Genomic DNA, 57671 nt, shown 5'->3' with positions numbered 1-57671 from the left:
ACACCCTCACCCTGCCCTGGTCCCACCAGCCCCCAGACAAGCAGGACGAGATCGACGCCCACCTGCTCACGCTCACGAAGCGCGGCGCCGGCGAGCGCGGCCAGCTCCTGGAGCACATCCTCGAGCGCGTGCGCGACCCCGCCCGCGTCGTCGAAGGCCTGCGGGAAGCGGCTTAGTTCGGTGAGGCGGTGAAACCTGCCACCACCTTCGGTTGCGAGTGCTACACGCTTGGACTACTTAATTACATGCTTTTCGAACGGCAAAAACGCCTACTGGCCCTAACTGATGCCCTCGGGGGTAGCGTGGGAAATCTAGATTTCCAGAAACTACTCTTCCTCTTTTGTAAGGAGGTCGAAGATTCACCATCTTTTGATTTCGTGCCCTACCGATTCGGAGGGTTCTCGTTTACCAGCTACGCAGACAAACGTAAACTGGTCGCCAACGGCATGCTCGCTGACGAGGAACGGAGCTGGAAAATTACGCCCACTGGACGCGCTACAGCCGCAAAGGCTGGCACCATCCGGATAAAGATGGATCTGTTTGCACGAAGGCAGAAACATCTTCGCGGGGACGCCCTTGTGGCGGAGGTTTACCGGCGTCATCCTTGGTATGCGACCCGCAGCGAAATGGCCGAGCGCATTCTCGCGGGCGATAGCGAGACCTTGGCCGCCATCACAGCTGTCCGTCCAGTGGCAGGACAGCCTGGCATTTGCACCATTGGCTACGAAGGCCGCAGCCTAGAAGACTATCTGAACCGCCTTCTACGGCAAGGCGCAACACTCCTTTGCGATGTGAGACGCAATCCCCTCAGTCGCAAATACGGTTTCTCAAAAAGCACCCTGGCAAGGGGGTGCGAAGGCGTTGGCATTCGCTACGAGCACCTGCCCGAGCTAGGAATCGCTTCGGAGGAGCGCAGGGAACTAAACACACAGACCGACTACGATGAGCTCTTTGCCGTGTATGAACGGGAAAGCCTGCCCAAGCAAACCTCCGCCCTCTCACTCATCCGCAGCTGGGTAGCGTCTGGGCAACGTGTCGCACTGACCTGCTACGAACATTTGCCGCATCAGTGCCATCGACATTGCGTCGCCAGAGCACTAGAGCGGGACTTCGGGCCCACTTTCACGCCCACTCATCTGTAGCCCTCTCGCAATTCCCATGTCTCGCGAACGCATTCTCATCACCGTAAAGACTTACCCAACTCTCTCGCGGAAATATGGCGAGACTGTATGCACAGCAGGGGTTCGAGAAGACGGCTCGTGGGTGCGTCTCTATCCGGTTCCATTCCGGCGGCTGCATGAGGAGGAACAGTACAAAAAATACGACTGGGTAGAGTGCGACGTGGTCCGAAGCAAAAAAGACCCCCGGCCCGAAACCCACCACCCGGTTGACATGAAGCAAATGGTAACCGCAGGCCACGTCGGCACCTCAGACAACTGGCATACACGGCGGAAACTCCTCCTTCAGCAAGCCAAGGTTTACACGCGGCTCCAGACACTGATTGATGGAGCAAAATCCAACCAAATCTCTCTCGCAATTTTCAAACCCACCAAAGTTCGAGCGTTCATTTGGGAAGAGGAGGAAGAACGGCAATGGAATCCCACCAAAATCGCGGAGATGCGCGCCCGCGTGGATCAAGGCGACCTCTTTTCCGAAGAGGCATGGAGGGAAAGTTTCTCCTTGGTGCCCAAACTCCCGTACAGCTTTTCTTACCGGTTCGAAGATGAGGCGGGAAAAGCAAGCGAACTTCAAGTTCTGGACTGGGAGGCCGGCGCACTCTACTGGAACTGCCTAAGACGCTGCCACAACAACGAAAAGCAGGCCCTTGAGAAGGTACGAGAAAAGTACTTTGGCGACTTCACCCGCAAGGACCTCCATTTCTTCCTCGGTACCACCCAAGAGTATCACTTCCGAGCGCCAAACCCCTGGGTAATCATCGGGGTGCTTCCTATTCCCTATGAGGACCAGATGCACTTATTGTGACCCACCTGCTCACCCTCACCCGCGCCGGCGAGCGCGGCCAGCTCCTGAAGCACATCCTCGAGCGCGTGCGCGACCCCGCCCGCGTCGTCGAAGGCCTGCGCGAAGCGGCTTAGTTCGGTAAGAGGTGGGGGGTGGGGCGGTAAGTGGTGGGGGCCGATGGACGGCAGGTCGGTAAGGGGTGATGATCCACAGCTCGCCCCACGGGAAGCTCGTGGTTGCGTTCGTGCGAACGCGGATCCCCAAGCAGCCCCGCCCCGCCCCAGGACGCTCCCGCCCCTCTACCGTAGTTTCCAAGATCCCCACCGCCCAAGAGCCGGGACGGCTCTTCTACATTCCCAGCACGCCCCCGCCACGGCCGTAGTCCGACGGTCTCCGTCGGCTCAGTGCGCCGGAGCGGTTCGCGCCCAAACACCCAAACCACTCCCTTCCGCCTCACTCCCTTCCGCCTCACTCCCTTCCGCCTCACTCCCTTCCGCCTCACTCCCTTCCGCCTCACTCCATCACTCCATCACTCCATCACTCCCGCCCCCCGATTGACAGCCATGCTACCGTCGCCATCTATGCGTCAGTTTTTCCTCGCAGTTGTCACGTTCACCCTCCTTTTTTCCGTTTCGTCCTGCACCCGTACGCTGGCCGTCGCCAGCACCAGCCCCATCAAGCCCGTGTACCAGCAGGGCGTGCCCGTGCTGAAGTCGCAAAAGAAGCACCACGTCACCGCAGCGCTGCTGACAGACACCTTTGGCGCCGAGCTCTGGCAGCTCCCCGCCGTGTACATCGGCTTCGCCAACCGCAGCCGGAGCACCCTCGACTTCTCCACCGCCAACGTCACCGCCACCTCCGGCGGCAAGAAAGTCCGCGTCCTCACCGCACAGGAGCTGGAGCGCAAGATCAACACCCAGGCAGCCCTGCTGGCCCTCGCCACCTCGATGAATGCCGCCTCCCAGACCATCGCGGCGAGCGCTCCGCAGACCACTTACAGCTACGGCAGTGCCAGTGCCTATGGCAGCGGGGGCTACGCACACGGTACCTACTCCGGAGTCTCCACCACTTACAATCCCGCCGCCTCCGCCGCCATCATCGCTCAGATCAACGCCAACACCAGCAACCAGCTCACCTCCATCGCCGCAGCTCGTGACGGTCACCTCAACGATCTCTCCACCATGCTCCGGCGCAACACCGTCGCCCCCGGGCAGATCGCAGACGGAGTCATCAAGATGTGGTCCCAGGACATTCGCAGCCAGAAGCCACTCGTCCTGAGCGTGACGATCGACGGGGAAACCCACGAGTTCCTCTTTGACGTCAACGTCAAGGGATGAGCGCTCCCTCCCCGTCGCCAGACGACCGCCTCACGCCCCTGCTCCCACGCCAGGGTTCTAGCACCTCACAAGCGCCACCAAAGCGGCGGTTCCCGCGCGCACTCCCAAAGATGCTTCGCATCCAGACTCTGGGAGCAACAAGTCTGCCGCCCATCACAGAGCCTCCGACACCGGAAGGCCCCACAACCATCAAGCCACCACCTCGCTCCCAACACCTGGCGGCGCAGCCGCTGTGGAGTGCGTGCGTGAAGCGCCGCTTTAGGGAGTCCTGTTGAGGTTCGAGCCACCAAAACGCCCGACCGAAGCCCCCCCTTCACCGACCCAGCAGACCCCCTCCCTGCTCCCACGCCAGGGTTCTATCCCCTCACAAGCGCCGCCAGAGCGGCGGTTCCCGCGCGCACTCCCAAAGATGCTTCGTATCCAGGTGATGGCACTGCTTGGTTCAGAGCACGTGCCAGAGCCTCCGACATCGTAGGCACCTCACCCCGGACACACACCTCCGCCTTGTGTCGCCTACCACTTACCACTTACCACTTACCACTCACCGCCCTCGCCCCCTCCCCCACCACATCGCGCCGTACCTTCAGCCGCCCCAGCCCGTGCTCGCCGATCAGCCACACCTGGATCTTCCCCGGCTTCTTCAGCAAACCCGCGGGCACCACCAGCGCCCCCTGCCGGCGCTGTTCCTCGGTGACAAAGTGAGAATGCCGCCCATACGTGTCCGCCTCGTTCGAAAGATAGACCGCGATCACCTTCAGGTTCGTGGAGCCAAAACGCACCGGCCACGCCTCGGACATCGACACCCGCCCTGACTCCGGCAGCTTCAGCTCGAGGTCGCACACCGCGAACTCGCACGCCTGGCTCACTGAACCATCTGGCCGCACCACCTGCGCCGTGTAGTCCCCGCAGCGGGTGAACGTGCGCTCCACCACGCCCGCACCCTTCAGAGGCACCTCCTCCACCACCTCCCCGCCGCAGCGGATCACCAGCGTCTTCACCCCCAGCGCATCGCGATCCATCACATTCATCTTCACCGGCTGCCCCTTTTGATACGGCACCCGGTCCCCCAGATCCAGCAGCAGCGTGCGATTCACCACCGGCGCCTTCGCATCCATCTCGTAATTGGGGAAGCCCAGCGTCTCCGCGCGGTTCGCCCCGCGCCAGGTATTCAGATCCGTCACGCGGAAGAGCTGCTTGTTCCGCGTCGCCAGATGCGCATCAAACGCCTCCGCCCGCCGCTCCGTCACCCTCGTCGTCGGCGGCCGGCTCTCCTCCACCAGCACCGTCGCCACCCGGCCCGCCGCATCCCGCGTCACCGCCGTCACCAGCTCCACATGCGAACCCGAGGTCTCCGTCTCATGCGGCGTGTAGATCACATCCCCCACCTGCGCCGCCTGCGCTGATTGCGGACTCACCAGCACGATCCCCTGGCTCACCCCCGGCCCATAGCGGCGGCTCACCTCCGGCAGACCGCACTGCAGCGCATAGCTCGTGTAGGAGGAGCACACCGCACCGTAGAAGCCCGCCGCATTCGCCGTCTTCCCCGCCAGCGTCTCCGTGTAGAGCACACTGCGCGGATTCTCAACCGCCGCCAGGAACGTACGCAGCCCCACGTCAAAACCAATGTAACGCCCCACTGACTTCACACTGGAGTACGGCACCCCCGTGTACTCCCGCCCCTTCTCAAAAAAACCGCCACTGCGGTTCGGCATCGTCTCCGCCACCGGCGTCCACTTCACGCGTGAGAGCAACCGCGCCCGCTCCGCCGCCAGCACCTGCCAGTCCTGAGGCAGTGGTGCCGATGCGGGCGCCGGATCCGCCGCCTGCGTCACCGCCGACCCCGCCAGCATCCCAGATATCAAAAACACCCGGACCAGCGAAGGAAACACGGCAAACTTCATGGTTCTCACCAATACGGCCGCCGCTACCAATTCATGCGGATCATTGCCTTGAAATCCCAACACCGAGTCATCGGGGACCGCGCGCTTCCAGCGTGCCGGCTTCTGCATCTTGCAGAAGCCCTCAGTCGAACGTCCTCGCGACACCGGAAGGCCCCACAACCCTCAAGCCACCACCTCGCTCCCAACACCTGGCGGCGAAGCCGCTGTGGAGTGCGTGCGTGAAGCGCCGCTTTCGGAAGACCTGTTGAGGTTCGAGGACACTCCAATCGCCATCGGAGCTACACCGTCTCCCGCCCTGCTCCCACGCCCAGGTTCTATACCCTCACAAGCGCCGCCAAAGCGGCGGTTCCCGCGCGCACTCCAAAGATGCTTCGCATCCAGATGCTGACACTGCTTGGTTAAAAGCACGTCCCAGAGCCTCCGACATCGTAGGAACCTCACCCCGGACACACCCCTCCGCCTAGTGTCGCCTACCACTCACCGCTTACCGCCCTCGCCCCACCCCGAACCCGGAGGGTTCACCATGAATAGCCAGGGGTCGACCGAGCGGAGCGAGGGCTACCCCTGGAAAACGCCCACCCGCCACTCTACCGCGGAGCGGTAGGCCCATCGCGGTCGAGGTCTGCGTGGGCGCATCTCGGGAAGTGCGTGTGGGGTTCGCAGGGCGATAGGACTACCGCTCCGCGGTAGAAATTTCCAATCCACCCACCATGGGTTGCGTTCGCTACGCTCCCTTCACCCATGGCTATTCATGGCGAACCCTCCGGGTTCATGACATAACGCGCAAAAAGGCACCAAGCACCAAGCACCAAGCACCAAGCACCAAGCACCAAGCACCAAGCACCAAGCACCAAGCACCAAGCACCAAGCACCAAGCACCAAGCACCAAGCACCAAGCACCAAGCACCAAGCACCAAGCACTAAGAACCCTTCTTCACCTTGAAACTCCGGAACTCCACCGGATCACTGTGCCCGGCGAACCCGATGTACCCCTTCCGCACGTCCAGGCCCTTCGGCGGCTTCGGCATCTGGCTCCGGTCAAAGGAGTCAATGTCCACATCCAGGATCTTCGTCCCGTTCAGCGTCACCTTGATCTTCTGGCCCTGCACCTCGATCTCCTGGAAGTTCCACTCGCCTGCCGGGCGCAGGTAGCCGTGCTTCGCCCCCGCGCAAAAGTAGAGCGAGCCGTGATACTGCTCCGGCTTCAGCCCCGGCTTGCCCGCCGCAGCTTGCTTCGCGTTGTACCCATCGCTGTCCAGCACCTGGATCTCCAGGCCGTCCGCGGCCGAGTGCCCGCCCAGCGGCGTGCGCAGCGCGATGCCGTTGTTTCCTGCAGGCGGCAGCTTGAACTCAATGCGGATCTTCCCGTTCTCAAACTCCTCCTTCGTCAGCAGGTCCCCGCCCTTGCCCGGCTTGCACACGATCGCGCCGTTCTTCACCTCATAGCTGTCCACCGCGCCCTGCCAGTTGCTCAGGTCCCTGCCATTGATCAATTCCACGAACCCCTCCGCATCCTGCGCCGCCAGCTCCTTGTTCGCCTCATCAGCCGAGAGCTCACGCACAAAGACATTGCGCCAGCGGATCTCGCTCCCGTGCGTCTGCAGCTGGATCGGCCCCTTGACCGCGATTGGGTCGGGCATGTACCCGTTGGGCAGCTTCGATGCCGCAGCCGCCGCCGCCTGTCCCTGACCCGCCGCCGGCTTGCCATAGGCCAGGTAGCCCGACTTCTTGTTGGCAAAGAAGTTCTCCAGCGGCGCATTCTTCACCACCACCTCACCGTTCAGCTTCACCGTCACGCGCTCGCCGATCATCTTGATGTGGAACGTGTTCCACTCACCGAAGGCCTTGTCCATGCGCTTCAGCGGGTGCTTGCCCTCCTCGCTCTTGTTATTCCATAGACCGCCGGAGCCCTTGTCCGCGCCCAGCTTGAACTTTGCCTCCTCCGTGTAGTCCCAGATCTGCACCTGCGGGATGCCGCGCAAGTAGATGCCGCTGTCCCCCAGCGGGAGCATCTTGTAGTCCACCCACAGCTCGATGTCGCCGTAGTCCTTGTCCGTCGTCAGGTACAGACCCTTGCCATCGTTGACCAGCTCCCCGTCCAGCACCTTCCAGTGCGCGTTCACGTGGTCCTCACTCACCTTGCCCTTGGCATCCGTCAGCCCGCCTTCCACAGATTTCTTCTTGTAGTCCGCCAGCTCCGCCGCCGTCATCGCCTTGAGCTCCGCCGGATCCCGCGTGCCCATGCCGAACCAGCCAGAGAGATCCTTGCCATTAAAAAGCGCCGTAAATCCCGCCGGCGGCACGTTGTTTTGACCAAAGGCAGCCCCCGCCGTCAAAGCGAGGAAGAGGAAGAGAGAGGGTGCTTTCACGATGTTATGGAGTGTTGGATTGATGAAATACTGAAACGATGGAGTTGTGGAATACGGGAGTATTGGAGTGCTGGAGAAATGGAGTATCGGAGTGATGCTGGATGAAAACACCGCAGAGCTCACTGACCGCGCCACTGAATCACTGGTTTACTGAATTACCGAATTACTGAGTTACTGCTGCGAACGCTTCCGCCAACCCCCCGCCAAACGCCAGCCAACCCCTTCCCATCGCCGGCTCCTTGAGCCCCGCGATGTAGTTGCAGTTGAACTCCAGGATCGCGGCATCCACGCCGTAGCGGGCGAACCAGCCCTCCCCCAGAGATCCCGGGTTGCGGAAGCTCGGCTTCGAGGAGCCCTCCGTGAACCACGTGTGCGCCCGCAGGCTTTTTTCAAACGCCAGCATGCGCGCCAGATGCTTCTCGCCCTCCGGCCCCTCCGGGCGGCTCAGGTGCAGCAGGCCGTTGCCATCATTGTGCAGGTCCAGCGCCAGCGCAGGCCGGCGGCCCGCCTGGATCTCCGCCTCCAGCCAGCGCTCCAGCGCCGCGTTCTCCGGTGCCAGTTGCGGATCCGCCGGCTTGTCCCACTCGCGGTTCAGATCCTTCCCGCCCAGGTTAAACCTCGTACCCCCGCGCTCCACGCCGTCCTTGTTCGCCATCGGCAGGATGCACACCCGGTACTGCGCCAGACACTTCTCCGCCAGGGCATCCCCCTTCAGCAGGCGGCGCACCAGCCCCTCCACCACCCAGTTCCCCGCCGGCTCCCAGGGGTGCGCCCGGGCGCGGATGAAGATGGTCTTGGGGGCGGAATCCCGACCCACGCGCAAGATCTCGATCTGGCGGCCCTGCACCGTCTTGCCGATCGGCGTCACCTGCACCAGCGGGTTGGACTTTATTTCCTCGAGCAAGCGGTTCAGGTCAGACAGGCGGTACGGCTCCGCCCGCGCCACAAAGAGCGACTCCCCCGGCATCTCCAGCGTCACCCGCACGCGACCATCCTCCGGCGACTCCGTGGGCACCGGCGTCCAGTTCCGCCCATCCTGCGACACCACCACCTGCTTGATCTCCTTCCCCACCGATCCCGGCGTGTTGTTCCACACGTTTTTCAGGTTCACGAACTCCAGCGTCACCCGCCGCCCCTTGGGCGCCTGCAGGCGGAAGTGGAAATGCCCCGCCGCCCGGTTCAGCGAGCTACGCTGGTGGTCATAGTTCAAGTTCACCATCACCGTGCCATCCGCAGCGAACTCATACCACAGCGGCGATGCGTTCTCGAAGCTCGTATCAATAAAGTCCACCGCCCCCGGCTGCACCACAGGTGCAGGCTTCACCGCAGGCGCAGCCTTCGCCGCCTCCTCAGCCGCCACCACAACAGTATCACGAACGACCGCGCACAGCGCCGTCAGGAGCATCACAGAAGCAAAGCGGTTCATATTCTTAAAGAAAACGAAAGATCACTAAGGCCGGCACGGCGCCAAAATTTCAAACTTCAAACTTCAAACTTCAAACTTCAAACCAAGCACTCTCTACTCCATCACTCCTGCACTCCACCACTCCGTATTCCAATTTCATCACTCCCCATGCCTAATTCATCATTCCCCACTCCATCACTCCATCACTCCGCATTCCTAATTCCTAATTCCTAATTTTTGTATTCCCTCCCCGCCAGGTCCATGAAACAACCCCAGTCATACTCCGTCAGGTTGTGCTTGCCCGTACGCAGATGGTAGCCCATGCCCCCGCCCTGCACAGGCGCATCGGGATTGGGGAACGTCTTGCCCGTCAGCCCCTCCAGGCCGTAGAGACGGTACACCGGGCTGGCATACACGCCGGAGAGGAACTCATTCTTCGGGTGCGCCCAGTCGTCCTCCGTCGCGCTCGCGATGTACAGCACGCGTGGTGCGATCAGCGCCGCCAGCATGTGCTGGTCCACCGGCAGTTCGTCCTCGCGATCCGCAAAGGCCTTGTAGTTTCCGTTAAACCAGTGCGGGAACACCCGGTTGATATCGCGGATCTTCTCGCCCGTCTTGCCCCGCGCCAGCGCCGCCCCCGTGGAGCCCGAGTCATTGCTCACCACCATGGCGAACCGCTCATCCTCCGCCCCCGCCCACAGGGCCGTCTTGCCCCCGCGCGAGTGCCCCACCACGCCCACGCGCTTGGCATCGATCCCCGCATCCGTCACCAGATAGTCCAGCGCCCGGCTCGCGCCCCAGGCCCAGGCCGCGATCGTGCCCCAGGACTCTCCCGTGCGAGGTGCCGTGTCGAACGCCTTGAACACCCCGCTCTTAAACTCATCGTGCTTGTCCGGCGCCACATCGCCATTGTAGAACGCCGCCGCCGCATAACCCCGCGCCACGATCTGCTCCGCCGGCCAGAAGGGGCTCTTCACCGCCCTCGTCGGGTCGATGTTCGCCGCCGCTGGGCGATTGCAGATGAGCAGGAAACACGGCGCCGGTTTGTTCAGCCCATTGGGGATGAAGAGCACCAGCTTCAGCGAGCCCTCCCCGCCCGGTCCGTGCCAGGAGATTTTGACCTGCTTGCGCGTCGCCTTGCCCTCCATCGCGTCCGGCGCAGAGTCGATCACCTCAAACTTCAAGCCCTCCGGCCGCCCCACCGGTGCCCGGCCATAGATATTCTTGCGGAAGAGTTCCAGCACCTCCGTCCGCCGCGTCTTTTCCCAGGCCTCCTTCGTCGTCACCTTCTCCCCGCCCAGCGTCACCAGCGGATCCGGCAGCTTCAGATCCACCGGAGCCGCAGCCACGGCCACAGCCACCGGCTCCGCCGCAGGCAGCATCGGCAGAGCACACGCCACAGCGAGCACCGGCAAGAGAAAGGGCAACACAGGAAGCTTGAAGGAAGTCGTGGGCATCGTCGTCATGATCATCACAAAAGTGTCAGAAAGCGTCAGAAAGCATCGCGCCAGGAAAACAAGCAACGCGGGCAGAGAAAAGCGCACCCAAGCCGCCACTTCTTGCCACCACCGTGCATGAATTTCACGCGGACCCAACTCCCCACCTCACCAGCCCCGCCACAGGCGTAGTCCGGTTGTGCCAACCGGCTCAGTCGCCGGAGCAACACAACGATCACCCTCCAGAGCCCGGCCCGACCTCCCGCCACCTCAGTCGCACGTCTCCCGACCCCGCCCGCTACTCAATACCAAGAGCCGGGACGGCTCTTCCACATTGCTCTCAACACACCATCCAAGACTCCTCGAACCCGCAACGTCATCACCCCGCTTCGCCTGAGTTCCCGGCAGGATGCAGCAGCCTCCGTCAAACGTCCTTCCGACATCGGAAAGCCCACGATCCTCAAGCCACCCCAACGTCCCCCGCCCCCTGGCGAAGAAGTCGCTGTGGAGTGCGTGCGTGAAGCGCCGCTTTCGCCTGCCTGCTGCGCATCCTCCGGAGTACGGTGCACCACAGCAGCAAGGGCGGAGCTATGAGCCAGCTGACTGACGCAGCCGAACCCTCCGGGTTCATGAGCCAACTCACGCGACAAAACTGCCCACTGCCCACTGCCCACTGCCCACTGCCCACTGCCCACTGCCCACTGCCCACTGCCCCCCCCAAATCCGGAACCCGCTTGCAAAAACCCCTGCCACAGCAACCTTGCTCCCAGCGCCCACCACTCCACCACTCCACCACTCCGCAATCACCCCCGTGAGTCCCCGCTTTCCCAGTTCCTTGACCACTCGCAGGCTTCACCTCCGGCGTCTGCACCGAGCCGATGCCCAGGCCCTCTGCGCCTACCGCTCCCAGCCTGAGGTGGCTCGCTACCAGTCCTGGACCACCTATGGCCCCGATGACGCCGCGCGACTGCTCGACGACCAGCAGGACAGAGACATCGGCACCCCCGGCACCTGGCTTCAGGTCGCCATCGTCGAGACCTCGTCAGGCCACTTGGTCGGCGACTGCGGACTGCACTGTCTGGAGGACGAGCCGCAGCAGTTTGAGATCGGCATCACCCTCGCCCACGACCACCACGGAAAGGGCTACGCCACCGAGGCGCTCGAGTGCTTGCTCCACTACCTGTTCACCACCCTGTCTGCCCGCCGCATCACCGCCACCACGGACGTCCTGAATGAACCCGCCGCCGCCTTGTTCAGACGGCTCGGCTTCCGACAGGAGGCGCACCACATCGAGCATCGGCCCTACAAGGGCACCCTCACCAGCGAGTTCGTCTTCGCCCTTCTATCGCGGGAATGGACAGCCAGATCGCACTCCCATCAGCAACCCTGACGACGACGCCAGCCGCGTCAACTTCATGGCCGAGGGCGATTGGCGCGCAGACGCATCCAGGCGCACCCGCATGAAATACCACCGCTACTTCGAAGGCAAACGAACCCTAAGTTAGGCGGGAACATGCATCTCCTGCCCAAAAGCCCCTCCTTACGGAAAACCACCCGACTTGCGCTATGAAGATCACAGAATTTTCCTTCATCGGCTACCCCGTCACCGACATGTCCCGTGCTCGTGCTTTCTATGAGGGCGTCCTGGGGCTCACCTGCACCACCCAGCGCGAAGCGTCCTGCGAGTATGAGGTCGGCCCGCACACCCTCCTTCTCGGTTGCGGCCCCATGCTCAAGCCCTCCAGCGACGGTCCCGCCCTCGCCTTCGAAGTCGCGGACTTTGACGAAGCCATCGCCCATCTCAAGCAGCACCACGTCACCTTCCTTGGCGAGCCCTTTCAGAGCCCCATCTGCCGCGGCGCCTTCATCCTCGATCCCGATGGCAACAAGATCGGCATCCATAAACGCAACGCGTAGTGCGGGCCGAGACACCTCCGTCATGACCAACAATCGCACCCTTTTGCAAGGGGAAACGCCCACCACGCCCTTTCGCCCGCCCTTGACCAGCAAGCAACGGCAGCTGTTCATCGGATTGATCGCCACGTACCTGGCGGCAAGTTTCCTCCTCGCACCGCGCCCCATTCCAAGCGAGCGCTACTTCATGATGGAACCTCCCGGAGGCTATACGCTCACACTCATGCAAAACGGAAGATTTACCAAGACCAGCCAGAGCCCGATACACATCTACTACAGCTATGACCTCAATCAAACCGGCACCTGGAAGTCAGTGGGTGAAGACCTCATCTCGCTGAAGCTCGATGCAGGATCGCGCCGTGACCGGGGATTCCGCGAGCCAGTAACGTTCAAGCTCAATCGGGAAGAAAAGACCTTCTTCTGGCACCGCCCTGAATAGGCCGCCGCTTGGAACTTAGGGAGCAATACCGGAAGCTCAAGGGCAACGGGTGACCGGGGATACGGAATCGACGCAGCAGGGCACTCACAGCGCCCCCCTTCCCAAGCAGGCCGAAAGCCTCCCAGAAGGTAGCCAGGGGTCGAGGGAGTAACACGACCGAATACCCCTGGTACCCGCCCGACTATTGAATGCATCCTGAAGGGATGCCAGAATCGCGGCCCACCAAGTGACACCGGCTTCCAGCCGGTGAGTGCTACCGGCGTCCCGCCGGTTCAGTCGCAGCTCCAACCTGTCCGTCCTCCTCTCAACCGCCCCCCGCCTTGAAGTACACGCACGCGATCGCGACGACATTTTTTTGCTGCACGCATGCTGTTTATCTGCATGTTTCCTTATGCTTGAGCTCTGATCCTCAAGTTAAGACACCAGCACAACACAAGGTAGAAAGCAGATCCAGCATGTCCTCCGACGGCAAACCACTTTGGGGATTCCGAAAGATCTTCTTTCTCATCGGACTGTTGTTTGGTGTTTCCGCGATCTGGACGGTGGTTGACCTGCTTCAGCCAAGCGAACGTTTCGCTGCCCTCAACCCACCAGGTTCGCCGAATCACACCACCTTAGTCGTGACGGTTCCCATCAGCGCACTCCTTTGCGTTGCCAACCTTTGGTACTGGATGCAGTTGCGTCATGGTCGTTATACCCCACGAAACTGGGTGATCGGCTTGCTCCTGCTTCTTCCCACCCTGTTCATCTTGCCATTGGGCATCCTTTGCATCGTGAACTGGTGTGCCACCACTTGCAAATCTCTGTTCTACACGCCCAACAGAAATCCACCGCCCCAGAAGATGCAGGTCACAAGGGTTCCACCAACATTCACCGAATAGCGATCCGGCTTTGCGCTGCAGCACCTTGAAAGCCGGTGGCGGACCACCAACAGTGAGTCGCCCCTTCATCCCATTCAGCACGCCACTCAACATGTCTCCCAAGGAAGAAGCCCAGCGACTTGTAGACTCCTCACTGCCTTTTGCAGAGCAGATGCTCACACAGCATGGTGAGTTCTTTCCGTTTGGTCAGGTCATCGACGTTGGCGGAAATATTGCACACCATGCTGGCTATCCTGGTGGGGAACAACCGCCATCCCTTGATGTCATCGACGTACTTCAGAGAGCTTGGAGGCGGATGGCAGAAGAGGGCAGCATCAGAGCCACCGCCCTCACCTACGACATTCGCACCACCCCACCGGGGCGCTCCGAGAAGCAGGATGCCATTTGCATCGCTATCGACCACCGCGACACCTACTCGGTTCAGGTAATCTTCCCCTATACGATGGTCGACGGAGCGCCAGACATCGAGCCCCCCTTCGCCGTCGAGGGCAGCTATTCCATCTTCGGATCCGCTTAGAAATCACGCTCAACTCCGCAGCCCCCCAATGAATTCACAACCCTCCAACGAAGCATTTCGTGAAACCCGTTGGCTGGTATGTGCCTTGCTTTCCGCCAAGGTCAAAGAGCCCGATCAGCTTCTGGCAGTGATGGAGGCCTCCGTCATTTCTCGCGGGGGCACCGTGGCAGGACGACTGCTCCAGAGGCGCGGAGCCTCCCGCTCCAACCGACCAGGCGGAACGAAGCGCATGGAGCTGCCGCTCACACAGAGAACCCTTTTCGGCAGCGGGAAGACCGCCGAGTTAATCGCCCTGGCCCACTCCACCAAAGCCACGCACCTGCTTGTCTACAACTCGCTCACCGATGGTCAGAAGCGTACACTCGCCGACTCGACTGGGACCATCGTCCACTCCTTCCTTGACGATCCGCCGTTTTCCGAGTCTGCTTTTCCACCGTAAGCCAGCACCGACGCAGCCCCTCATCAGGAGCCGGGTCATATAGTACCAGATCTGCCACCTGGAGGTCTTCACACGACACACTCTCCACTCACCTCATCCCTGGCTGCACCTCCTGGCAACACCCCAGGTTTCAGGACATCACAAGAGCCACCAAAGCGGCGGTTCCCGCACGCACTCCACAGAGGCTTCACATCCAGGCGTTGGGAGCACCGGATCTGCAGCGCATCACATCCCTTGCGATGTCGGAGGCACCGCATGCACGTCAGGTGAAGAATCTGACGCGCCCAGTCGTCGACACATGGACATGACGCCAAAGCCCCCAAGGAGCGGCGGTTTGTGCTTGCACAACCGCCGCCGGTTGGCGGAGGAAGTGTGCGTCCAAAGAAGAAGGCAGCGGCAAGACCACATAAGGCGATAGCTGTTTGGCGATCGAGCACTCCGCTGCTCCTCGGCGGTTTTGCAAACACACATGCATCCTGAAAGGACGCCAGAATCACACACCGCACTCACGTCCCCACCGCCACCTTCCTCCTCATCGCCCTCTCCCTCCCCTCGTCGCACACGCTTGCAAGCCCCGTCGCCACATTGTAGCGTTCACCAGGATCTTGACAAAAATTCAGGCACACTAACCAACGCCCACCTCACAAACCGATGTCAAAACCGCCCCATTCCAAGCCTGCGAGCCCTGCTTCGGGTTCGCCCGTGCTGGATGCCTGGGCACTGGTGACCAATCTTGAGAACCAGGGCATGGACGCGCACGCAACGCTTCACAACACCGCCCCGCACATCACTCCCACGGCACCCCTATCAGCCGACGGCATACCCCTCATCCCACGCGACTGGGTCGCCGGTCTACCGCCCGACAAGATAGCCGCCATATTCTATGATGCACTGTTGAGCGCCGCCGGACGCGAGCGTGCAGATTGGGACCTGATGTGCCAGCGCTTTCACGACTTGCCCCCACCGTGGAGACTGGTCTATACCGTTTGCAGTTTCCAAAACCAGGTCGACAACGGCGGACTCGATCAGTTCTTCTACAACGGGCAGGGTGAGTTCGATGACGACACGGAACGGGATCTTGCCCTGCTGGGCACCGGCAAGCTCCTCGCGTTGTTCGTTGCAGCCCGTCGCATCTATTACGCCGCACCACCAGACAGAGCAGACCGCATCCCCGAACTGGAGGCATTGACCGACGAGTTCTACGCTCAACCGAAGGCCCCCTATCATCTCGTAGGCGAGCACATTCTCAGCAACCAAGGCATCTACTGCTGCGACTGATAGCGGCACCACCTGCCTCCCCCGACGCCTCCCCCCCACAGATGAACATCACCGCCAGAGAGCACTACCGCAAAGGCCGGCTGCTTCCCTTCGTCTCCTGGAAGATCGATTCGGTGACCACATTCGGAGACTACGAAGTGGCCTTTGACCTCCCGCGTCTCCAGGTGGTGCGCTCAAAGGGCAGCAGCTCAGAAGTCATCGCGCAGATCCGTGAAGGGCACCAAGGACGCAAGCTGTCGGAATTCTTCGGCACCGTGGAGTCCAATAGCTTCCTCGTGACCAAACGAAAAACAGACTGGCTCTCCGGCATGTCCGGGAACGTCACGATCGACATCACACAGAAGGATTCCGGATCAACCCACTCCCACCTGGTCATGCGAGGCGACTTCTTCAACAGCTTCAAGGTGGAGCACATCCTCGACCTGAAACTTGCCCAGGATGATCGGGCACACCATTGCCGCTTCAAGGTCGCGGGCACCTGTGCCGCGGAACATCAGGACCTGGCGGAGGTGCTGGCCTGCCTGCTGCTTCATCACAGCGAGGAGTCAGGACCGAGCACTTGAACGTACGCCCGCATCGATATGATGCTTCAACAAGATATAGAACTTGGCCGGAGCTGATCCCGTGTTGCCTGTTTTCACAACGGCAGCTCCACGCCAACGGCGTGATACAAAATAGCCCGGGGTCAGACCGCGAAGCGGTCGCCACCCCGGGTATTAAGAGATAGCGATGGAACTCCAAGGGAGTTCTACAAACCGTCCAGATTACCCGGAGGCGCCTCTCCTACATGCGGTGGACACCTCAGGGATGCGGTCACGGTTTGTAGAACTCACTTCGGAGTTCAGCCCCCCGCCCGTGTACCCAGGGTGGCGGCTCGTACCTCGCCTGACCCTGGGCTACTTTGTTTGACGCCCTTGGCGTCAGAGCACCCTTGTACGACAACGTCGCCCCCTAAACAGACACGCCTGCACACCACGAGACCCAGCTCCCCCTTCCTCATCCACCCGCGAGCCTCCACGCAGGTCGAAGGCCTTCCAGAAGGCAGCCCGGGATCGAGGTAGCAACACGCCCCCCCTTGGCACCCGCCCGATGACACGCATCTCCAGCGAGTCAGTCCCACCGCCACCGAATACAATACCGAGCTAAAGCTCTGCGCTACTTTCCTCATCCACCAGCGAGCATCCACCCAGGCCGAAGGCCTTCCAGAAGGTAGCCAGGGGTCGAGGGAGTAACACGACCGAACACCCCTGGTACCCGCCCGACTATGTGAATGCATCCTGAAGGGATGCCAGAATCACGCACACGCTTGCAAGCCCCGTCGCCGCGCTGTACCATTCACCTGCAACTTGCACAAACCACGCACAGGTCTCCACGAGCCCCCCTCACTCCCGCCCCCATGAGCTACTCCGTCCATATTGTCCGACAAACAGCCGAAGGCCAGGAAGACCCCATCTCGCTGGACGAATGGAACGCCTACATCGAGGCAGACCCCGATCTGCAGCGCCCTGAACCCGGTCACCCGAACTACAGCGATACCCTGGTCCTGCTCCCGGCAGAGACGGACAGCCCAGAGGATTGGCCCTGGCTCGCTTGGTCCTCCGGCAGCATCTCCACCGACTATCCGCAGCAACCCATGCTCAAGAAAATGGGCCAACTGGCCCTCCACTTCGGAGCCATCGTGATGAGCGATGACGGCGATGTCTGGACCATCGATGAGAACGGCAAGGTCTCCATGTCGACGGAAGGGTACTGAGCAGATCCAGGTACTTCCAGCCGCCCTGCCCGTGACACCGGCTTCCAGCCGGTTCAGACTCCACTCCCCGCCCCCCCTGAATATGAAGCTGGTCAAACTCCGCTACACCGAGCCCCTCATCCGCAGCGCCGTGTGGCCCTTCTGGAGGCGCGCCGCCGGCTGGCGTTATTTCCTCGGCATGGCCTTGCTTCTCGCGTCGATCATCTACTCCGTAGCGCACGGCGACCGCTCCTGGTGGGTGGGCGTCTCCGCTACCGTACTCTGCCTCGCCATCGCGCTCTACTTCGTTCACTATCGCGGCGCCATCACCCGCTTCCGCCGCCTGCGATCACCCGAGGCCACCTTCGAGGCCGGCGCAGACCGCTTCCGCATCACCTCCGATGTCGGCACCTCCGAGCTTTCCTGGAGCACCGTCACCGAGATCTGGCAGTTTCCGGACTATTGGCTGCTCTTCTTCTCCCGCGCCCAGTTCATCACGCTCCCCCTCGCAGACCTCGACCCCGAAGCGCAAGAACTCATCCTCGACCGCGCCAAATCCCACGGAGCCAAAGTCTCCTGACATCGCGCCCATTGGGAGTTTCAAGGCCCCTGGGCTCACTTGATCACGGCAGCGCTTTTGTCCATACGCCCACTTTTCGCCTCGCCCGGCTGTCTGCTCCGCGTTAATGTCTGTCCCGATGCAACGCACCGCGAGACTCCTGCTCCTGTTTGGCATGATGCTGACCTCCCCCAGCATCCCGGCACAGGATCGACCGGACCAGACTCCCAAGGTATCTCCCCAGAAGCCAACCCGATCACTGAGCAAAAGCAATCACGCCGCCTCGCCGCTCCCGCCGTCCGCGCCTGCATTGGGTTTTGACATCTGGACGGCAATCCGCTCACCTATGACGTTGCCCTAAAACTTCCACCCCGCCCCCATTCCCAATGCCCGCCTGCGAACTCAAGCCCTCTGACAAGAAAGCCTACGTCAGCGCCGTCGGCGAAGAACTCGTCCGCCGCCACGGGAAGAAGAAGCACTACCAGCCCAAAGAGGTCCGGGACGCATCCACCGCCCAGGGCTACCCCATCGACTACGTCTGCTGGGCCCATTGCATCTTCATCTCCCCCGGCGACTTCAAGGCCCTGCACGATGCCGCCGGCGAGGCCTGCGACTACGCCGCCATGAAGGCCGAAGTGCTGACCGATCTGGGAGGAGGCACATTTGAGTGGCCAGATATCGACCTCTCCTGGCTCGAATGGCCCGACATCGACCTGTCATCACTGTTTGACTGGTAAGCTTCAGGGGTCAGGGGTAGTTGGAGGCGAGGTTCCGGTCAGCAATCGTCAGGCATTGGTCCGCCATGGGCTCCGTAGTCCAGTGCGTCAGTGGGCAGTGCGTCAGTGGGCAAGGTGTTGCGGCTGATATCGTAGCTCGCACCTCATTCAGCCCACGCATCCTCATTGCCCATCCACCCACGAGCCCACCCGCACTCGTAGCTGCGTTTGTAAAAACGCGGTCAGCGCCATTCCCTCAGCGCTGCCACATGCCAGCACCACCTCCATCCTCCGTCATCATCGCATCCGATCCCTGAAAGGGATCTCTACCACAGCCCAGGGTTGGACGAGCCCTAAGCGAGTCACACCCTGGGTAACCCCCGCCTTCAGGATCAGGTGTGGAGGCCGACAAAACCTCCTCCCACCCCAGCGCCTCCTCCGAAACCCACCCCGCCCCGCGCCACCCACTGACGCGCTACCCACTGACGCGCTACCCACTGACGCACTACCCACTGCCCACTGAGCCCCTAACCTTGCCGCAAAGAACCATGAGCACCGAAAGAGTCCCCTGCACTAAATGCAGCACCATGATCCTCCCCGCCACCGCCACCGCCTACGGCGGGCTGTGCGGCCAGTGTTCCCGAAAGGCGCAAGAAGCCGCGGAACTCGAAAGGCAGGCCCAGAAGAAAAAAGAGGAAGCCGCCCAGCGCATCATCTATGACATCGACGCCATCCTCGGCAGCGACGACTTCATGACCGACCTCGACGGCGCGCTCCCAGAATCCGACGACCCACGTTATTCAAAACTCACCGCCGTCGAGCGCCACCTCAAGAGCCTCGCAGAGTTTCACCGCCGCTGCGGCGGCGGATTCGGCACCCTCGTGGACAACCGACATTTTGAACTCCTCTCACGAGCCCTCAAAGCCGCCCGACAGATCGGCGATTGCCTCGTGCTCGACGGCCTGGCTGAACTCGAACGCACCCTCCTTCGCTACCACTTCCCCCGTTGGATGATCGGGAGCCGGGACCAGCACTACACCTTGCTTTCCGAAGCCGACCATGCCGCGCTCGACCAGGACATCGACGCGCTGGATCACAAGTACTTCACCTACGATGCCGACAGCATCTGGAGCGTCCCCGACTTCCGCACCAACACACGGGAGTATGTCATGAAGCACGCAACCGCCCTCCGCAAACGACGGGCCTGACAAACCAGGGGCCGCTTCCGCCTTCGACTGGAGCCCGTGATCTGGTGGGTCAGCGGGCAGTACATCGGTACGTCTTTAGTCGCGACGTTGGCAATGTACGACGTCAACCTTTCGCGAATGGCTTCAACCGAAGTCCATCCCTGAAAGACAGTCCAAGGTTGGACGCGTGAGATTGATTTCCCCCGCACATCCACTGAATATCTACAGATTCGCTCCGACACAGATGTGTAAAGTCACCGTCATCCCGATCAACTGCGGTTTCGTCCCGACCGTAAACTATCCACGCCCCGTTCTCGTGCACGATGCTGGCACGGCGTTGCTGTACTTTACCGCCGCGGCCCGGAGCCCCGACACTGGAGAACAGAGAGTCGTCGCCGTGTGCGAGCTCTGCCTGTGCTCGAAGCTTGGACACCCGAACGACGAGGCACTCGCAGGCCACGCCTTGTACCCGTATGGACTTGAGACATACGGCATCTTTGAAGTCCGTCCCTCACCATGGATGGACGAGGTGAAAGCCTGCAACCGTGTGGCGTTCCCGGCGTACGACATGCCCGACAGCCGCCATATCATCATCACCTTGCACGACCACACCTTTGAGTGCCTCACCGACAAATTCACTGTCTACCCGGTGAGCGAATACCCCGCCGAGAAAATCTTGGCCCGCCTACTGATGACCACGAAAGAGGCCAACCAAGTGTCAGACTCCACACCACCAGAACGACAGAGCTCCGCACCCTGAGCCCCGGCTTGGCGCATGCGAATACGAAAGGCCCTCAATCACCCCTTCTGCCGTGAAGCCAGCAAAACCGGTCGTAGTTGTCGACGTGAAGAGAATGAACCAACCGCGCGCGTTTTTGCGTGGTCACCAAGGACCCGAGGCCTCCCACCTGCTCAGTTGAAGTTCTTCCTCGAAGAGGATGGGGCGACAAGCCCACCGTTGGCGAGCTTCCAGCGAGTCTACGTTGGGTGTGGGAGTTGGAGGGCACTACTCCGAAGGAGTTGCGGCGGTCTGACTGCCTTCCGCACTCAAGATTCCGTGGCAGGCACTAACTTCCCCCTATGCAATGTCTGCCCCGCCGTGAACAACCGCGTGCCCAGGGCCAACTCCCTGGCCGCGAGGCACAGCGGCATCAAACACCCCCGACATCCATATACCCCTGACAACACCGCGCTTGCAAAACGTTCTCCCTATCGAGTAGTTGTTCACCATCACACCGAAACCATCCTACCCATCTTGATCCCGTAGATCATGCCACGCACAGACATTCTTTCCTGCCTCCCCGAGGAACTTCACCTGGCCATCACCACCGACGAGCCCTACACCATAGGCAAGTGGTTCATGGCAAAAGGGGCTGGCACCATTGAGTTGTGCAAACTAGGTGAACTGCTGGGCGTCGCCACCTACAAGGAACTCAAAAAGGGATTCCGTCTTGTGGGAGAACCGCTCCCCGACGGACCTTGGCCAGAAACCATTCACGAAGGCCTCCTGTCGGCATTGGCAAACCTCAGCGATGTGAAGATCACAGAGATGGGCCCTCTGTGGACTCAGATCGACGAGTTCCGGGGAGCCGCGAACGCTGAAGCTCTCGCTCATTACCTCAGAAATATCCGCTCATTCCTGTCCGCGAACAGCGGCCCGTTCTTCCTGGTGAACGCGCTATGACCGCGCCTCCCCACAGGCTCCCCGTTAGACGCCACTCCCATCTAATCCTCTGAAGCACTAAAAAACACTCCCTATGGCCATCGATGCATTTGTCCTCCCGCTGCCCAAATACTTGCGCGGCGACTTCACCACCCCGCTCGAATCCCTCTTCGGCCCCGATAAGGTGAAAAGGATCAGCATCTGGGGCGGCATTGTTGAGAAGTTTCGCTCCCGCCATGTCAGACGAACAACGGCTACGGTCGAGTCCTTCCTGGCGAGCCACGGGATCACCTATTCATTCGCCACAGAAGGGAACGTAGAGATCAGTCAACAATATCACAACCACAACAAGCTCTTCGAATATCTTCATACTCAAGAAAATGGGCGCGAGCGCTTCAAAAGCTTGGTGGAATTAAACGTCTATTCCGGCATGGTGATTCCATGCAATTTCCCTGAACCGCTCGATAGCAAGCACCTTGAATTGCCCGTGACCTCCATCCATTCGGCAGATCAAATTGCTTCAGCAATATCTGAGGTCGACAAGCTGCTCCAGGTCCCGCCCGACTGGAACTTTAAGGACGGACCGCCGGAACTGTTTCATGCCAGGTCATCACTCTATCAACTCAGACAGTTCATCAGCGCGGTCACATCAAGCAATCTGCCACTCATCTTCTGGGGCTAACCTCTGCCTCCCCGAACTCCCCAGGCACAGGCCCTTTGGAGCCTCTCAGTCTGAGCTTCACTACCCAGATGCCTTGGCAGGCATTAACTTCCCTCTATGCACGTCTGCCCCACCGAGCAGAACCGCGTGTCCAGGGCCAACTCCCTAGTCGTGCCATCTTGCAAAATCCACACACTACTGACGTTGAATTTTGCCAAAGCTTCGCAGACGATCTGTCTGCCCGCCCCCCAATCCTCATCGATTTTCCCAACATGAAACTCGTCTACCTCACGCTATCCCTTTTGTGGCTGGCACAGCTGCCAGCGCACGCTGAGATCCGGGCGTTGAAGGTGGCAGTAGAGCGCGGCGCAGATGGAGCTACCAAGATCTCCATCAAGTCCGACGTAGCTTCAGAGAACAGGACCAAGACCACGACTGCGGACGCGGCCGAGGTCTTGAAAAATGCCGCTGGATGGGGCAGCACGGTTGACGTCACCATTGAGACCAATGGGGAGCCCCTGTCAGACTACCTGCCGTTGCTTAGCGCCATCGCCTCGAACACTTGGTTGTCACTGTCCTACGTCGGGCAGCTACCAAAGCCGCCACAAGATCCACCAGAGGCGCAGCCGTACAAAGAGAGGGTTCGCCACAGAGCCGCGAACGACCCGCTTAGCGAGGAGAATCTCTTGGAAGCCGCCAAGACTGACGATCGCGCACGACATCTCCTCGCTGATCTTTGGGCTCGCAACATTCTCTCCGCGAAGACTCGCGAGCGGATCCTTGGGCAGCATGTTCAATTCACTCTGGTGGAACAGTTTCCGTACGATCCGAAGGCGTTCCCAACAGCGCGGGAGTTGAAGATCATCGCCACCACCGATTTTCCATTCCCGGAGTCTGCATGGGTCGAGTACTCCGGCACGATCGCCCTCGGAGATCAGCAGTTGCAGCTGCCGGTGGACGCTTTTGACAACAGTAGAAGCCTCCATCGATGCAACACCCGATACTTCGCATCGCTCGGCACTTCGTCTGCTGGTGAGCCGACTGCCCGCGGTGTGATCCAGATGAGAGAAGTCCGACGAGACGGCGTCCACACTGAAACAGTGTGGTCCATCAAACGGTTCACCAACGAGATCAAACTCCAGAAACGTTGAGCTCCAGAATTCGCTCCAGCCCTCCCAAGGAGCGGCGGTTTGTGCTTGCACAACCGCCGATGGTGAACGGAGTCGTCAGCAAGGCACCATCTTCGACGTGCTGACCTCATGACGCCCATGATGGGCTCCCAGGTACATCGTGGGCACAAGGCAATCAAAGCTCGTCCAACCCTGGGCTGAACTAGATGTCCCCTTCAGGGACAAGCATCCGGATCCACCCACCCCGCACCATCCAAGCGTCCCCTCATCTGACACACTAGACTCCTCCGCCCCGACGTGCCACACTCTCAAGGTCCCATTGCACCTTTAAGCCCACCAATCATGCCAGGCACCCGAGGTCATCCAACGCCCGCCCGCATCCTCTCATGGACGGCCCCGGCCCTCCTTACCGCCACTCTGACCCTCACCGCACCCGCCGCAGAGTCCCCCACCCACACACACCAGATCGGCAAATTCCGCGTCCGCTACCAGACCGAAGGCCAGCACGCCATCGCCCCTGAGGATCGCAATCAAAACAACATCCCCGATCAAGCCGAGGACATCCTCACCCAGGTCATGGCCGCGCACCTCCTCTTCGTCGAGGCACTCGGCTTCCCCGATCCCTTCCAGACCGAGCGCTTCCGCACCGCCACCGTGCTGGATATCAGTATCCGCAGCAAGGAGGAGATGAAGAGCAACGGCAAGGCCTTCGATGAGCTCCAGCGCTCCCAGGACGGCGACTGGATCGGCGTGCGCGTCGCCTCCTCCGTGCATGCCACCGCCAACCTCACCCCCGCGCACGAGCTCTTTCACCTCATCCAGTACGGCACCTCCTACTTCAAGAACAGCTGGTTCGCGGAAGGCACAGCCCGCTGGTCAGAGCGCGCCCTGGGCATCGGCGCCCTCGGCCCGAGGATCCGACTCGCCGCCTGGCCCCTTTCACCCGAGCAGGCAGAGGCCGTCTTCAACGCGTCCTACGATACCTCCACGCACTTCTGGAATCCCCTCGCCGCCCGGCTGGACCCCGCCGGCGTCATCCCCGACTCCCCCGCCCTCCAGCGCCTGCAGGCCCTGCGCTACACCGATGGCTCCCCCGTGCTGAAGGACCTCAAGCTCACCGGCTGGGCCTTCATCCGCGATGTCATCCTTGAGCTCGGGAAGGCCGACGACACCGCCTTCCGCGAGCTGGGCTACGACCGCTGGTCAGAGGTCAACCAGTTCTCCAAGCAGAACAACGCCTACATCCTCACCGCAGTCGAGCAGGTCGTCAGACGCCATGAAAATGCCGCGCCCGCCCAGTCTGGACCCAATGCAGGCAGCCAGCATCCAGGCGGTTCCTGAAACTACTCGTCCCCCATTCCCCTTCCTCATGAAACTCCTCTGCCTCCTCCTCATCGCCCTTCTGCCCCTCACGGCTCAGGCAGACAAGTTCTTCGAAGTCGACTACGGAGACCAGCCCAAGTACCTGACACCGCTGGACCCGCCCGACGACTATGACGAAAGGCTGGCAAAACACCTCTTTCTCACGGACGGCCAGTTCGGACGATTCCTCGCCCGACCCTCATTCAGCGCAGAGAGCTGCGTGTCCGTCCATGCCGAGGTCTCGGAGGAGGCGAAGAAGAAGCACGGCGGCTGGTGGGCCGTGCCCGACGATGAGAAGAAGTACTTCATCACCGTCACGCGCCCCTCGGAGAGCCTCTGGTACTCCATGGCAGACAACAACGATGCCAAAAAAACCAGGGCCGTAAAGGTCACTCGCGTGGATCGCGAGATCAGCCTGGACCTCGCCATCGCCATCCAGCGCGCCTGGGGGCGGATGCTCCAGCACACCCGATACCCCGCCAAGGCCTCCATGGGGCTCGATGGCGTCACCTACCAGTTCTCCGTCGGGGTTCGAGGAATAGGCGACCTCTATGGCGAGACCTGGACACCCCGGGGTGGACTGACGGCTGAGATCGCCGAGCTCGGGATCGACCTGACCACCTTCGGCACCGACAAGAGCGCCCCCGAGCAGCCCCTCATCAAGAAGCTAAAGGCATTCGAAGCCAAAATACCCAAGCCCTGACCAGGCTGCGCCTCCGCCAAACGGCCCTGGAAGCTGAGGGCCAACAACCCGGCGTCATTCATTGGGCCCCGTGTTGCCAAACTTTCCTGGAGGCCCCGCCCCTCTCACTCCGCGATGGCGTCAGCTGCCCCGATCCGTCATCCCTCCGGGACGCAAAAACATTGGGGCCATGCAATCCGGTGGTTGGCACCACCGGCTACCTTCCCACGTCCCTCCGGGACGCATACGGATTGCCCCGCAAGCCAAGTGACACCGGCTTCCAGCCGGTGCGTGCTACCGGCGTCCCGCCGGTTCAGGCCGCCCCCAGCATCAACTCGCCCCACCTAGACTTGCGGATTCCCTTGCCATCTGCGGCCACCGTAGCGTTGACTTACTCATATCGCGCATCTCTGGAACATCTGTCTCTCACTCCGTATCTCACGCGCTATGGTACTTCCGATCATCATCGCCATCATCGCACTGTTCGTAAGCTTCGGGGTCTGGTTGAATTTCTCCGCCCAGCGCTCCCAGCGACGCCAGGTGCAGACGCTCGCAGAGCTGCCTTGCCCTGCTTGCAACACCCCCTGCGGCACCGAGGCCGCAGAACAGGCACGTCAGGCGCACTTGGAACGATGCCGTGAGGCACGGAGGCAGCGCCCGGACGTCCTTGTCAATTTCGTCCGCTATTGGGTGATCGCTTGCCCACATTGCGGAAACGAGGCACGATTCCACTTCCAAACCCTGCGCCTCAGCCACTCCAACCATGACGCTCCGGTTGCGATCGAGAAGTCCAAGCGGCCGGATCGCTGAAGATCATCCCGCACCTCCAGGGTCACGACTTCCTCTCGATATTCCTCTGCCGCAGATGGAAAAACCAAAACAATCCCCTTAGCCTCATGTTCCGTTGGTTCAAACAGAAACAATCGATCACCCCGCCCCAGCCGGACCCGGAAAACCCGGGGCGCGGACACACGATCAAAGTCGGCTTCGCCAACGGCGATCGGAGCTGGACTGAAGAAGCCGATCTCCTCAGCTCCCTCGCCGAAGCATTGAGCGCCGCCGGCCATTCAATCGTCCGCCGAAAGAGCTGGATCGAAGTGAACCGCGACTTCACCATCATGCCTCAGGTGATCGCAGTGCATCCCCTGGAAGACGGTGGCGTCCGCACCAGCAGCACCCTCCAAGTGGCTCACCGCACCCTCGTCCCTGCTGGTGTCTTCGAATACCAGTACGCCACAGGCGACGACATCAAGAGCGCCCTCCAAAAGGCCTTTGAAACCTGGGCGGCTTCAGATCTCCCGGTCTTTCTTGATGCCCTGATCGAGAAGCCAGACCAGTGCATGACCATGCAGATGACCTCAGACACTCCAGCAGGCTCCGACGGCGATCGACGGGTGATTTTCGGCCCGCCCGCGCATGCGGTCTCTTATTCATCCCTGACCAACGAAGAATCCCACGACTTCTGCCCTTGCTGCCTCTTCACCAACACGCATGAGGCGTTCAAGGAGATCCTTGCCGGGACTTCATTTCACGGCATCCGATTGTTTGCCGTCCGCAATGCCGACGGTTCACTAGAGGCCGACTGCCGGGTCGATGGCAGAGAATGGCAGGCAGGCGAAGAAGCCTTGCTTCAGTATGCCGAGACGTGGCCCGATCGCGGATTCGAGTACCGCAAGCAATACGTCGGCATTCAGAACTGGCCAGGCCAGAGCGCCCCATCCTAACCTGACGCCGCCCAAGCTCCCCTAGCCCGCGTCCCACCACTTACCACTTACCACTTACCACTTACCACTTACCCCCATGCACCCCGACATCCAGACCTACAACGCCACACTGGCCCCCGCCCAGCAGGAAGTGGTCGATCTCCTGGCCCGGGAGATCGACAAAGGCCTGCCGCAAGCCGAGAACAAGATCTGGCACGCCCATCCCGTCTGGTTCCTGGAAGGCAACCCCATCGTCGGCTACAGCGTCCAGAAGCCCGGCGTACGCCTCATGTTCTGGAGCGGCGCCGATTTCCATGAACCGGGCCTCAACGTCGTGGGCAAAAAGTTCAAAGACGCCTCCGTCTTCTACAACACCGTCTCAGAGGTCAAGAAAGCAGCCCTCCGCCGCTGGCTCAAAGAGGCCCAGGAGATTCAATGGGACTACAAAAACCTCATCAAGCGCAAAGGCCGCTTTGAAAGGTTGAAGTAATACGGCACCTCCATTCAAAACGGCCCCGCTCCGCGCCTTCGCCCCTTCGCCCAATGAAACAAGCGCTCTTCCCATCAGCCTTCGCCGTCCTCGCCGCGCTCCTGCCCGCTTGCGCCCCCTTCCCCGCCACCACACCCGTCTTCCCCCGCATTCAAGGCTCCGTGGTCGATGCCCAGACCGGCAAGCCGATCGCCGCAGCCAGAGTGACCGCAGAACGCGCGGGCTACACCCGCAAAGCCGTGACCTCTACCACTGGCGCATTCACCTTGCCGCCCGCATCGCAGCACCACTATCTGATCTACCTCGGCAGTCCCGGCGTAGCCCCTACTCCCTGGCATCTGCGGAGTGCCTCTTCATCACTGACACTCACGGCCTCTGCACCAGGCTATCAGACCACCACACAGAGCTACGAGTCTCGAAAAGAGCACCCCCTCCCCTTGAACCTTCCCGAGACCATTCAGATCCCGCTTCGCCGATGACTTCATCCCCACTGCATCACCAGCGTGTTTGTCTCCTCTAACCCCCACACCGCATCCGCACCAGCGTTGGAGTACCGACTTCAGTCGGCTCAGTCCGCACCACGGCGACGCCCTTGGCAAACTAAAGTTGGTACTACGAACCACTTCCAATCACCTCCACTCACCGCTCACCGATCCAACGCTCCCCTGCGGCGTCCCTGACCGTGCCCAATTTGCCGATTCAAACTTCGTGACGCCATAGGATCCAAGGAGCCGTCCGAACTTGTGAAGAAGCTATGGAGAAGGTGCCTGTCGTCCTTCATACTGACTCGGAAGCTCCACCCAAAACTCCGAAGGGAGTTCTACAAAACGTCGCACCCCCTGAGATGCCCCGTGACACCGGCTTCCAGCCTGTGCGTGCTACCGGCGTCCCGCCGGTTCAGGTCATTCGCATCTCGGCCGCACTCGCCGAGGGGCTCCCGCGACAGCTACCCCAAGCTCATTCGCCGCCCCCGCCCACACCATCCACATGTCACAGACGATCAACAAGATAGGGGCAAAGTCCGCCCCAACACACCCTGCCTCCGGAACCTTGCCCAGATGACTGACAAGTCACCGATTCATCCAAAATAATACGGACTGGCGGGTTCGCCGACTTCTGCTACATTTTCCACATGTCACAAGTCGCTGAGTTGCTCAAAGAGGCCTCCAAGCTCAACTCGATGGACCGTACGGAGCTGATTTCCTCGCTCCTTGAGGATCTCGATCCCAGTCCTCATTACGTTGACGATGAAGAAGCCCTTCAGCGCCTGCAAGACCTGAAGTCCGGAAGAGTCCGAGGGTTGTCCGAGGAGGAGTTTTGGAAGGCTTGTGGACGCCACTAACAGATGCAGACAGTCCGTCACCCAAAGCTTGCTGACGACATACGCGACGCAGCCTCGCACTACGCAGAAATATCGGAGCGGGTTCTTTCCGCGTTTTGGAGGGAGTTGGACTCTGTTTTTGCCTCCGTGGAGAGAAATCCCAGAAGCCACCATTTCGATTCGTGTGGCCTGCGCAGAGCCAATTTCCGGCGGTTCCCATATCACCTGCTGTGCGAAGTGGATGATGCAGCCATCTATCTCCTGGTCCTACGACATGACAAAAGGCATCCGGACCATGGAATCGATCGTCTGACCTAATGATCGACTTTACCGTCTGCTGACATGAAATCCCGCAACCTCATAAAATAGCCCGGGGTCAGACCGCGAAGCGGTCGCCACCCCGGGTAACACGCGGTAGTGATGGAACTCCAAAGGAGTTCTACAGACCGTCCAGATCACCCGGAGACGATCCTCTTACTTACGGCGGACACTTCAGGGAGGTGGTCGCGGTTTGTAGAACTCACTTCGGAGTTCCGGTGCTCCTTCCCATGGACCCAGGGTGGCAGCTCGTGCCTCGCCTGACCCTGGGCTACTTTGTATGACGTCCTTGGCGTCAGAGCGCTCTCGTACTTCCACGGCGACAACCACTACCCTGACTCGCATGTGCAAGGCGGGCGACCAAAGCCAACCATCGCCCCATTGACAGGCTCCAGCAGTTCGCTCAACATCCCCTTCGTTTTCCCCACGCCTCCGCCAAGTTGCGGTTGAGGTCCATCGTTACGCGTCGCCCCCCGCTCATCCAAGATGAAAACACTCCCCCTCGCCTTCCTCGTCGCATCACTCGCCTTCACCGCTTGCAAGAAGTCCGGCGACGAGACCCTCCGGAGCGAAGACAACCCCAACTTTGTCCATGTCCCTGACCACGACCCCGAGATGGACAAGGCCATTCAGACTGCGCGGGACTCCGTGGACACCTTTATCGCCGCGCTCAAGGCACCCGCAGCGGGTCAGGGCAACTTCACGGTCAAAAAGCCCTTCAAGGACGGTGAGCAGATCGAGCACATCTGGTTGTCCAACGCCTCCTTCGACGGCACCCAGTTTAGCGGTCGCGTGGACAACGAACCCGTGACCGTGACCAACGTCAAGCTGGGCCAGACCGCCACGGCCGCCAAAGACGAGATATCCGACTGGTTCTACATCGAGAACGGCAAACTCGTCGGAGGCTACACCATCCGTGTCCTCTACTCCCAAATGTCCCCGGCAGCGAAGAAGGACTTCGACGACCATGCGGGCTTCAAATTCGAATGACCGCAGCGCTTCTGCTTTCGCCATCATTCAGCGCGGCGCAAAAACCTGCCTGCTTCACGCCGACTCTCCAACGGGCACCGTTGAGCTTCACAAGACCAAGCTCAAATAGGAATTCATGCGGCGCCCGAACTGCCACCCTGGGCGGTCGGTTGCGGTCATGAGACACCCCCCCTTCACGCGATCCCCTTTGCCCCAGCACCCACATCCTCGCGAAGCGTCTTGGAGTGCGTGCGGCTCGACGCCGCTTTCGCCAGCCGCCGCAACCTCCGCTCCCACCCCGACACTCACGCCTGCAGGACTGCTCTGTTCGTACAAGCGACCGATAACGCCGCCGGGCCACACTTGAAAACTCAACCTGCTCACAACGCATTCTCCTATGTCAATGATCGGAAACTACCTCCGCCTGCCGGAGGCAGAGCTGCAACGGGTCCTGCAGGCCCCAGAGTCCATCACCGAGTTGCTCTATCCCGAGGATGACTCGGATCATCCACCCGACCGCCATCTCGATACAGACAAGTCCTGGCACCTCATCCACTTTCTCCTCACAGGCGAGGCCTGGGGCGGAGCTGAGCCGTTTGCCAATGCAGTCCTAGGCGGCAAAGAGATCGGCACAGAAGACGTCGGTTATGGCCCGGCCCGATATCTGACTCCCGCACAGGTAGATGCCGTGGCCAGCGCACTGGCGCACATCTCCCCGGACGACCTCTGGAGCCGTTTTGACCCACAACGGGTTCGTGACGCCGAGATCTACCCCTCTGGCTGGGAGGGCAACGATACCGAACGCGATTACATATTCGATTACTTCGTCGACCTCAAAACTCACTTCGCCGACGCCGCCGAGAATAATGAAGCGATGATCCTCTACATCAACTAAGCCCCCTCACCTCTCACCTCTCACCTCTCACCTCTCACCACTTACCACCTCATGTGGCCCTTTCGCAAAGACCTCACCTCACTGGCCAAGTCCGCCAGTGACAAAGAACTGATCAAAGCCATCCGGGATCAGAGCCCCGCCAGGCTCGAGCAGTTCACTGAGCTGCAACGCCACGTTCACATGGTCTGGTGGCTCGAAGCAGAATCAGACAACGGCACGCTCGAGCAATACTTCAGCAACACCACCGGCAACGACTACCCTTTGCTGCTCCCCTTCCTCGATCGCATCGGCGCCCGGGAAACAGCAGAGGTCGTTCGCCGCTTCTTGCAGAAGCTGGACGCCACCGATGCCTTCCTGGACCGCCCCGAACGCAACCGGAGAATCCAGGCACTGCGAGACCAAGACGAACCCGCCTGGGAACACTTCGTTCGCAACTTGACCAACCAGCTCGACGCCACCTCCGCCAAGCTTTGGCAGGCCACCGCAGCCCATGCCCGAGAAACCCTGTCAAAAGACAGCTGACACTGCGTGCGGCTCGACGCCGCTTTCACCAGCGCGATTGCCTCCTCTAACCCCCACACCGCATCCGCACCAGGGTTGGAGTACCGACTTCAGTCGGCTCAGTCGCACCACCCCTGATCCCTGAGCAAACGAGAGTTTGTACTACAGACCGCTTCCGACCACGCCCTCGTCGTGACCGCTGCCGACACGGCAACCATGAGAAGGCATCTCCCTCACCCAAGATTTTCCCCTTTGCGCATTCCTCCGCCGATATGGACCAACTGGAACTACTTACCGTCGAGCACACCTTCCTCATTTCCAAGCCTGGCATCCACATACTTGTCCTATCCCCAAGAATCATATTGCCCAAAACATGGAGAGAGCAGGGTTGGAGCGAGCGACAGGAGCAGGTCACGGTCGCTCGACCGGATGGAAGCAGAGTCACAGCAACGGCACAGCTAAATATGACCCACCTGAACCTCAGAGGAGGCGATGTCTCCGTTGAGGCTTGTTGGCCGCTTACGGTCTGGCTGACTGATCTCTCCGAGGATGAAGTGCCCATCGGAAGCAGGATTCTTGTGAACCCAGAAGTGCGAGCCGCCATTTTTGGCGTCGAGTGAACGACGAAGACCAGCCCGCGAGGCTCTGTTCGGAGTACCATCCGCTTCTCATCATCACCAACTCTTCTGCTCACCACTTACCACTTACCACTTACTGCCCCCCATCAGACACCGTCTCCCCCAAGAACACCCTCATCCGGTCCAGCGTCCCTCCGGGACGCAACATGCTTGCGCCACGTAATCCGGTGGTTGTCACCACCGGCTACTCTCCAACGTCCCTCCGGGACGGGCGTCTCAGTGACGCCTTAAGTGACACCGGCTTCCAGCCGGTGCGTACTACCGGCGTCCCGCCGGTTCAGTCTGCACACGCCATCTGCAGAAATCACATGACAGAGCAACCTGTCCATGGCTGTTTGCCCACAAAATCCTCACTCCGGCTCACCCCAGATTCTCGTCAGGCTGCGCCGCCAGCAATGGTCGAGACAGAGGTGGACGGGTTGGAGGAATCAATCGTCACGAAGTTCCCGCATCCCCATCACAAGGTTCCAATGATGCAATACGCCGTCTATGCAGACATGTCGCGCGGACTTACAGAGCACGAGCGATCCGCCCTCTTTGAAGCCTTAGACGTCTTTTCACTAGAAGCTCCTTCCGAAGCAGCCGCAAGCACGCAGGCCGCGCACTACATGAACCTGATCCTCCAAAAGGCGAGGATCGACCTTGAGCATACCCTCACACTGGAGAGAAGGGACCACCCATGATCAGCTACAGTGCACCGAACGCCCGCCCATGCACAGCAGGGCCTGCACCGCGCACCAGTCATTAGAAAGATCCTCCCCCATGCCCGAACACGACCGATCCAAAACACTGCAGGACCTTGAGGGCGCGGGTCTGGGCCAGCCCCAGTTCGACTCCCACGCGGTCACCAACTCGCACCGCCTCTACCAGGTCCCTTTGCAAGAGTACACGGTCGAAGACCTGCGCTTCATGATCAGCCAGCAGTTTGGCATTCCCTATCTCATCCCCATCGCCCTCGAGCATTTGCACGCCGACCCCTTTCGAGTGGCGCGAATCACTGAGCCAAGCCTACAACATCTTCCAGAGAGCCGAGTACTTTGCCCAACACGGCAGGTCCTGAGACCCCGCCCCCTCCGCCTTTCTCCTCACCCCATGAAGAACAGCGACTTCATCATCCAGCAGTATCGCGGCGGCAAGCTCGTCCGCACCTTCACACCGACGGGAGACAACACCACCCCCTGGAGCATGAACGTCAACGGCAAGAGCTACCTCCGCACGCATGGCTGGGTCCTTTCCAAGATCCTGCCCACCCTCACCGTTGACTCCCAGATCACCACCCGGGTTACTACCAACAACCAGCCCGATCCTTAAGAGCCAGCTCTAAACCTCTCAGCAGCCTGCGTCACCCGTCACGTGCCAAGATTCATCCCCGGCTCCTCTCGCATGCGGCATACCTGACACGCCCCTCCATCACTCCATCACTCCATCACTCCATCACTCCATCACTCCGCATTCCCCATGAACCCCCTCCCCATCCTGCTCCTGCTCATCTGCGGCTTCTGGCTGGGATGGGGCGTGCAGAAGAGCTTCCACGGGAACCTCGGCGCGCTGGATGTGGCCACGGTGGTCCAGTCCCCAGACGCCTTTCAGGGGCTGCAGGTGAATGTCAGCGGCACCCTTGAGTGTGGTCTGGAAAGAACCCATCTCTCCCCGGAAAATCCAGCCCTCGACAACGATCGGCACCTCCAGTTGATCCACATTCCCTTGGAAGGCGGCGTGCCCGGCTATCTGGCAAGAGTGCATTTTGCAGGCGGCGCCATCGTGAGAGGCACTCTCGTCCATCGACCGGAAAAGGGACTGGGCACCTTTGGCCTCTATCGATTCGAACTCGCCACCCCCCAAGTTCTGCGTTGGCCGCTGCCCGTTGAGATCACCTTCTTCGTCCTCCTCCACGTCATCCCAGCCTCCACCGCAGCGTGGCTCATCTGCAGACTCAAACAAGCCCGCCGCGCATGATGCCAGTTGACCCGCCTCCCCCTTCCCTATCCACTCCCGCACCGCGGTTCACTGAATCACCGGATTACTGATCTACCGAAATCCCCAGCCCCCGCCAGACTCCCCGGCTTACGCCTTGCCTGAACAGGGAACTTTGGTGTATGCAACCAGGTGAGCATGAGCCCAGGCCCGCCGCCCCATCTCTCTGCTGAGGCAGTGTCCCCTGCTGGGGATGCAAAGGGGCGTGCCTACCCGGACCTCTCCCTGGAGGCCCTGCGCTCGCTTGACCCCAGGGTGAACCGCGAGGCCTGGCATGTAGCCTGGCAGCACCTCATGCCAGCCGCCCGGCAACTGGCCCACCGCCTCCTCTCCGGACCGCAGTGGGAGGCGCAGCGGGAGGACTTGGTCGCCACCGCCATCTCCCAGGTCGCCACCCACTTGATCGAGGGCCGCTCGGACAGTTTCAATCAACTCGCCAGCTTCAGCGATTTGATGGGGATGACCCTCACCATTCTCCGGCGTCGTGCCCATGACTTCCACCGGCAGCAGGGCCGCTCGCGGGTGGATGCGGTGGAGGACCTGCCGGAGCCCGCCTCTGACTCCTCCGCCTCCCCCTCGTGCTCACTCGCAGAGCTTCGCGAGCAGATCGAGGCGCTCGATCCCCCCAAGCCCAAGCTCTTCCTGGCCCGCTTCTTTGAAGGGCTGACCACCCGCGAAGTGGCAGCGCATTTCGACATGCCCCACGGCACCGTCCTCACCCACTTCTCCCAAGGCCTGCGTCTCCTGCGGGAGCGACTGGGTTAAGCCGCACACTCCTCCGCACAGCTCTCCATGCCCCCCTCCCTGAACATGCAGCAGCTCATGGCGCTCGACGCCTTGGGAGAGGCCACACCCGAGCAGCAGGCCGAGCTACAGCATCACCTGGCCGCGCACCCCGAGCTGACGGAGGAGCATGCCGCGGCCCGCCGTCTCGTCGCAGCTATTGACCGCGACCAGGTTCAAGAATCGCCCCCTCCCGCCGAGGCCGTGCCCCCCGCAGCACTGGCCCGGTTGGAGGAGGCTCGCACCCGTGCGCTGGCCAGCGCCACCGCCGCAAAAGCTCGCGAGGCCGGCGCAGGCAACGTCACGGCCCTCTCCTCCGCCCACAGCTCCAGCCACACGTCCCCGACCGCCCCCGGCCGTGGGCTGACCTCGCACCCTCCTCCCAAGCGGGCGTCCTTCACCCTGCTGGCTTGGGCCGCCCTGCTCACACTCCTCGCTCTGCCCATGGGGTGGTGGCTCTTGCACCAGGTCAGGGAGGCCCCTGTGCTCGCCACCGCCAGCCCCGCCCTCGCCCCCGGGGAGAGACAGGCATGACCGCGCCCACCCTCGTGTGGGAGAATGCTCCCGGCCAGGAGTACAATGTGTGGATCCTGCCCGCCGGAGCGCATCAGGAGACCACACCCGCCTTGTTCGTGGCCACGGGCGTACGCTCGCCGGTCCCCTTCTCCACGCTCCACCCCGGACCGGGCCATGATGACCAAGACTCCGCCGCGCTCAAGCCAGACACCTCCTACCTCGCCCTGGTATGCCTCTCCGGCGGCGGCAGGCTCGCAGGAGTCACCGTGCCCTTCCACACCGCACCCGCCGCCATCGGCCCCCCGCCTGCTCCATCCAGCGCGGAGACGGCTCTGGCCCTCACCCGGCAGCTGCTTGACGCCGGTCGTGCAAGTGATGCGCTCATGGTCCTGGCAGAGCTTCCAGCAGAGCTGCGCCATCAGCCAGACCTCACGCGTACAGAGGCGGAAGTGCGGCAAGTTTTGGAGAGAAAAAACGCACCGTGATCAAGCCAGCGGCGGAACATCACCGCCGCCCCTCACGCGCAGAGCCGCCTGGATCTCGAAAAACAAACTTCTTCAATCAATTGCCCGCCCAGAGCGATGGAGGAGCTGCCACGCCCCGCCACCAGGGCAACCCCATGCTGGCAATTTCTCCAGAACCTGTCATATCTTCTCGGTACAACTCATTTCCCAATGAAGACGTTGTTCGCGCCTGCCTCCGCCCTCATTGCCGCGGCCATTCTCCTTCTCCTTCTCACCCCCGGCCTCCCGGCTCAAGACATCGTCCCAGCGGATCAACTGGCGAGAAAATGGAAGCGCACCAAGTCCCTGGTCGAGCCCAAGGAGGAGATCAGGCGCACCAAAGGCGTCTCCCTGGAGATCGTGGAGGTGAAAGTGGACGCGGATACTGAAGAGCGCTTCCCCAACCTTCAGTTCGCCCTGAACAGCGACCACCTGGACGGTGCCGTGACCTTCTCCCAACTGGCCGAGATCGCCAAAGCCATGAAGATGGCCGGCAGCGAGAAATTCCTCATCGAGGGCCACACCTGCGACCTGGGCGCAGAGGAGCACAACAAGACCTTGTCCCAAAGACGCGCTGCCGCCGTGGTAGCCGAGCTGGTCCGCCTCGGGGTACCAGGGGAGCGCATGCAACCGCTCGGCTTCGGCCAGGAGCATCCCCTCGTGGAAAACTCCACCGAGCTGAGCCGGCAGCAGAACCGGCGGGTGCAGATCTTCCGGAAGCTCTAATTCAACCTGACGCCCATGAGAGCCATCCTCCACCCCGTCTTGCTGCCCTTCCTGCTGCTCGGCACCACCTTCGCTCAGGCTGGTGACCACGTCGCTCTGGTGATAGGAAACAGCAAGTACACCCATCTGGCAGACAACCGCCAGCTCACCAGCCCCACGACAGACGCCCAGGACGTCGCCGCAGGCCTCAAGGCCCTGGGCTACACCCTCGTCACTGGCGCAGCCGTCACAGACGCCAGCAAGGACACCATGCTCAATGCCACAGAGGCCTTCGCCAAAGCCGCCCAGGGGGCCGAGGGCGCCGTGTTCTACTACTCCGGGCACGGCGTGCAGGTCGGCGAGGACAACTACCTTCTGCCCAGTGATGCACCCCGGCTCACCGGCATCTCCGTCCTGAAGAATCGCACCGTCCTCCTGCGTGACACCGTGATGGTGGCGCTCGAGGAAGCCGGAGCCAGGAACAAGGTCATCATCCTCGACTGCTGCCGGGACAATCCCTTCGCCGCCCAACTGGAGACCGCGCTGGCGCAGGTGGGGAAAAGCGTGCGAACCAAAAGCGTGGGCGAGATCAGCGGCTACGGCCCCGGTTTCTACCTCGCCTTTGCCACCAGCCCCGGCACCACCGCGGACGATGGCAATGGCCACCGCAACAGCCCCTTCACCGCCGCCCTTCTCAGAAGCCTTCCCACCAGCGCCAGCAAGGATATCGACTTCTTCTTTCGCGACGTGAAGAAGCTGCTGGGCCAGGAGCAGGTGAGCTGGACCAACCACAGCCTGAACGACAGCTTCGCCCTCGCTGCGGCGAGCCTGGCCAAGACACTCCCCGCCCCTCCGGCAGCGGAGATGCTCCCTCCACTGGCGCCTGCTCCCAGCCCCGCCGTCATGCCCACCGCCCCAGGACCCCTGCCCCTGCCCCTGCCTGCGCTGCCCCCGGGCAAGGAGCTGCAGCATGCCACGGCGAAAGAGGAAATTACTGCTGCCCGCAAAGCACGCCATGCGGAGGACTTCCAGGAAGCAATGAATCTCCTTCGCACAGCAGATCTCCGCGTGCCCAATCATCCCGAAATCCTCGCGGAAATGGCCCTGACCTATGAGGCCATGGGGCTGCAGGTAAAAGCCCGCAGCTACTGGACGCAAGTCAGCGCCCTGGGGGAGGCTGAATCCGGAGGCTACCACCAGCTCGCCGTCAGCAAGCTGCTTCTGACGGAGGCTGCTTCAGCCAGCCCCCGCCCACACTCACCCACGCTCCCCCAGCGCGGGTACTTCGATTCCCGCGAAGTCTTTCTCGGCACCGCTTACGCGGCCTACAACAGCCACTCGCGCCGCATCGTCATCCGGCGCGCCCAGTCCAGGCTAAGCGAAACCGCCCACTACCGCGGCATCGTGGATGGCGACATGGGCCCCACCACCCAGAAGGCCATCCTCGACTGGCAGGAATGGCACGGCCTGGAAGTGACTGGCCGCCTGGATCACGGCACCCTGGTGAGCCTGCAACTGACCAACATCCCAGAGAGCACACCCCCCGCATCCAGCAGACCAGCCGCGAGCCCCCGCAGCCCGTCTGTAACCGCGCCCACCCCCGCTCCCGCACCCACGTCTTCGTCTGCGCCCAGCAGCAAGTCCGGCAAACCAGAAGCAGCCAGGCTCAGTGGCATGAAGAAAAAGTTCAGTCTGTAATCCCCTTCATGAAACGCCTGGGCTTCCTTTCACTCCTCCTTTTCAGCTCACTGCTGTCCGCCGCAGAGCGGGTCGCGCTCGTCATCGGCAACAATGACTATGCTGAACTCTCTGAGAGCAGGCAACTCACCAGTGCCGTGAATGACGCGAAGGACGTCGCCGCCGCGCTCAAGCCACTCGGCTACACGGTGATCTCCGGGGACGCGATCGCCAACGCCGACCGGAACACCATCATCACCGCCACCGAGACATTCGCCAGCAAGGCGAAAAACGCAGACGCGGCGGTCTTCTACTTTTCCGGTCACGGCATTCAGGTGGGTGAGGATAATTTCCTCATGCCCTCAGACACCCCGCGCCTCACCGGCTACTCCGTGCTGAAGAATCGCAGCATCCACCTGCGGGAGGTCGTCATGGTCGCACTGGAGGAAGCCCAGGTGAAGACCAAGGTCATCATCCTCGACTGCTGCCGGGAGAACCCCTTTACGGCCCAGCTGGATCAGGCGCTCGGTCAGATCGGCAAGAGCCTGCGCACCAAGGGCGGGCTCGGAGAGATCAGCGGCTACGGCCCCGGTTTTTTCCTTGCCTTTGCCACCAGCCCCGGCACCATCGCTGATGATGGCAACGGCAAGCGCAACAGCCCCTTCACCGACGCCCTCCTGACCCACCTGAAAACCAGCGCCGGGGATGACATCACCCCCCTCTTCCGCAGAGTGAAGGCCACCGTGCGTGACCACAGTGGTGCCGATCAAGTGCCGTGGACCAATGACAGCCTGCTGGAGAGCTTCGCCTTCGGCAGACAACAGACACCGGCAGAAGGCGCGCCCCCAACACCCCCAACGCCCCCGCCTGCTCCTGCTACCGCCGCAGCATCAGCTCCGAAGACAGCGGGCGACTTACAAGGGTGGGAAATGCTGCACCACGAGGACAGGGATTACGTCGCCGCAACCAGCATCTCCAAGTTCTACAGATTCACATCGCTGGAGTTCAGCAAGTCCCGCATCAAGTTCACCTCCCCCGTTTTGGTGATGAACGGCACCCCGGGCAGCCGGGACTTCTTCATCAACAATATGAAGATGGTACTGAACTATCCCGTGCTTCAACTCAACCAGAGTATCTACATCTCGCGTCTCGATCTTTGCAAGATCATCGATCCGGTGCTCCGCCCCAGCTACATCGGCCAGCACACGGGCTTCGACACCGTCATCCTGGATCCTGCCATCCTCGAGTCCAAGCCAGGCACCACCGCCCCACAACGCCCAGAAGCGGACTACCCACTGAAGCTCGCCCGGGCCATGCGAACAGATCTGGAGAAGCGCGGGCTCAAGGTGGTGCTCACGCGTGAGGACAACACCCCACTTTCCGTCGAAGCCAGATCCCTTCAGGCCAACTCAACTCCGAGGAGCATCTACCTCCACCTCCAATTCAAGAACGGCACCAAAGGGGTACGCGGCATCGAATCCATTGCCCTGGCACCTCAAGGCGCACCGGGACCGAACTTCCCAGATCAGCCAGAAGAGCTTGGCGCGTTTCCGGGTAACAAGCGTGATTCTGAAAACATCGCCTTGGCCACCGCCTTGCAGGCCAGCGCCGTGCACAACCTGCGTCTCACAGACGGCGGTGTGCACCAGGCGCGCCTCGACGAGCTCCGCGCACTCGAGCAGCCGGGAGTCAGCTTCGTCGCCGGCTACTTGACCCATCCTTCCGACGTCGCATTGCTCAAGACAGACAAGTTCCACAAGGACATGGCCCAAGCCCTCGGCCGCGCCATTGAAAACTTCCGCCGCGCCGTGGGGAAGAAGCAGGAACTCTAGGAAACAACTGAAGCGCACAAAGAAACGGACCACACGACCGGCACAAAATTACCGGATCTTTTCAATCAAACCCCGCACCCGGGCGATGGGCAGAGAGTCAGCGTGGCACTCCCGTCGGGGATTCAGGCCACATGTGCCACGCCAGATCGTCTCCCGGATCGCTCCATCCCCCGTCACCCGCTCATTCTCATGAAAGGACTGCCCACTCTCCTCGCCGCCATTCTGGCCGCCAGCGCTGCGTCTCCTCCTGCACTTCTGAGTCAGGATCCCAGCCAGCTTGCCACAGAGGTGCAAAAACTCTTCAGCGCAAAATGCGGCGAGTGCCACAAGGCGGGAGCGTCCCAGGAAGAGAGTCCCCATCTGGTGGACGATCTCGCCTCGCTCGACACAGCGGACTTCATCAACAAGGCAAAGCCCGAGGAATCCAAGCTCTATGACATGCTCTTGCGCGGGAAAATGCCCAAGACCACCCGCGCAGAAAAGGCAGAAGGCAAACGCGCCGCCCCGCTGAGCCCGGATGAGACCCAACTGGTGCTCACCTGGATGAAAGCCGGAGTCCCCCAACCCGCCACCCCCCTCGCTAACGGCACGGCGGAGACTGCCAACGATACCGCAGCCACCGCCTCCACGACCCTCAGCGTGACCGTCACTGACGCCCCCTCCGGCGCCTCGCTCTCTGGCCGCATCACCGTGCTGCGCAGCACCCAGCCGACCTTCGGCCCAGCCTCCCCTCCGCCCGCCCAGGCCGCCCCCCAGCAGCCCACTGCCCTGGAGATCCCCAGGCCCAAGACTCCCCCGCCGACCGCCAATCCGCTGCCCGCCCGTCGCACGCTCGTCACAGAGGCCCAGGTCCTCGTCGGTGCGCTGGAGGATCTGCTCCGCCAGCCCGCAGAGGATCGCACGGACATCCGCTATCTCTCCCTCCATCCGCAGCACAACAATGTGCGTGAACTCAATGATGCAGATCTCTGGCTGGCAGACTGCGGCATCCGGAAGCTGCTGAACAGCCTCTCTACCAATCCCAAAATCGTCGAGTTCGAAAAGACCGGTCCGGAAAGGGTACTCCATCGCGTCCGCCTCCGCGACCTCGGCTGGACTCCCCAACTCTGGGACAAGATCACCGCCAGCTACCCTTATGCGCTGGACTCCGGCAGCCTTGCCTCCCTTGCCGGTCCCACACGTTGCGCCGTCCCCGTGGTGCGCGCAGACTGGTTTGCCGCCACCACCTCCCGTCCACCGCTCTATGACGTCATCCTGAATCATCCCCACCATGTCTCTGAGCTGGAGCGCCGGCTCGGCGTGGATGTTTCCCGTAACCTCGCCGCCGGCGATGCACTCCGCTCCGGCTTCACCCAGAGTGGCGTGAGCAAGCAGAATCGCCTGGTGGAGCGGCATGAGATACGGGTTTACCCGGGCTCCTACTGGCTCAGCTATGACTTCAAGCACAACTCCGGCCGGGGCAGGCTGGCAGATTTCCCACTCGGCCCGCCGCATGCAGGCCTCTTCGGAGGGCAGCACGCCTTCGCCCATGATGGTGGAGAAATCATCTACTCCCTCCCCAACGGTCTCCAGGCCTATCTCCTGGTGGATGCCACCGGCCAGAAGATCGATGTCGGCCCCATCGAAGTCGTCTCAGATCGTTTTGATAAAACCGGCCGGGCTCAGATCTTCAACGGATTCTCCTGCATGGCCTGCCACGACAAGGGTATGAAGGAACTGCCGCTGGATGAACTGCGCCCCATCGCGAGCAGCGCGCGGTTTGGCCCGGAAGCACAGCGCCTCATTGAAAAGCTCCACCCCGGGCAGGACAAGATCAATGCCGCAGTGAAAGCCGATGCCCTCGCCTTCCAGAAAGCACTGGCCGCCGCAGACGTGGATCCCTCTGCGAGAAAAGAGCCCGTACTCGCCCTGGTGGACTTCTTCGAGAACGACGTGACCCTTGCCCAAGCCGCAGCGGACCTGGGCATGCCCCTGGACGACATGGAAAAAGCACTGGAAGGGAATGCCGCCCTGTTTGACACCCGCAGCGCCCTGCAAGGTCCCGGCATGCCGCGTGTGGCATTCGCAGAGCATTTTCTGCAGATGGCCGTGCGTTTCGGGCTGGGCAAACCGCGCGACTTTGAGGAAGTCCCCGAGCTGCTTGCCAGGGTCACCGACCACGCCGGCGTGCGCGCTGATCGTGCTGCCGGTCAGATCGCAGTCGAGTTGAAGGCCAGCCAGGCCACCTATCACAAGGGTGACCTCATGCTCTTCACCGTGCGCACCAGTGAGGATGCTTTTATACGCCTGCTCTATCAGGACGCTCACGGCAACGTGAAAGTCCTGCTGCCCAACGCCGCCCACAATGGGAAGATCAAAGGCGGCGTCCCCGTGACCTTTGGCGATGACTCCGTGATCAACCCTCTCACCGGCAAATCGTTCCGCATCCGCTGCACGCCCCCCTTCGGCAGTGAGATGATCGCCGCCGTGGTGAGCAACACCCCATTCACAGACCACAGTGCCGTGCTGGAAGACGCCCGCGCCAAAGGCGGCCTCGCCGATGGCAAGCGCCGCGGCAAAGGCGCAGAGGTGGAGATTGCGGAAGCCGTGCGCGCCCGCTCCCAGGACGCCCGCGTCGGCGTGGCCCGCGTGTTCCTGACCACCATGGAGTAGTTTCCCGCATCCCCATGAGAAGCCTCACAGCCCATGAGGCGGGCACCACTTTGCGCTCACCCCTCCCCGAACCCGGAGGGTTCACCATGAGTAGCCAGTGGTCGACCGAGTATAACGAGGGCTACCACTGGACCACACCCACCAGCCACTCTACCGCGGAGCGGTAGGCCCATCGCATGGCAAACCCCTGGCGCCACGTTCACGAACCCACCCACGCAGACCTCGGCCGCCCTAGGCTTACTATCCCGCGGCAGCAGAGAGTAGTTTCCATAGCCCCTCCTCTGCATCGCTCTACTGAGGTGGAGACACCTCGTAGAGCAGATCCAGAGGGAAACGGCGCAAACTCTTCACGCCGTGTTCCACCAGGTATTCATCGCCCCCTCTCTTTGCAAGCCATTTCGCCAACTCAGAGGCTCCAAGCGCAGGAACACCGTCCAGATCCACAGGATAATCGAACTTGGGAACGTCTACATCTGCCTTTTTCACCACTCCCTCAGCAGAGAAGTTTGTCAGGCTTTCACGGTGATCAGCCTTTTCCCGGCGTCGCAGCAACTTCAGCATCGAGATCTCGTGAAAAAGCCACGGCGACTGCGTGATCGCGTCCTTATCGGACTTGACCATGTCCTTGATAGAAACCTCTTTGATGGAGTTCTCGGAATTCAGGAAAAAGACACATTCACATCGGTCCATCATCTTCGTCAGCGCAGTGCTCAACATCAAATGGACGTGAGAGGCCGTAATGAGGCTGCCCTTGTAGGAGACGATATTAGTTTTCGGGTCATCACGACAATATGTGAAATCGAGAAGTCTCAGCAGTTCATCCGCATGCCCCCAACAGCAAGAGTCGATGAAGGAAGTGAGGCCGAATTCCTTTTCCAACCAGCCCGAAAGGGCCAACGCCTCCTCCTTGTCCAGACGGGAATGAGAGATGAAAACAGGATGCTGAGTGTCTGCAAACCACTCCTCCATCATCTTGGCTGCGTCCATTGAACCTCCAGGCTTCAAGAAGGTGTCCAACTCTGCTCGGGTGACCTCAGAGTTTTGCTTCTGGCGTTTTTCGCCAATGGCGAAGTAGTCCATCACATTCTTCGGAAGACTCTTGATCTGATAAGCGGTGTACATGGAGAGATGCGTTTTGCTCGATACGCCCATCAGCCCCCAGCCAGCTGCGCGATGCTTGAGTTAATTTTCAACTGATGAACCCATCGACCACAGGCGTAGTCCGGTTGTGCCAACCGGCTCAGTTCGCCGGAGAGAGGCCTCACCCATTCACCAAGTCGCCCTCATGTCTCCCCCGGCCTGAGTCGATTCACCCCCAACCACCAACACCAAGCTGAAGCCCTGCACGACTTTAAGCACTCATCCGCAGGCAAAGTAGTCTAGAGCCTCAGCTCGTCAGTCGCACGTCTCCTGATCCTTCCCCGATCATCACGCACTCCAAAGAGCGCGATTGTCCCACCTCGCACCGTCCTCCATGCAACCGCTCCCACACCACCCCTGAGCAACTCAGCAGGCGTAGTCCGGTTGTGCCAACCGGCTCAGTCGCCGGAGCAACAAACACCCAAATCTCCAAAGTCCGCCCTTACCTCCCTCGCCCCCCTCTTCCCTCTTCCCTCCCCCTACCGCTCCGCCAGTTCCTTCACCACCGTGCCCCCGCCCAATTCAACCCCCAAAACGGTGAACGCCCCCGAAAGCCGGACCAAAGACCGGTCTCTCACAACCACCACCTTTTTTATCAGAGGAGTGCCCGCCACGATCGCCGCCTGAAGATTGCTCAACAGATTGTCAGGATCCAGGTAGGAACCGCTCCTGAAGAGATCCCATTCCCCCAGGTGGACCACCAGGTCGCCCGCTTTGATGCCCATCTTCTCTGCCTGGCCGCCTTCAAGCACCCCTAGCACCTTTGGTGCCGGAATCACCTCCTGCCCATACCGGTTCCTCCAGAGCTGTACCGGCTCCGGAAGCGTGAATTGCGTTTCTATCGTCGCAATCCCATTCGCATCCTCCTCCAGTTCACCTTCCTTGTTCAAATAGTCGATCTTCGTCACCCGTCCCTGGAAGTCCTTCACGGTCCGCATCTGCGGCAGAAACTCACGCAGCTCTCCACGCTCATTGTAGAAGCGCAGCAGATTCCAGTAGTCGTTGCTTCCTCGCTCCCACTCCACCGCAGAATAGCCCCACCCAGGAGCCGTGTTCTTGCCATCAGCGGCGAAGAACGACAACCGCCAGGTTCTGGACCTGAACTTCACCACCACTTTGTGCAGCGGCCCCGGGAAGAAGGCAAAGTAGCCGAATTGACCTTCCAGCCAAGTCGTGCTGTCCACGTTCATGGACTTCAGCTCCTTGTCATAGTAAGCCATGCTGTACTCATCCCTCAGGTCCGAGGTGTACTTCCAGCCAACCTTGTGAAACCCCAACCGGCAGTGGATGGCCTCTCCTCCAAACCCAAAGAGCCTGAGCCCTTCAAGGTATCCGTGTTGTTCAAACTCGAACCGCAACTCCGCCGCCTTGATGCTTGAGAAAGCAGGTTGATCATCCGGCCCGAGGAACTTCATGGACAACAAGCTGCCCACAGGATCGTACTCATACGTCACCACGGCCACTCCGCTCTCGATAACGTTCACATCCTCCGTCGAGGCCACCAGCGCCCCCTTCAGATCCCTGGTCTCCTTCCGCCTCAGGTTGCCTGTCCCCATTTCATAGAGACGATGTTCCGAGGCATACCCTTCCGGCCCCGACACCGCAGCTCCCTCCAGATTCTCCCACCATTGCCTGATGAGCCGGCCATCACGGTCAAACTCCCACCTCATCACAGACTCCCCTTTCTCTACCTGGTTGTCCTTGAGGATCAAGGCCGTGCTCCTGGTCATCCTGCCCGCGCCGTCGTAGTCCCGGAGATAACCGCAATGGCCGGATGCGTTCGGGCAAATATTGCCGCTGATGTCTCGAAATTCCGACTTGTCGCAATCGCCCATCGAGTTGTAACTCAGATGCATCGAAGCACAACCAAGGCCACTGAGGCAGGGCACCCCATTTTCATCAAAATAGCGGTGTTCCACAAAATTACCCTTCTCGTCCAGCTTGGAGGTGTACGAGGCGAATCCATTCTTGATCCGGGTAGGCTTCCCATCTGACCCGAAGTATCTCGTCACAGCCTCCGTGGGAGGCCCCTGTTCTGGACGATACTCCCACTTCTGCATCGCGAACCCGAGCTCACCCGCCACCCGCTCCCCGGCGAGATTCTCCGCCCACATCGCCTTGCCCCAAGACCTCGCGTCATACTCATAGAGAGTCCTGTGTACCCCTATGTTGTTCTCGACGTCCTTGCCGTCCATCCCGAAGTTCGAAACCTTCACCTGCCTCCCGTAGGGGTCATATTCATAGCTATTCCCATGCACCGCGTATTCATCCACGTGAGGCTGGCCAAACACGGTGAGCACCTCCGATCTGGTAATCAGACCATCATCCGAGTAGGTGTAGCGATAGCGCAGCCCGGTCGTCTTGCCAGTCAGCATCATCATCAGATCTGACGATGCGGACGTGGTTCCGTAGAACTTCGTCGCCACCGTATCAGTGACCCCCTCTCCCAGCGGGCCTCTCGTGTTGCGCAGGATCTTGGTCGCATACTTGAGGTCACTGGAGAACTGCAAAGTTGCCGAATGCACCCCGTCTGCACCAAAGAAGTGCATCTCTGAGAGCTTCCCGTCCTGATCATACCTAAGATCGACCCGCGCACTGTTGTACGCGAATCCACCCGCCACCAACCGACCCTGTGATTTGACTTGAGAGACGCTTCTTACCAGGTTGTTCTGGGTCACCACTTTGTAGCACGTCGGGTATCGGGCCGCTTCCCTGGCGCTCAGGGGTGACACCCCCTTGGGAATCTGCCATCTGTACGTGAGCGCATTGAAGTACTCCACCTTCTCTCTCCCTTGAAGGTAGGCTGCTCCCCCTCCCATGGCAGCAAGGGCCGCTGCCGCGCCCCCCATAAACACCCGCCGCCTCATTCGTGCCGACACCTCTCTAGCCAAGTCGCCACGCGCCCCCTCCCCGATGGCGGCAATCAATCGCTTCACCAATCCTCGCTTTTCTTCGGGATCACCGCGAACCAAGTCACAGAGGGCACTGGATCCTTCCGCTATGCTGCCATCCTCATTGTACTTGAAGTAACTCTCCGACGCAGGCGGCATGCAGTACTCCGCGGTCCCCCGCCCGTCGCTGAACTGCCCTCCAACTACTACCCAGCACACAATCGGGTTGGGCGAGCTCGACAGGTAGTGTTCAATCTCCGTATTGACCCACTTTGACTTCGCGGAGTCCGGCGAACACAACACGATCAGCGCCTTCGAAGCCGTCAGGGCATCCCTCAGAGGCTTCCCCAAATCCCCCGATCCCGGCGCCTCGTGGACGTCCAGATAGACAGGAGACAGGCAACCGGGCAGTTTGTATTCCTTGCGATACTTGGACGGAATGGAAAACGTCCCCAAGGCAGAAGCAAGCCATCTAGCGAACTCGCGGTCCTTGCTGGAGTGTGAAATGAACGCCCAATATTTGTGACTCGCTGCCGCACCGGGGTCTTCGCTTCGCATCTGCTCTCTCCTGGCTGGGTTGAATGTGCTCGTGATCCGTGATTCATCGCACTCTACACAACGCCGTCATTCTTCAACCCGTTCGACGTAAACTTTTGGAACCCCATACATCGCATCTGACATCCCTAATTGGCCCCTCACCACAGCGCCCAGCCCACTGAGGTGATGCCACAAGATCTTCGTTGAATGAACAACACCATCATCGTCGTCAGCTCGCGCCCATGCTGAGGCTCAGGGTCCACCTTGGCGCTCCCCCCTGCTTCACCCTACCGCTCAAACAACATCAAGCACCGCGACCGCTCGCTCACATCACCACGGCCCACGTCACCCGACTCCTAGAACCCGTCCCACCGCTCCACCCCTCCTCATTTCCCCCGACGGCAGAAGCAGTTGTGCAGAGCCCCCAGCGTCGCCTGCGCCGCAGGCTTGTTTTTCCCCGCCTGCTCTGTTACCTCCTCGCCCGCATTGTCATCGCTCATCAGATCGGCCAGCTGCTTCACCAGGTTCAGCAGATTTTGAAAGGGCGGCAGTGCTGAGGGGAACTTCGTGATCAGCGTCTCATTCGCCAGGGATCGTTTCAACTGCGCCGCAGCCACTGCCGGATCCCGCGGCAGATTCATTGCCAGAGCCATCTGGTCGGCAAAGACCGCATACCCCACTGCAGAGGGATGCATGCCATCGATGCTCTGAAACCCGCCATGCTCGAACTCGTACTTCGGCTGCTCAATCGACACTCCCGGCGTCTTCGGCAAGCGCCGTCCTTTGAGATAGCGGTTGTCCACCACCACCTTGTTCGTCGGGCGGATCAGCGCATTGGGATTGCCCGTGTTCTTGAAGTCAAACTCGCCAAAGATCTTGTACGTGTCCACAATCGTGACCCGCCCGCTGTTCTTGGACTTGCCCACCAGCACGCGCGCCTCCCCGTTGATCTCCTTGATCTGCTCATCCATCGCCTTCAGATCCTTGCCGCTGATCGCCTCGGTGAAGGGAAACTTCGCCTCATAGGACTCGTAGTAGGCCGAGCCCGGCAGCCGCTGCCCCTGGGGCATGAGATTGGCCACACAGCTCACCTTCGGCAGCAAGACCAGCACCAGCCGGCCGATTGCATCCGGAGCCGCCAGCACCTGCTTCACCGTGTTCAGATAGGCCGCCTTCGCCGCCAGCAGATTGGAGACCTGTCCGAAGGCCCCCACGGGATAGAGCCCATCGTTGTGTCCGAAGTGCACAATCAAGCACTGCGGCTTGCGCGCGAACGCCCAGCCAAGCTGGGTCAGGTGATCAAAGTCCGGATGCTGCGTCGGGTTCAGCGTGTACGTCCCGTTGATGGGGAAGTGCATCTTCGCCGCGATCCCCAGCTTCTTGAAGCCCGAGGCACGATCGTACTCGGCCAGCTTCTCCTCCAGCTGCTTGCGCCAGCTCGCCCCCGTCTGCAGGTTGAACTCCGCGATGTTGCAGCCCGCGATGGCCAGATTGTCCCAGCACATACGCGTCCCGGTAGGCGGCGCGGAGAGCGTGGACCGCCAGGCCTTGATGTTCCTGTCGATCCGCTTGAAAATGCCCGTGAAAGTGAGCAGGTCATTGGACTTGCGGATCACCTCCTCCACATCCACCACCACCGGCTGCGGATGCTGAGGAGGAGTAAATCCCCACCCCTGCGCCTCAGCCAGCAGCGCCCCGTAACTCTGCGCACAGAGTTCTTTCGTCACCGTCAGTGATCGGCACCCCTGCGCCAGGGAATCCCCCACCACCATCAGCTTCGGATTCAGATATTCCTTGGGAATTTTTTCCGCCATGCCACACCCTGACACAGGGCACATGATCCACGCAATGATTTTTCCATGCGACCCACCACCTAGTTCTTCCTGCTCTCCGCCTCCGCCGACATCTGCTCCACGATCTTGCGAATGCCCTTCGCCACATCCGTCCACGCCGCATCCCGGTCCTCCCAATCCTTCACCGCCTTCACATCCGAGGGAAGGCCCTGCAGTTTCGCAAATGGCGCATCTTTCAAGTCACACCGCCTCAGGAGAACGGGTATCACCACCGCCTCCTTGGCCTCGTGGCGCTCCATCGCCCGCGTCACCTCCTTGTCCCAGCAGTAGTCTGAGGCAATGAAATCCGCACTGACCAGCAGCAGGATGATGTCCGCCGTTTCCAGCCGGCGGTCGATCTTCTGATCCCATTCCTCAGCAGGCAAAATCTTCCGGTCATGCCAGGTCGAGATCACCCTCTGACGTTGCAGCAGCTTCAAGTGCGCATCCAGTTGATCACGCAGCTCTTCGTCCTCGTGCGAGTAGGAAAAAAACACCGACTTCGCACGGCGGAGCGCATCGATGACGTTCCCCCGCTGCTCCGTGAAGTCCACCCCGTTGAGCATCTCACGCACCTGCACTTGTACTACCCGATTCCCGATCAACTCCGGGAACTCTTTCAGACCATGCTGCTCAAACGCCACCAGCTTGACATAGTCCACAGAGAACTCCGGGTGGTCTGGCATGGGCACCTTTTCCTTCACTTCCAGGGTATCGCTAAAGTGTCGGTGAATCTGGTCCAGGTCATACCGGATGATACCCAGCAACCGCTGACGCGCATTCGCGTCTGCCCCACGCACCCGCACCGTCACTCTTCGATCCGCCGACTCGGCTTTGACCAGCGCCTCGCAGCCTTCATGGCTTAGCACCACCCCCGACCGCCACTTCGCCTGCCCCCGGCTGAGGCTGTGCGTCCGCACGATGAACCGGGGCAGCAACCCTTCTGGCAGCAGCCCATAGTGGTACTCGAAGTTCAGACACTTCGTTGGCAGGAAGCTCTCTACCACCTCCGGCTCCTCCTTCCCCAACAGCTCAGGTACGAGGTAACGATCCTGCTGGTCGTGAAACGGGAAGCAGAGGCTGAACTTCCGCATCAGCTCCAGCAGAAAAAGATGCTTGCTCACCGGGTACCGCTCCGTCGGAAGGACGGCTCGCAGATCTGCGAGCGACAGTTCCCCCTGGCAGTCCGCCAGCTTTCTGGAGTTGAGCACCTTGTAAAGCCCCTCCGTCACCCATTGGGGCCTCAGCACACTCGTCTCCTGCAACCGGGGATCGCCCCCATAGTTCAAGGCAATACCTAGACAATGCAAAATGGTGGTCAACAGCTCCCGCTCGCTCTCTTCCACCACGCCCTCCTCTGCACACAGTGACTGATAGGCGTCATAGCTCAGATACTCCGCATCCAGCGCCTCAAGCTTCTCCTTCACAGTGAACCAGCGACCCGCCACCTCAATCTGCACCTCCGGCACGCCCTGGACCACTTCCTCGATCAACTCACGCAGCTTTCCGATGCCCTCTTCCGTCTTGCAGTCCGTTTTTACGAATCCGCGAATCTGAGGATACCGTGCACGCAGTCCGCGATAGTTGAGGTCACACGGCTGCTGCGCCGCCTTGTTGAGCACCACGATCACCGGCGACTCTTTGCCGAAACTCTCAATGTGCTTCAGCCAGTATTCAGCATCCAGGTCCTCTCCCCCCTTGCGTCCGTTGATGACCAGCAGGTAGATGCTCCGCTCCGTCAGGAAAAACTGGTGCGTGGCATGCATGATCTCCTGGCCGCCAAAGTCCCACACATTCAGTTTCAAGGAGGTGCCCTGGTGAGGCAGCAGCCAACTCCTGATTTGGATCCCCTCGGTTTTCGATTCCGTCTCGTCGAACTCACCGTCCACAAGACGATTCACCAACGAGGTCTTGCCCACCTCTCCTCGCCCCACAAGGATGAGCTTCCCCTCATTCAGCGGACGTTTCTCGAATGAATGGCGTTGCTTCTCAGCCCGACTGCCCGGCGACTGAGCCAGCACAAAGTCCGCCACACCCTCCAATATAGCCGGATCCATTTCCGCCGAGCCATCCAGACAGTTTGTGTAGTCCAACAGCCTGAGATTGTCTTCAAACGTTGAGGCAAACTCCTTGTTTGCGATGGGGTCGAAAAAGCAGACCGAAGCAATCCTCCCTCCCAGACTCATCCACCTCGCGGCAACCATGCACAACGTGGTGTGCCTCAAAGCTCGTGGAGAAGCGACAAATACAAGCACCGTTGTTGGAATAGCATCAAGGGACACTCGCTGAAACCATTCCACGAGTTCGACATCGTCCGCATTGGTCGCAACCTCCACACCTTGCCTGGCCAGATACTGTACGATCTTCTTCGCGTAGCTCGCCCCATCTCTCGCACAGACAACTATGCAAGAATTCCGCTGACGCGCCTTTGACGAAGTTCTTTCCGGCCCCGTTTTTTTTGACATGACAAAAACTTGAAGACAACGCGGACTGGACGACCGCACACGGAGCGAGCCCATCCCAACATCTTACGGATAAACGTCTGCCGGTCTTTTTCAACCATTTACGCAGGACGTCACCACGCACCTCTTCCCCTCAGCCCCCGTGGCTCCTTCAACCATGTGGTCAGGGAACCCAAAGCGGCCCGGGACCGCATTCTGGCAAGGCGCCGGGGAGACCCGTTGCCATAGCCCAAAAACGGGCGACCCACCTCCTCCCATGACGAATAAGTTGCTCCATCGTCGTGTGGATGCACATTCGTCGCTCTTTGGAACGGCGCTTCTGGCATGCCACATGCCTGGGGCGGCCGGCAACGCCACGCTCTTCCGCAATCTCCCTCCTCGTCATGGCCCAGAATTCTCCTCAAAACCCTCTCTGGAGAACGAGCAACACCCCCAGCCCCTCGGAGCACAAAGCGCCCATGGAGATCGCCTTGGAACGCATCCGGAAAGTCGTGAATCAGCAACTCTCCACGCTGGACTTGTCCGGACTGGGGTTGAGCGAGATCCCCGCAGCGATCCGACAGTGCGTGAGGCTGACCTTCCTGGACCTCTCAGGCAACCTGCTGACCACCATCCCGGAAAGCGTCTGGGGACTGCCCCATCTCCAGGACCTGCACCTGCACGAAAACCGGTTGAGCGAGATCTCCAATTCCATCGCGAAGTTGGCTCATCTCACCCATTTTCGCTGCGGGGGCAATCTCCTCGAATCCCTCCCCTCCTCCCTTGGCCACTGCACCAGGCTGGAACGTCTCTTTGTCCAGCGCAACAAGCTTGCCCGCCTCCGGAGAGCCTCGCCAGGTTGACCCAGCTCCACACCCTCTGGCTGGAGGAGAACCCCCTCCTTGCCCTTCCTGAGTGGCTTGGGAAGCTCCCCCACCTTCAACGGCTGAGCGTAGGCCATTGCCAGCTTCGGGAGCTGCCCGACCTGTTTGGAAGCTGGAGGAAACTGACCCACCTCAATGCCAGCGCAAATTTCCTGGATCAACTTCCCCAAAGCCTGGAGGAATGCAGGGATCTGGAGTCCTTGTGGCTGGAAGACAATCACCTGCAATCTCTTCCAGCCTGCCTGAAGCAGATGTCCAGGCTCAAGAGACTCCATCTTCGCGGCAACAGCGCCCTGTCCATCCCCGATCATGTGCTTGGCCCGAAACACTTTGAAATCAACTCCCAAAGCGGGGTACTCCCTGCCCGTCCCGCAGACATCCTCGACTACTACTTCAGGACCAAGACTGGCCAAGCCCGGCGTCTGAACGAAGTCAAACTCCTCCTCGTCGGTCGTGGCAAGGCAGGCAAGAGCTCTCTGCGGGACAAGCTGGTTCACAACCACTTTGATCCCAACAAACCTGAGACTCCCGGCATCGACATCCAGCCGTGGAACCTCAATTGCCATGGCGAAAATCTCCGCCTGCGCGTCTGGGACTTTGCGGGTCAGGAGATCACGCACGCCACCCACCAGTTCTTCCTTACAGAGCGCAGCGTCTATGTCCTCGTCCTGGAAGGGCGCACCGACAACCAGGACCGTGATGCGGAGTACTGGCTGAGCCTCATCACTGCGTTCGGTGGAGACTCACCGATCATCGTGGCGCTCAATCAATGGGAGTTGCGCCCCTTTGAGGTGGATCAGAACCTTCTGCATGAGCGCTATCCCGCCATCAAGGCCTTCATTCAGACCGATTGTGCGACCGGCCTGGGAATCGACACGCTCCAGTCAGCACTATGCGATATCCTGCGAGGGCAGCAAGGCGTGCGCCAACTGTTTCCTCTCCCTTGGTGGAGCGTGAAGGAACATTTCAGCGCTCCCGACCGCAACTACCTCCCCTTCTCTGAGTATCGTGCCATCTGCGATCAGAAGGGCCTTAAAGAAATAAACGAGCAATCCAGCCTGGCCCGCATCCTCCACGCACTCGGCATCATCCTACACTATGGCGATGATCCGCGTCTGAAGGACACCACTGTGCTCAATCCCCAATGGGTCACCAACGGGGTGTATCGCATCCTCCGCATCAAAGACGGACAGAACTCCGACGGCACCCTCACCCTTGCCGAAGCCTGTCACGCCCTGCCGGAGGATCCTGAGGACATGGTGCTCTACCTCATCGAGCTCATGCGGCGGTTCGAGCTCTGCTACGCCCTGGACGACCACGACAAACGCTGGCTGGTCCCCCAAGTGCTCACCCGATACCAGCCCAAGCTGGACCCGGCTTGGTCCAGCGCCCCGGCCACCCGGCTGCGTTACACCTACAAGGTCATCCCGGAAGGGCTCCTCCCCCGCTTCATCGTCCGCACCCACCCCTTAAGCGAAGGCCTTCAACGCTGGCGCAACGGCGTCGTCCTGGCCCTCGATGGCGCCCAGGCCCTGGTCAAAACGGAGCTCTCAGAGAGCCGTATCACCGTCACGGTTCAAGGTAAAGACGCGCCCCGCCTCCGCCTCGTTCAGCTAGTGCGCGCTCACATGAGGCACATCCACCGGAACCTTCGGGGATTCCAGCCGGTCGAGGAGATGGAGATCGCTGGCAGTCCCGGCACCTACAAGGACGTCGCCATCCTGGAGAAAGACGAACAGAACCGCGCCGTCACGACCATCGACACGGCCGCTGGCAGTGTCCAGGTCCAACAGACCGAGCAACTCGACACCATCTCCACCAAGGAAGCCCGCAAGGACGATCATCCTGCCATCAAGGCCTTCCTCAGCTACTCCCGCCACAACCACCGCCACCGCGACAGCCTTCTGCAAAACCTTACCATCTTGGAGGAGAACGGCCACATCACTTCATGGTATGACCGCCTCATTCGCGCAGGCGAGAACTGGGATCAACGCATCATCGAGGAACTCGAAAGTTCAGACATCATCATCTTCATGGTCAGCACCAGCTTCTTCGCCACGGACTACATCCGCAGTGTGGAAATGACTCGCGCCATGAAGCGGCACCAAGCCGGCGAGGTGGAAATCCTGGTCCTGGTGCTGGAATCGGACTGCCCATGGGAGGAACCTCACAAGCTCATCGATAGGGACACCCACGAAGTCACTCACTGCGATCTGAGCAAGTTCCAAGTCATCCACCCCAAGAGGAACGCCGACCGGTGGTCCGCAACCAGCGGCTCGTTCAACCACGTGGACAAGGAGCTCAAAGCGGCCCGGGACCGCATTCTCGCAAGACGCCGGGAATGCCAGGCTCCGTAGCCGCCCGGAGGCCGGCGAGAGCCCAATCGGATAGTAGCCCAATATTGCGGGCCATTGACATCCTGCCCAAATTCAACCGAAACCCCGGCTACGATCTCCGTGCTCACATCCGGGGACTTTGGATCAAGAAGACATTCATCGCACCCACCAGATTCTCTCTCTCATGCCCTTGTCCGCATCAAGCTACACACAAGCCAGCGACGTCACCGAGTCATCCGACTATAAGGCAAAAATCGCAATCCATCGCTCGGCGAGAAGGCGGGCCATACTTCTGGCATTGTGTGGAGTGCTGCTCTTCGGCTGCGCCATCGCATGCAAGGCTTTAGTTCCGGACAGCCCGATGAAGACTTGGGCTTCAATTTTGTTTGTGATCTTCGCCGCCCCCCTCACGCTCTTTGGTTTGGACAAAATCGTAATCGAGACGATGTGCCTGAATGGTTTAAGCCGGGGCGTAGAAAACCGCCAGCTAGTCGTGAACAAAATCCTAGCAGGGCAGCCCTTCGCCCTCTACCTCCACGACGTGGCATCAGAGCAACCGGTGTATCGACGTGCCCCCGGTCTTCCGATCATGCTTTTCCCGAACAGAAGCGAGGAACACTTGGCAAAACAGCTTGACGGGAAGCTCCCAGTCTTTGCGTTCATCAACCATTGGGATGCCTTCCAAATGCCGTTCAACCGAATTGTAGCAGGGGACGGCCAGGAATGGTTCAACCTCTTTCAGCTCTACTGTGATGCAGCTTCACTGGTGATCTTTGATTTAGACCACATTGGCAAAGCAGTGAGTGACGAGTTAAATCATGTCGTGGCCAATGCACATACCCACAAGACAATTCTTATCCTGACCAAGGAAGCACAAGATACGATGAAGAGAGAATTCCCTTCCTTGCTTGAAAGTGCCTCCGCGGTCATCTCAAGGAAACAACGCCATTTCGGAGCCGCAGACCTTCCCGAGGAGCTGATCCAAGCGGCCCGGCGTCGCGCAAAACCCGTGTTGACCCTGGAAATGAGGGATCCTGAGAAAGCAATCCCCCTTCACTTGCTGGAAGCCGTTGCCCGTCAGGTCATCGATCCGAACATTGAAGCCGCTCTGGCAGTAATCATACAGTCCAACGACAAGGCTCCGGATGTAAAGATATACAAATGTAGCAGGGAGGGGCTACCCGGTCTGGCAGAAGCTGTGGCCAAAACTCTGCTACAAATCAAAACCGATCGAGATGCCGAAATGGAGAACCCTCTTCCCGACGAGGAGGGGAAAACGCAGTGATCACCCCACCTCATCCCACTCAGCGGGACACCTGCCTTCCCGCCGTGGCCAGAGCCTCAGCCTCCACCTGTCTCGTCTTCTCCTCCGCCTCAGAGTCGCTCATGCCACCCCGCTTCAAGCTGGCGAGATACTGGCTTCTGTAGTTTCCTGCGGGCCGTTCCTCCATCGCGTTCCAGCCCTTTAGCGACCATTCAAAGACCTTTCCAAACAGCTCAGTGGAACAAGATTGCTCCCTCGATCCATCCAGCGCCCAGGCCACTTGCTCCACGCCCCCACCCCATACGGAATCCATCAGCGCTGTAGGCCTGTCAAGGATTGCCGCCGCCGCTTTCGCCAGCGTCGCACTTTCCCGCAGCCGATCTTGTCTTGCGAGACTGATCGCCAGCAAAACCTTGGGTATGGCTGCGGACTGCGAATCTTGACCCGAGACATCCGCCGCCCGCAACAACGCCTGGCGAGCATACAGCTCCGCCTCCACCCAACCGTTTCTCTGATATCTGGCGTAGCCCAACCTGCTAGTCCACGATACCACATAATCTCTCGCGACAGGCGCAGGATCCAGAAGCTCAAGAGCCCTGCGGCACGTCCGCTCCAGAGCCAGCCAGTCGCCTGTCACCTGGCAGAATTCCGCTGTTTCCTCCAACTGCGGGAGCAACGCCACATTGGCCTTTCCGTAGTGCTTTTCCGCCAACGACAACACTCGATCCAACCCCATCCTCGCCTCGTTGTTCAACCCGCGGTGCTGGAGAATGCGGCTCAGATCTGTGAGCGTGTAGATCAACACCAGTGAATCCCTTCCGAACCGCAGCTCCTGGACATTCAATACTCTACGCACAATCCCCTCAGCCTCTTCAGGCCTGTTTTGCCCGCCCAAGAAGACTGACAAGCAGAGCTCAGCATTCAGTACATCCTCGTGGTCAGCCCCTTTCAGCGTCGTCTGGTCCTCCACCGCGGCCTTGTAGCGGCGTTCAGCTTCCTCATAGCGCCCCTTCCGCTCCAAAAACTGGGCAGTGCAGATTTCATAGTACCCCGTCGCACCCACCATTCCTTCACCGCGTGCGATCACTTCCAGCGCCTCCTCAAAGTGTTTCATCGCAGCATCGTCCCGCCCCATCGCCTCCAGCACATTGCCCAGTTGGTGGAGCGCATCAACCAGCACCCAGTTCCCCTGCAGGTGGCCCTGATCTCTGCATATCTCCACCGCATGCTCGGCAAATTTCAAAGCCAGTTGCGTTTGCCCCTTCCGCAAGAAATAGCTGCCAATCTGGATGCGCGCCT

Annotated in this window: 53 protein-coding genes (2 of these 53 cut by a window edge); 44 read left to right on the top strand and 9 right to left on the bottom strand. The window is 60.6% G+C overall.

Annotated features, from left to right (window positions below):
* From BV106_RS11595 to BV106_RS11580, 4 genes are all read left to right on the top strand, one after another.
* A protein-coding gene (locus tag BV106_RS11595; RefSeq protein WP_265595571.1) for a hypothetical protein crosses the window boundary here: on the top strand, positions 1-176 show its 3' portion. The gene continues 121 nt to the left of window position 1, outside the view; 176 of the gene's 297 nt are visible here — the last part of the coding sequence; its start codon lies off the left edge, out of view; the stop codon is at positions 174-176.
* Positions 177-188: 12 nt separating this feature from the next.
* The gene (locus BV106_RS11590; protein ID WP_265595570.1) at positions 189-1142 is read left to right on the top strand and encodes a DUF488 domain-containing protein; all 954 of its coding nucleotides are present in this window, start codon (positions 189-191) and stop codon (positions 1140-1142) included.
* A 16-nt stretch (positions 1143-1158) separates the two neighbouring features.
* Positions 1159-1983: a hypothetical protein gene (locus BV106_RS11585; protein ID WP_038164604.1), complete on the top strand. Its 825-nt coding sequence runs from the start codon at positions 1159-1161 to the stop codon at positions 1981-1983.
* A 560-nt stretch (positions 1984-2543) separates the two neighbouring features.
* Positions 2544-3299, top strand: coding sequence for a hypothetical protein (locus tag BV106_RS11580; protein ID WP_038164602.1), 756 nt, complete (start codon positions 2544-2546; stop codon positions 3297-3299).
* Between the two features lie 527 nt (positions 3300-3826).
* Here the strand turns inward: BV106_RS11580 and BV106_RS38345 are convergent.
* The 4 genes from BV106_RS38345 to BV106_RS11560 form a co-directional block, all read right to left on the bottom strand.
* A complete protein-coding gene (locus BV106_RS38345) occupies positions 3827-5308 on the bottom strand; it encodes a hypothetical protein (protein WP_265595569.1) in 1482 nt (493 codons plus the stop codon).
* Between the two features lie 812 nt (positions 5309-6120).
* Complete coding sequence (locus BV106_RS11570; RefSeq protein ID WP_265595568.1) at positions 6121-7569, bottom strand: DUF1080 domain-containing protein; 1449 nt, start codon at positions 7567-7569, stop codon at positions 6121-6123.
* A gap of 163 nt (positions 7570-7732) precedes the next feature.
* Positions 7733-8995, bottom strand: a complete 1263-nt coding sequence (locus BV106_RS11565) for a M14-type cytosolic carboxypeptidase (protein WP_051945672.1) — start codon at positions 8993-8995, stop codon at positions 7733-7735.
* 209 nt (positions 8996-9204) lie between these two features.
* The gene (locus BV106_RS11560) at positions 9205-10431 is read right to left on the bottom strand and encodes a prolyl oligopeptidase family serine peptidase (protein ID WP_265595567.1); all 1227 of its coding nucleotides are present in this window, start codon (positions 10429-10431) and stop codon (positions 9205-9207) included.
* An 814-nt stretch (positions 10432-11245) separates the two neighbouring features.
* Between BV106_RS11560 and BV106_RS11555 the strand changes: the two genes are divergently transcribed.
* From BV106_RS11555 to BV106_RS38330, 37 genes are all read left to right on the top strand, one after another.
* A complete protein-coding gene (locus BV106_RS11555; RefSeq protein ID WP_265595566.1) occupies positions 11246-11800 on the top strand; it encodes a GNAT family N-acetyltransferase in 555 nt (184 codons plus the stop codon).
* Positions 11801-11976: 176 nt separating this feature from the next.
* Positions 11977-12327 carry a VOC family protein gene (locus BV106_RS11550; RefSeq protein ID WP_038164600.1) on the top strand — a complete coding sequence of 117 codons (351 nt, stop codon included), beginning with the start codon at positions 11977-11979 and terminating at the stop codon, positions 12325-12327.
* A 22-nt stretch (positions 12328-12349) separates the two neighbouring features.
* Entirely contained in the window at positions 12350-12763 is a 414-nt protein-coding gene (locus BV106_RS11545; RefSeq protein WP_038164598.1) for a hypothetical protein, read from the top strand.
* A gap of 320 nt (positions 12764-13083) precedes the next feature.
* Positions 13084-13644: a hypothetical protein gene (locus BV106_RS11540; RefSeq protein ID WP_265595565.1), complete on the top strand. Its 561-nt coding sequence runs from the start codon at positions 13084-13086 to the stop codon at positions 13642-13644.
* Between the two features lie 91 nt (positions 13645-13735).
* Positions 13736-14161, top strand: a complete 426-nt coding sequence (locus BV106_RS11535) for a hypothetical protein (RefSeq protein ID WP_038164594.1) — start codon at positions 13736-13738, stop codon at positions 14159-14161.
* Positions 14162-14189: 28 nt separating this feature from the next.
* Positions 14190-14600, top strand: a complete 411-nt coding sequence (locus tag BV106_RS11530; protein WP_038164593.1) for a hypothetical protein — start codon at positions 14190-14192, stop codon at positions 14598-14600.
* 651 nt (positions 14601-15251) lie between these two features.
* Entirely contained in the window at positions 15252-15878 is a 627-nt protein-coding gene (locus tag BV106_RS11525; protein ID WP_038164591.1) for a DUF4375 domain-containing protein, read from the top strand.
* 41 nt (positions 15879-15919) lie between these two features.
* Positions 15920-16441, top strand: coding sequence for a hypothetical protein (locus tag BV106_RS11520; protein WP_038164589.1), 522 nt, complete (start codon positions 15920-15922; stop codon positions 16439-16441).
* Between the two features lie 833 nt (positions 16442-17274).
* Entirely contained in the window at positions 17275-17631 is a 357-nt protein-coding gene (locus BV106_RS35460) for a hypothetical protein (protein WP_051945669.1), read from the top strand.
* Between the two features lie 82 nt (positions 17632-17713).
* Complete coding sequence (locus tag BV106_RS11510) at positions 17714-18190, top strand: YcxB family protein (protein WP_038164587.1); 477 nt, start codon at positions 17714-17716, stop codon at positions 18188-18190.
* A gap of 365 nt (positions 18191-18555) precedes the next feature.
* Entirely contained in the window at positions 18556-18906 is a 351-nt protein-coding gene (locus BV106_RS11505) for a hypothetical protein (protein WP_038164585.1), read from the top strand.
* A 566-nt stretch (positions 18907-19472) separates the two neighbouring features.
* Positions 19473-20093 (top strand): hypothetical protein, encoded by a 621-nt coding sequence (locus tag BV106_RS11500; protein ID WP_038164583.1) that lies wholly within the window; start codon positions 19473-19475, stop codon positions 20091-20093.
* Positions 20094-20316: 223 nt separating this feature from the next.
* Entirely contained in the window at positions 20317-20832 is a 516-nt protein-coding gene (locus BV106_RS11495; RefSeq protein WP_038164582.1) for a hypothetical protein, read from the top strand.
* A 510-nt stretch (positions 20833-21342) separates the two neighbouring features.
* Entirely contained in the window at positions 21343-21756 is a 414-nt protein-coding gene (locus tag BV106_RS11490) for a hypothetical protein (protein ID WP_038164581.1), read from the top strand.
* Positions 21757-21829: 73 nt separating this feature from the next.
* A complete protein-coding gene (locus BV106_RS11485) occupies positions 21830-22417 on the top strand; it encodes a hypothetical protein (protein ID WP_038164579.1) in 588 nt (195 codons plus the stop codon).
* A 158-nt stretch (positions 22418-22575) separates the two neighbouring features.
* Positions 22576-23547 (top strand): hypothetical protein, encoded by a 972-nt coding sequence (locus tag BV106_RS11480; RefSeq protein ID WP_265595564.1) that lies wholly within the window; start codon positions 22576-22578, stop codon positions 23545-23547.
* 321 nt (positions 23548-23868) lie between these two features.
* Positions 23869-24867 carry a hypothetical protein gene (locus BV106_RS11475; RefSeq protein ID WP_038164575.1) on the top strand — a complete coding sequence of 333 codons (999 nt, stop codon included), beginning with the start codon at positions 23869-23871 and terminating at the stop codon, positions 24865-24867.
* Between the two features lie 28 nt (positions 24868-24895).
* Positions 24896-25591: a hypothetical protein gene (locus tag BV106_RS11470; RefSeq protein ID WP_038164573.1), complete on the top strand. Its 696-nt coding sequence runs from the start codon at positions 24896-24898 to the stop codon at positions 25589-25591.
* 426 nt (positions 25592-26017) lie between these two features.
* A complete protein-coding gene (locus tag BV106_RS11465; protein WP_038164571.1) occupies positions 26018-26380 on the top strand; it encodes a hypothetical protein in 363 nt (120 codons plus the stop codon).
* A gap of 86 nt (positions 26381-26466) precedes the next feature.
* Positions 26467-27294 (top strand): DUF6348 family protein, encoded by an 828-nt coding sequence (locus BV106_RS11460; protein ID WP_051945667.1) that lies wholly within the window; start codon positions 26467-26469, stop codon positions 27292-27294.
* A gap of 76 nt (positions 27295-27370) precedes the next feature.
* The gene (locus BV106_RS11455) at positions 27371-27763 is read left to right on the top strand and encodes a DUF1801 domain-containing protein (protein ID WP_038164569.1); all 393 of its coding nucleotides are present in this window, start codon (positions 27371-27373) and stop codon (positions 27761-27763) included.
* A 53-nt stretch (positions 27764-27816) separates the two neighbouring features.
* Positions 27817-28242 carry a carboxypeptidase-like regulatory domain-containing protein gene (locus BV106_RS11450; protein WP_038164567.1) on the top strand — a complete coding sequence of 142 codons (426 nt, stop codon included), beginning with the start codon at positions 27817-27819 and terminating at the stop codon, positions 28240-28242.
* A gap of 653 nt (positions 28243-28895) precedes the next feature.
* The gene (locus BV106_RS11445) at positions 28896-29105 is read left to right on the top strand and encodes an addiction module protein (protein WP_038164565.1); all 210 of its coding nucleotides are present in this window, start codon (positions 28896-28898) and stop codon (positions 29103-29105) included.
* 783 nt (positions 29106-29888) lie between these two features.
* Positions 29889-30392 (top strand): DUF2314 domain-containing protein, encoded by a 504-nt coding sequence (locus tag BV106_RS35455; RefSeq protein ID WP_051945665.1) that lies wholly within the window; start codon positions 29889-29891, stop codon positions 30390-30392.
* 376 nt (positions 30393-30768) lie between these two features.
* Positions 30769-31266: a YfbM family protein gene (locus BV106_RS11435; protein WP_038164563.1), complete on the top strand. Its 498-nt coding sequence runs from the start codon at positions 30769-30771 to the stop codon at positions 31264-31266.
* 51 nt (positions 31267-31317) lie between these two features.
* Positions 31318-31788, top strand: coding sequence for a DUF4375 domain-containing protein (locus BV106_RS11430; RefSeq protein WP_038164561.1), 471 nt, complete (start codon positions 31318-31320; stop codon positions 31786-31788).
* A gap of 763 nt (positions 31789-32551) precedes the next feature.
* Entirely contained in the window at positions 32552-33088 is a 537-nt protein-coding gene (locus BV106_RS38340) for a hypothetical protein (protein ID WP_265595563.1), read from the top strand.
* A 79-nt stretch (positions 33089-33167) separates the two neighbouring features.
* Entirely contained in the window at positions 33168-33716 is a 549-nt protein-coding gene (locus tag BV106_RS38335) for a contact-dependent growth inhibition system immunity protein (RefSeq protein ID WP_265595562.1), read from the top strand.
* A gap of 147 nt (positions 33717-33863) precedes the next feature.
* Entirely contained in the window at positions 33864-34361 is a 498-nt protein-coding gene (locus BV106_RS11405) for a hypothetical protein (RefSeq protein WP_038164551.1), read from the top strand.
* A gap of 156 nt (positions 34362-34517) precedes the next feature.
* Positions 34518-35144, top strand: coding sequence for a sigma-70 family RNA polymerase sigma factor (locus BV106_RS11400; protein WP_038164549.1), 627 nt, complete (start codon positions 34518-34520; stop codon positions 35142-35144).
* Between the two features lie 27 nt (positions 35145-35171).
* A complete protein-coding gene (locus BV106_RS11395) occupies positions 35172-35696 on the top strand; it encodes a hypothetical protein (RefSeq protein WP_038164547.1) in 525 nt (174 codons plus the stop codon).
* Positions 35693-36163: a hypothetical protein gene (locus BV106_RS11390; RefSeq protein WP_038164545.1), complete on the top strand. Its 471-nt coding sequence runs from the start codon at positions 35693-35695 to the stop codon at positions 36161-36163. The genes BV106_RS11395 and BV106_RS11390 overlap by 4 nt, the downstream gene beginning before the upstream one ends.
* Positions 36164-36352: 189 nt before the next feature.
* Positions 36353-36907, top strand: a complete 555-nt coding sequence (locus tag BV106_RS11385) for an OmpA family protein (protein WP_038164544.1) — start codon at positions 36353-36355, stop codon at positions 36905-36907.
* 15 nt (positions 36908-36922) lie between these two features.
* The gene (locus tag BV106_RS11380; protein ID WP_038164543.1) at positions 36923-38584 is read left to right on the top strand and encodes a caspase family protein; all 1662 of its coding nucleotides are present in this window, start codon (positions 36923-36925) and stop codon (positions 38582-38584) included.
* Between the two features lie 8 nt (positions 38585-38592).
* Complete coding sequence (locus BV106_RS11375; RefSeq protein WP_038164542.1) at positions 38593-40395, top strand: caspase family protein; 1803 nt, start codon at positions 38593-38595, stop codon at positions 40393-40395.
* 189 nt (positions 40396-40584) lie between these two features.
* Complete coding sequence (locus BV106_RS11370; protein WP_038164541.1) at positions 40585-43047, top strand: DUF4384 domain-containing protein; 2463 nt, start codon at positions 40585-40587, stop codon at positions 43045-43047.
* Positions 43048-43061: 14 nt separating this feature from the next.
* Positions 43062-43214, top strand: a complete 153-nt coding sequence (locus tag BV106_RS38330; protein WP_265595561.1) for a hypothetical protein — start codon at positions 43062-43064, stop codon at positions 43212-43214.
* A gap of 124 nt (positions 43215-43338) precedes the next feature.
* On the opposite strand, the gene BV106_RS35450 is transcribed toward BV106_RS38330, so the two are convergent.
* The 4 genes from BV106_RS35450 to BV106_RS11350 form a co-directional block, all read right to left on the bottom strand.
* On the bottom strand, positions 43339-44169 hold the full coding sequence (locus tag BV106_RS35450) for a hypothetical protein (protein ID WP_265595560.1): 831 nt from the start codon (positions 44167-44169) through the stop codon (positions 43339-43341).
* A gap of 497 nt (positions 44170-44666) precedes the next feature.
* Positions 44667-47636: a toll/interleukin-1 receptor domain-containing protein gene (locus tag BV106_RS11360; protein ID WP_038164540.1), complete on the bottom strand. Its 2970-nt coding sequence runs from the start codon at positions 47634-47636 to the stop codon at positions 44667-44669.
* Positions 47637-48001: 365 nt separating this feature from the next.
* Positions 48002-49429, bottom strand: a complete 1428-nt coding sequence (locus tag BV106_RS11355; protein WP_038164538.1) for an SGNH/GDSL hydrolase family protein — start codon at positions 49427-49429, stop codon at positions 48002-48004.
* 59 nt (positions 49430-49488) lie between these two features.
* The gene (locus BV106_RS11350; RefSeq protein WP_051945659.1) at positions 49489-51651 is read right to left on the bottom strand and encodes a COR domain-containing protein; all 2163 of its coding nucleotides are present in this window, start codon (positions 51649-51651) and stop codon (positions 49489-49491) included.
* Positions 51652-52292: 641 nt separating this feature from the next.
* Here BV106_RS11350 and BV106_RS11345 point away from each other — a divergent pair.
* From BV106_RS11345 to BV106_RS11335, 3 genes are all read left to right on the top strand, one after another.
* Complete coding sequence (locus BV106_RS11345; protein WP_038164536.1) at positions 52293-52751, top strand: leucine-rich repeat domain-containing protein; 459 nt, start codon at positions 52293-52295, stop codon at positions 52749-52751.
* A complete protein-coding gene (locus tag BV106_RS11340; protein WP_038164534.1) occupies positions 52748-55129 on the top strand; it encodes a COR domain-containing protein in 2382 nt (793 codons plus the stop codon). Before BV106_RS11345 ends, BV106_RS11340 begins: the two co-directional genes overlap by 4 nt.
* 163 nt (positions 55130-55292) lie before the next feature.
* Entirely contained in the window at positions 55293-56393 is a 1101-nt protein-coding gene (locus tag BV106_RS11335) for a hypothetical protein (RefSeq protein ID WP_265595559.1), read from the top strand.
* Positions 56394-56412: 19 nt separating this feature from the next.
* Here BV106_RS11335 and BV106_RS11330 read toward each other — a convergent pair whose 3' ends face one another.
* A protein-coding gene (locus BV106_RS11330; RefSeq protein ID WP_081891665.1) for a tetratricopeptide repeat protein crosses the window boundary here: on the bottom strand, positions 56413-57671 show its 3' end. The gene runs 1747 nt beyond the window's last position; 1259 of the gene's 3006 nt are visible here — the last part of the coding sequence; its start codon lies beyond the right edge, outside the window; the stop codon is at positions 56413-56415.

Origin of the sequence: Verrucomicrobium sp. BvORR106 (genome assembly GCF_000739655.1) — a bacterium.
Lineage (GTDB): Bacteria > Verrucomicrobiota > Verrucomicrobiia > Verrucomicrobiales > Verrucomicrobiaceae > Verrucomicrobium.
The sequence above is the reverse complement of the archived record's forward strand: the minus strand, read 5'-3'. Positions and strand labels throughout refer to the sequence as shown.

Coding starts and splice junctions, on each gene's coding strand:
- BV106_RS11465 (WP_038164571.1), top strand. CDS start 26,018: ATGGTACTTCCGATCATCATCGCCATCATCGCACTGTTCGTAAGCTTC.
- BV106_RS11495 (WP_038164582.1), top strand. CDS start 20,317: ATGTGTAAAGTCACCGTCATCCCGATCAACTGCGGTTTCGTCCCGACC.
- BV106_RS11370 (WP_038164541.1), top strand. CDS start 40,585: ATGAAAGGACTGCCCACTCTCCTCGCCGCCATTCTGGCCGCCAGCGCT.
- BV106_RS11510 (WP_038164587.1), top strand. CDS start 17,714: ATGAAGCTGGTCAAACTCCGCTACACCGAGCCCCTCATCCGCAGCGCC.
- BV106_RS11390 (WP_038164545.1), top strand. CDS start 35,693: ATGACCGCGCCCACCCTCGTGTGGGAGAATGCTCCCGGCCAGGAGTAC.
- BV106_RS38345 (WP_265595569.1), bottom strand. CDS start 5,308: ATGCAGAAGCCGGCACGCTGGAAGCGCGCGGTCCCCGATGACTCGGTG.
- BV106_RS35460 (WP_051945669.1), top strand. CDS start 17,275: ATGAGCTACTCCGTCCATATTGTCCGACAAACAGCCGAAGGCCAGGAA.
- BV106_RS11470 (WP_038164573.1), top strand. CDS start 24,896: ATGAAACTCCTCTGCCTCCTCCTCATCGCCCTTCTGCCCCTCACGGCT.
- BV106_RS11455 (WP_038164569.1), top strand. CDS start 27,371: ATGCACCCCGACATCCAGACCTACAACGCCACACTGGCCCCCGCCCAG.
- BV106_RS11565 (WP_051945672.1), bottom strand. CDS start 8,995: ATGAACCGCTTTGCTTCTGTGATGCTCCTGACGGCGCTGTGCGCGGTC.
- BV106_RS11505 (WP_038164585.1), top strand. CDS start 18,556: ATGCCCGCCTGCGAACTCAAGCCCTCTGACAAGAAAGCCTACGTCAGC.
- BV106_RS11385 (WP_038164544.1), top strand. CDS start 36,353: ATGAAGACGTTGTTCGCGCCTGCCTCCGCCCTCATTGCCGCGGCCATT.
- BV106_RS11435 (WP_038164563.1), top strand. CDS start 30,769: ATGTCAATGATCGGAAACTACCTCCGCCTGCCGGAGGCAGAGCTGCAA.
- BV106_RS11550 (WP_038164600.1), top strand. CDS start 11,977: ATGAAGATCACAGAATTTTCCTTCATCGGCTACCCCGTCACCGACATG.
- BV106_RS11560 (WP_265595567.1), bottom strand. CDS start 10,431: ATGCCCACGACTTCCTTCAAGCTTCCTGTGTTGCCCTTTCTCTTGCCG.
- BV106_RS11530 (WP_038164593.1), top strand. CDS start 14,190: ATGAATTCACAACCCTCCAACGAAGCATTTCGTGAAACCCGTTGGCTG.
- BV106_RS38335 (WP_265595562.1), top strand. CDS start 33,168: ATGCCCGAACACGACCGATCCAAAACACTGCAGGACCTTGAGGGCGCG.
- BV106_RS11335 (WP_265595559.1), top strand. CDS start 55,293: ATGCCCTTGTCCGCATCAAGCTACACACAAGCCAGCGACGTCACCGAG.
- BV106_RS11380 (WP_038164543.1), top strand. CDS start 36,923: ATGAGAGCCATCCTCCACCCCGTCTTGCTGCCCTTCCTGCTGCTCGGC.
- BV106_RS11545 (WP_038164598.1), top strand. CDS start 12,350: ATGACCAACAATCGCACCCTTTTGCAAGGGGAAACGCCCACCACGCCC.
- BV106_RS11535 (WP_038164594.1), top strand. CDS start 13,736: ATGTCTCCCAAGGAAGAAGCCCAGCGACTTGTAGACTCCTCACTGCCT.
- BV106_RS11345 (WP_038164536.1), top strand. CDS start 52,293: ATGGCCCAGAATTCTCCTCAAAACCCTCTCTGGAGAACGAGCAACACC.
- BV106_RS11520 (WP_038164589.1), top strand. CDS start 15,920: ATGAACATCACCGCCAGAGAGCACTACCGCAAAGGCCGGCTGCTTCCC.
- BV106_RS35455 (WP_051945665.1), top strand. CDS start 29,889: ATGAAAACACTCCCCCTCGCCTTCCTCGTCGCATCACTCGCCTTCACC.
- BV106_RS11350 (WP_051945659.1), bottom strand. CDS start 51,651: ATGGTTGCCGCGAGGTGGATGAGTCTGGGAGGGAGGATTGCTTCGGTC.
- BV106_RS11400 (WP_038164549.1), top strand. CDS start 34,518: ATGAGCCCAGGCCCGCCGCCCCATCTCTCTGCTGAGGCAGTGTCCCCT.
- BV106_RS11355 (WP_038164538.1), bottom strand. CDS start 49,429: ATGGCGGAAAAAATTCCCAAGGAATATCTGAATCCGAAGCTGATGGTG.
- BV106_RS11500 (WP_038164583.1), top strand. CDS start 19,473: ATGATCCTCCCCGCCACCGCCACCGCCTACGGCGGGCTGTGCGGCCAG.
- BV106_RS11360 (WP_038164540.1), bottom strand. CDS start 47,636: ATGCGAAGCGAAGACCCCGGTGCGGCAGCGAGTCACAAATATTGGGCG.
- BV106_RS11485 (WP_038164579.1), top strand. CDS start 21,830: ATGGCCATCGATGCATTTGTCCTCCCGCTGCCCAAATACTTGCGCGGC.
- BV106_RS11450 (WP_038164567.1), top strand. CDS start 27,817: ATGAAACAAGCGCTCTTCCCATCAGCCTTCGCCGTCCTCGCCGCGCTC.
- BV106_RS11395 (WP_038164547.1), top strand. CDS start 35,172: ATGCCCCCCTCCCTGAACATGCAGCAGCTCATGGCGCTCGACGCCTTG.
- BV106_RS11475 (WP_038164575.1), top strand. CDS start 23,869: ATGCCAGGCACCCGAGGTCATCCAACGCCCGCCCGCATCCTCTCATGG.
- BV106_RS38340 (WP_265595563.1), top strand. CDS start 32,552: ATGCTTGCGCCACGTAATCCGGTGGTTGTCACCACCGGCTACTCTCCA.
- BV106_RS38330 (WP_265595561.1), top strand. CDS start 43,062: ATGAGAAGCCTCACAGCCCATGAGGCGGGCACCACTTTGCGCTCACCC.
- BV106_RS11375 (WP_038164542.1), top strand. CDS start 38,593: ATGAAACGCCTGGGCTTCCTTTCACTCCTCCTTTTCAGCTCACTGCTG.
- BV106_RS11430 (WP_038164561.1), top strand. CDS start 31,318: ATGTGGCCCTTTCGCAAAGACCTCACCTCACTGGCCAAGTCCGCCAGT.
- BV106_RS35450 (WP_265595560.1), bottom strand. CDS start 44,169: ATGTACACCGCTTATCAGATCAAGAGTCTTCCGAAGAATGTGATGGAC.
- BV106_RS11525 (WP_038164591.1), top strand. CDS start 15,252: ATGTCAAAACCGCCCCATTCCAAGCCTGCGAGCCCTGCTTCGGGTTCG.
- BV106_RS11405 (WP_038164551.1), top strand. CDS start 33,864: ATGAACCCCCTCCCCATCCTGCTCCTGCTCATCTGCGGCTTCTGGCTG.
- BV106_RS11585 (WP_038164604.1), top strand. CDS start 1,159: ATGTCTCGCGAACGCATTCTCATCACCGTAAAGACTTACCCAACTCTC.
- BV106_RS11580 (WP_038164602.1), top strand. CDS start 2,544: ATGCGTCAGTTTTTCCTCGCAGTTGTCACGTTCACCCTCCTTTTTTCC.
- BV106_RS11490 (WP_038164581.1), top strand. CDS start 21,343: ATGCCACGCACAGACATTCTTTCCTGCCTCCCCGAGGAACTTCACCTG.
- BV106_RS11460 (WP_051945667.1), top strand. CDS start 26,467: ATGTTCCGTTGGTTCAAACAGAAACAATCGATCACCCCGCCCCAGCCG.
- BV106_RS11445 (WP_038164565.1), top strand. CDS start 28,896: ATGTCACAAGTCGCTGAGTTGCTCAAAGAGGCCTCCAAGCTCAACTCG.